Genomic DNA, 55827 nt, shown 5'->3' on the forward strand with positions numbered 1-55827 from the left:
CCGGTCAGCCCGTGCGCCGCGCACAGCCCGGCCGCGCCCGTCTCCAGCACTTCCCGGAAGCGCAGGACGTCCTCCAGGTCGACCCCGGCGATCCGGCGCCGCAGCTCGTCCTCGCCGGCGGCGTCCGAGCGGGCCAGCACGAAGGTGCCGCCGTACCGCCCGCGCCGCGACTCCACCAGCCCCTGGTCCTGGAGCACCTTCAGCACCTCGCGCAGCGTCACCCGGCTGATGCCCAGCCGTTCCGCCAGGTCCCGCTCGGCGGGCAGCCGTTCGCCGCCGGGCACCAGGCCGAGCCGGACGACCTGGAGGATCTGCTCCAGCGCCTCCTCGAAGCCGTTGCCCGCCCGCACGGGGCGCAGCACCGCGGCCAGCCGGTCCCCGGCGCCGGCCGCGACGGGTTCCACCGGATCCAGTGGCATGCGGCGGTGCCCCCTTCCCAAGTAATGGTCTGCCCTCATACCTTAGGGCTCCCGGCTGACCCAAGGAGGACCTCCCCGTGGCAGACCGCACACCCCCGCTCGGTGTCGAGGAGCTGCACGCCCTCGTCGCGGGCGGCGAGATCGACACCGTCGTCCTCGCCTTCCCCGACATGCAGGGCCGTCTCCAGGGCAAGCGGTTCGCCGCGCGCTTCTTCCTCGACGAGGTGCTGCGGCACGGCACCGAGGGCTGCAACTACCTGCTCGCGGTGGACGCGGAGATGAACACCGTCGACGGCTACGCGATGTCCTCCTGGGACCGCGGCTACGGCGACTTCGCCATGCACCCGGACCTGGCCACCCTGCGCCGCGTCCCCTGGCACCCCGGCACCGCCCTGGTCGTCGCCGACCTCGCCTGGGAGGACGGCTCCCCGGTGGTGGCCGCGCCCCGCCAGATCCTGCGCCGCCAGCTCGACCGGCTCGCCGAACACGGCCTCACCGCCCAGGTCGGCACCGAGCTGGAGTTCATCGTCTTCAAGGACACCTACGAGCAGGCCTGGGACGCCGGCTACCAGGGACTCACCCCGGCCAACCAGTACAACATCGACTACTCGGTGCTCGGCACCGGCCGCGTCGAGCCCCTGCTGCGCCGCATCCGCAACGAGATGGCTGCCGCCGGGATGACCGTCGAGTCCGCCAAGGGCGAGTGCAATCCCGGCCAGCACGAGATCGTCTTCCGCTACGACGAGGCCCTGGTCACCTGCGACCAGCACGCCGTCTACAAGACCGGAGCCAAGGAGATCGCCGCCCAGGAGGGCATGGCCCTCACCTTCATGGCGAAGTACAACGAGCGCGAGGGCAACTCCTGCCACATCCACCTGTCGCTGACCGACGCCGACGGGCGCCCGGCCTTCGCCGGGGACGGCCCAGGAGGGTCCCCCCTGCCCGAGCGGAGCCGAGAGCTCGGCGGAGGCATGGCCCCGCTCATGCGGCACTTCCTCGCCGGCCAGCTGGCGGCGCTGCGCGACTTCTCGCTCCTCTACGCCCCCCACATCAACTCCTACAAGCGGTTCCAGCCCGGCTCCTTCGCCCCGACCGCCGTCGCCTGGGGCCACGACAACCGCACCTGCGCGCTGCGCGTCGTCGGCCACGGCCGCTCGCTGCGGTTCGAGAACCGGCTGCCCGGCGGCGACGTCAACCCGTACCTCGCGGTCGCCGCGATGGTGGCGGCCGGCCTGCACGGCGTCGAACAGCGGCTGGAACCGCCCGAGCCGTGCCGGGGCAACGCCTACACCGCCGGTTTCGCGCACGTCCCCACCACCCTGCGCGAGGCCGCCGAGCTGTGGGAGAACAGCCCGATCGCCCGGGCCGCCTTCGGCGACGAGGTCGTCGCGCACTACCGGAACATGGCGCGGGTGGAAGTGGCCGCCTTCGACGCCGCGGTCACCGACTGGGAGCTGCGCCGCTCCTTCGAACGCATGTGAGAGGTCATCCGTTGTCGTACGCGCACGCGCTCCAGGTACTCAACCCCGCCACCGAGGAGGTCGTCGCCACCGTCCCCGCCGCCACCGAGGCCGACGTCGACGCGGCGGTCGTACGCGCCGCGCGGGCCCAGACCCGGTGGGCCGCCCTCGCGCCCGGCGACCGGGCCCGGCTGCTGCGCCGGTTCGCCACCACCGTCGACGAACACCTCGAAGAGCTGGCCCGGCTGGAGGTCCGGGAGGCCGGACACACCCTCGGCAACGCCCGCTGGGAGGCGGGCAACGTCCGGGACCTGCTCGACTACGCGGCCGGGGGAGTGGAGCGGCTGACCGGCCGCCAGATCCCGGTCGCGGGCGGCCTGGACGTCACCCTCCTCGAACCGCTCGGCGTCGTCGGCGTCATCGCGCCCTGGAACTTCCCGATGCCGATCGCGGCCTGGGGCACCGCGCCCGCCCTCGCCGCCGGCAACGCCGTCCTCCTCAAGCCCGCCGAGACCACCCCGCTGACCGCGCTGCGGCTGGCCGAACTCGCCGTCGAGGCCGGGCTGCCGGAAGGCCTGTTCCAGGTGCTGCCCGGACACGGTCCGGTCGCGGGCGACGCGCTCGTCCGGCACCCCGGAGTGGCCAAGATCGTGTTCACCGGTTCGACGGCCGTGGGCAAGCAGGTGCTGGCGCAGGGCTCCGCGCTCCTCAAGCGCGTCACCCTCGAACTCGGCGGCAAGAGCCCCAACATCGTCTTCTCCGACGCCGACCTGGAGACCGCCGCGGCCGCCGCGCCGATGTCCTTCCTCGACAACTCGGGCCAGGACTGCTGCGCCCGCACCCGCATCCTCGTCCAGCGCGCCGTGTACGACCGCTTCCTCGGCCTCCTCGCCCCGGCGATCGAGGCCATCCGGGTCGGCGACCCCGCCGACGAGAAGACGGACATGGGCCCGCTCATCTCCAAGGCCCAGCTGGAACGGGTGCGCTCGTACGTCACCGACGACCTCGACGGCATCCGCGGCACGGCACCCGAAGGCCCCGGCTTCTGGTACCCGCCCACGGTCCTCACCGGCGTCGACAGCCACGCGCGCGTGGCCGTCGAAGAGGTCTTCGGCCCGGTCGCCGTCGTCCTCCCCTTCGACGACGAGGCGGAGGCCGTGGCCCTCGCCAACGCCACCGACTACGGCCTCTCCGGCTCCATCTGGACCCGGGACGTGGGCCGCGCGCTGCGTGTCTCCCAGGCCGTCCGGGCCGGGAACCTGTCCGTCAACTCGCACTCCAGCGTCCGCTACTGGACGCCGTTCGGCGGCTTCAAGCAGTCCGGCATCGGCCGCGAACTCGGACCCGACGCCCTGGCCGCCTTCACCGAGACCAAGAACGTCTTCATCAGCACGGAGGGCCCCGCACAGTGACCGAAGCAACGCAGGACGCCGCAGCCCCGGAAGCCGTCTGCCGCCGTCTCGTCGGCCGCACCGCCGTCGTCACCGGAGCCGGCAGCGGCATCGGCCTCGCCACCGCCCGCCGCCTCGCCGCCGAGGGCGCGCACGTCGTCTGCGGCGACGTCGACGAGACCCGCGGCAAGGCCGCCGCCGAGGAGACCGGCGGCATCTTCGTGAAGGTCGACGTCACCGACCCCGAGCAGGTCGAGACCCTGTTCCGGACGGCCCACGACACCTACGGCAGCGTCGACATCGCCTTCAACAACGCCGGGATCTCCCCGCCCGACGACGACTCCATCCTGGAGACCGGTCTGGAGGCCTGGAAGCGGGTCCAGGAGGTCAACCTCACCTCCGTCTACCTGTGCTGCAAGGCCGCGATCCCCTATATGCGGCGCCAGGGCAAGGGCTCCATCATCAACACCGCCTCGTTCGTGGCCCGGATGGGCGCGGCCACCAGCCAGATCTCCTACACCGCCTCCAAGGGCGGCGTTCTCGCCATGTCCCGCGAACTGGGCGTGCAGTTCGCCCGCGAGGGCATCCGCGTGAACGCGCTCTGCCCCGGACCGGTCAACACCCCGCTGTTGCAAGAGCTGTTCGCCAAGGACCCGGAGCGGGCCGCCCGGCGCCTGGTGCACATCCCGGTCGGCCGGTTCGCCGAGGCCGAGGAGATCGCCGCCGCCGTCGCCTTCCTGGCCAGCGACGACTCCTCCTTCGTCAACGCCACCGACTTCCTGGTGGACGGCGGGATCTCGGGGGCGTACGTCACACCGCTGTAGTACTGCGCCTACAGTGCCGGGATATGAGCATGACACCTCCGCCCGGCTGGTACCGCGACCCCACGGCCCCGCACGCCGAGCGCTGGTGGGACGGCACGGCCTGGACCGACCACCGGCGGGCCCCCGAGCCCGCCGGGCACCCGGTGCCCGGCCCGGACGTCCCCGGTCCGCCGCCCCCCGTCACCGCGGGCGGCGGCGACGCGCGGTCGAGGGCCACCGCCCTCACCGTCGCCGCGGCCGTCCTGGTCGCGGCGATCGTCACCGGCGCGATCTTCCTCAAGGACGACGGCGAGAACGCCGGCGCGCCCGTGGCGAGCCCCACACCCGCCCCCACGCTCGCACCGACCACGACCGAGCCGCCCGCCCCGTCGCCGTCCCCCACCACCTCCGCACCGTCCGCCGACGACCCCGCCGTCGTCGAGGACCAGCTCAACGGCATCACGTTCCCGCTCGTCGACGGCTGGGTCCGGCCCCGCGACGTCAGCCAGGACAACGTCATGATGACCACCGACGGCACCTACGACTGCCCCGGCGACGGCGGCCTCTGCCGGCACGGCCTGGTCATCTCCCGCACCGTCACCGCCAACGACGAGACCTCCCCCCAGGCACTCGCCGAGCAGGACATCGCCGACGCCGCCGACGAGGCCTACGACCGCGACGCCATCGGCCGGCGCCCCTACGGCGGCATCGAGTCCCACCAGCTCGTCGACTCCGGGCCGGTCGCGGTCGCGGGCCGCGCCGGGTACTTCGTGCGCTGGCGGGTCAGAACCGCCGAAGGGCCCGGCGGCTACGTCCAGTCCATGGCCTTCCAGTCCAGCGTCGGCACCGAGTCACCCGTCATCGTGCGCTACGTCTTCGACGCCGGCGAGGACGGACCGCCGCTCGCCGACATGGACCGCATCACCAAGGGCATCCGCGCGGCCGGCGACACCGACCCCGGCGGCGGCGTGGGCAGCAGCGTCGGACCGTAGCCGGGGAACCGGGAAACCGGGGAGCCGAGGGGCTTACAGGAACGTACGGCCCTCGCCCCGGTACGTCGGCACGGTCGCCGTCACCCGGTCGCCCTCCACCAGGTGCAGCGCGTCGAACCGCTCGCACAGCTCACCCGCCTTCGCGTGCCGGAACCACACCTTGTCGCCGATCAGCAGATCGTCCGCGGGCGAGCCGAGCAGCGGCGTCTGCACCTCGCCGGCGCCCTCCTGCGGGTCGTAGCGCAGCCCCTCCGGCAGATACGGCACCGGCGACCGGTCCGGACCGGCCGCGCCGGAGGCCGGATAGCCGCCGCCGAGCACCGTCACCACACCCACGCCGGGCCGGCGCACCACGGGCTGGGCGAACAGGGCCGCCGGACGGCCGCTGAACGACGTGTAGTTGTCGAACAGCCGCGGCAGATACAACCCCGAACCGGCCGCGATCTCGGTGACCGCGTCCTCCGCGGCGGTGTGCTGCACACTGCCGGTGCCGCCGCCGTTGACGAACTCCAGACCCGGCACCACCGCCCGCACCGCGCTCACCACCGCCGCCCGGCGCTCCGCGAGCTCCCGGCGGGCCGCCGCCTGCATCAGCCGTACCGCGCGCGAACGCACCGGCCGGCCCGCGATCGCGTCCCCCACACCGGCGACATGGCCCTCGTACGCCATGATCCCCACCACCTCGAAGCCCGGCCGCCGGACCACCGCCCGGGCCAGCTCCGCGACCTCGGCGGGGGAGTGCAGCGGCGAGCGGCGGGCGCCGACCCGCACCCGCCCGCCGAACAGCCGCAGCGAGGTGTCCAACTCCAGGCACACCCGCACGACTTCGCTCCCGCCGTCCCGCGCCCGGTCGATGAACGCGAGCTGCGCCGGATCGTCGACCATCACGGTCACGGCGGCGGCCAGCTTGGGATCGCTCGTCAGCTCGGCGAAAGCGGCGCGGTCGGCGGACGGATAGGCGAGCAGCACGTCCTCGAACCCGGAGCGGGCGAGCCACAGGGACTCCGCGAGGGTGTACGACATGACGCCCGCGAAGCCGTCCCGCGCCAGCACCCGTTCCAGCAGGGCCCGGCAGCGCACGGACTTGCTGGCCACACGGATCGGCTTCCCGCCGGCCCGGCGGACCAGATCGTCCGCGTTGGCGTCGAAGGCGTCCAGGTCGACGATCGCCAGCGGGGCGTCGAGATGGGCGGTGGCCCGGTCGTAGCGGTACCGGTCGGCGGCGCGCGCAGTCATGAACGAAGCCTGCCAGACAGGATTACCGCAGGGTAGGGGGATGTTCCGGGCAGATGCCCCGCGGTCGTGGACTGGTTCCCGGATTCGCTCGGGCAACCCGTAGAGTGACGCGCACGCACGGAAGCGACGGCCCCGCGCGGGAGCCCCCGCCGGATGGCGGTCCGTCCGTGCGGGTATGCGTGCGACGAGTGGCCACGGCCCGCGCACGAGGAGACGGGCCCGGGCACGAGGAAACGGGGGGTGCATGAGCACGGAAGCGCGGCACGCCCCCATCCCCCCGCGCCCCACCACCCCTCCGCCGCCCACCGAGCCACCCTCCACCGCGCACCCGGCCTCCGAGGACGGCACGCCGCCCGCGTGGGCTCCACCGGGTGACCCGGACCCGGCGCCCACGACCCCGGCCGCGCCGCCCCTCCCGGACCGGCCGCCCGCGTCCCCACGCCACCCGGACACCGCGTACGGCGTCCCGACCACGCGCTCCGGTTCGGACCCGGCACCCACGAGCCCGGCCGCGCCACGCGGCCCGCACGGCGCGCCGACGGCCTCGGCTTCGGCTGTGCCGGGCGGTACGGAGGCGGGCCCTGCCACCTCGTCCGCCCCGAGCCGACCGGCCTCGGCGCCTACGGCTGCGCCGCGCCGCCCGGACACCGCCCCTTCTGCGCCGCGCCGTCCCGACAATGCGCCTCTCGCCTCGGCTGCGCAGGGTGGTGCGGACACGGGGTATTCCGGCTCGTCCACTCCCGGTCGGCCCACCTCGGCGTCTGCCGCTCCGGCCTCGTCGGGTCGCCCGGACACCGCGTACGGCGTCCCGGCTTCGCGTGCCGGTTCGGACACGGCGTCCGCTGCGCCGCGCCGTCCTGACGATGCGCCTGCGGCTTCGGCTGCGCCGGTCGGTGTCGAAGCGGGGCACTGCGACTCGTCCACTCCGGGCCGGCCGACCTCGGCGCCCGCGTCCCCCGTCTCGCCGCGGCGCCCCGACACCACCCACGGCGCCCCGCCCCCGCCCCCCGCCTCGGCGCGCTTCCCGGACACCCCGCCCTCACCGCGCCGCCCCTTCACCGCGCCCGGGGAGACGGACACCCCGCGCCGCCCCTTCACCGCGCCCGCCGGGACGGACGCGCCGCGTCGGCCCTTCGCCGCGCAACCCCCGTCCGTCGCGTCGTCCCCCGAGGCCGCCGAAGAGCGGACCGCTCGGCTGCGCCCCGTGCCGTCGGCGTCGTCGTCCCGGGCGGCTGAATCGGTACGGCAGGCGCAGGCGCAGGCGCGGCCGGAGGCGGCCGTGCGGGTTCCCGGGGACGCCGTCGCGGACCGCCGTACCGGCGCCCCAGGACCGTCCCACCCCGCACACGACTGGAGCGCCCCACCCGCCGCCGGATTCCCGATGCCGCACGACCACAGCGATCCCGCGCCGGTCCGGGCGGTCGGAAGGCGGGTGCGGCGGCAGGCCGTCGCGGCGGCCGCCTGTGTGGTGCTCGGGGTGGGGCTGATCGGTGGCGCGGTCACCGGGAGCTGGCTCGTCGGCGACTCCGGGGACGCCACGGAGCGCGGCGCGTTCGCCACGGCCGCCGGGCTGTGGCACAACGCGCCCGTCGACCAGCTGTTCCCGCCCACCGTGGCGGGCCGCGGCGCCGGCCCCGGCGGAGCCGACCGCACCTGGACGCGGATCGCCGTCGCCCCGGACACCGGCTGCGCCGACGCCTTCGACCCGCTGCTGCGCAAGGCCCTCGCGCCCGCCGGCTGCCGGCGCCTGCTGCGCGCCACCTACACCGACGCCACCCAGAGCCACGTCACCACCGTGGGCCTGCTCTTCACCAAGGCCGACGCCGCCGGGATGCGCGCGCTGGAGACCCAGTTCAAGGACGGCGGCCTGCACCGCCGCACCGACCTGATGCCCCGCGCCTACGCCGCCGAGGGAACCGTCGCCGCCGACTTCGGCGACGACCAGCGCGCCTCCTGGACCGTGTCCGTGCTCACCGACGCCCCCGTGGTCGTCTACGCCGTCTCCGGCTGGGCCGACGGCCGCCGCGTGGACGCCCCGCAGCCCGCCGTCGACGCCACACGCTCCGGCGCCACCACCGCCCCGGCCCAGGCAGGCCTCGGCCACGAGGCGAAGGGCCTCGCCGACCGCGTCGAGCGAAGCCTGCGCAAGTCCGTCGTCGCCGCCTCGGAGCAGCCCTCATGATCCGCCGCCGTACGACCCACCGGGCCGCCGTGCTCAGCGCCCTGCTGGCCGCCTTGCTCGCCCTCGTCCCGCCCACCGCCGCGCACGCCGACGGCATCCGCGCCAAGCAGTGGGCCCTGGACGCCCTGCACACCCAGGAGGCCTGGCAGACCACCAAAGGCGGCGGCATCACCGTCGCCGTCCTCGACACCGGCGTCGACGCCACCCACCCCGACCTCGTCGGCAACGTCCTCACCGGCAAGGACATGGTCGGCTTCGGCGCGGAGCGCGGCGACGAGGTCTGGGCCCGGCACGGCACCGCCATGGCCGGCATCATCGCCGGCCACGGACACGGCTACGGCGGCACCGACGGCGTCCTCGGCATCGCCCCCGCCGCCAAGATCCTCCCCGTCCGCGTGATCCTGGAGGACAAGGACCCCTCCCGCGCCACGGCCCGCAAGACCCGCGGCAACGCCCTCGCCGACGGCATCCGCTGGGCCGCCGACCAGGGCGCCGACGTCATCAACCTGTCCCTCGGCGACGACTCCGCCTCCGCGCACCCCGAGCCCACCGAGGACGAGGCCGTCCAGTACGCCCTGAGGAAGGGCGCCGTCGTCGTCGCCTCGGCAGGCAACGGCGGCGAGAAGGGCGACCACATCTCCTACCCGGCCGCCTACCCGGGCGTCATCGCCGTCACCGCCGTCGACCGCTACGGCACCCGCGCCTCGTTCTCCACCCGCCGCTGGTACGCCACGGTCAGCGCCCCCGGCGTCGACGTCGTCATCGCCGACCCGGACCGCAAGTACTACGAGGGCTGGGGCACCAGCGCCGCCGCGGCCTTCGTCTCCGGCGCCGTCGCCCTCGTCAAGGCCGCACACCCCGGCCTGGCACCGGCGCAGATCAAGCGGCTCCTGGAGGACACCGCCCGCAACGCCCCGGCCGACGGCCGCGACGACTCCCGCGGCTTCGGCTTCATCGACCCGGCCGCCGCCATCGAGGAGGCCGCCCGCCTCGAGCCGGAGACCCTGCGCTCCGCCGCCTCCGCCGACCGCTACTTCGGCCCCGGCCCCGACTCCGCCGAACCCGACGGCGACACCTCCGCCTGGGCGGGCCCCCTGGCCGGCAGCGCCGGCGGCGTCCTGCTGGTGGCGGCGGTCGTCCTGTGGCGGGGCCGCCGGGGCGGCCACGAGTACGACGGCTACTGAACCGCCGGGGTCAAGGCGCCGGGCTCGGCGTCGTCGCCGCCCCGGCCGGCACCGGCACCGCCGCCCGCGCCGCCGCCTCCACCACCGACACCCCCGCCGCCTTCGTCGCGTTGCCGTCCGACAGCGCGGCGACCAAATAGTCGCGGCCGCCGACGGTCACCCGCCCGATGCTGTTGACGTCCCACAGGCCGGTGGCGCTGCGCGGCAGCCACCCGTTCTTCAGGGCCCACGCGGAGCCGTCCGCGGCGGCCGAGACGCCCCAGTCCTGATCGGCGGCGATGTCCCCCATCAGCCCCTCGAGATACGTCCGCGAGGCCTCGTCCAGCTCGGAGTCCGCCGCGTCCGCCTCGAACACCTGTCGCAGCAGCGTGAGCTGATCCGCGGCCGTCGTCCTCGTCAGCCCCCACAGCATGCCGTCGCCGCCCACGGTGTCCGTCAGCCCGAACCGCCGGTTCGCCGCGTCCAGCCCGTCGGCCTGCCCGATCGACCGCCACAGCGCCGACGCGGACGCGTTGTCGCTCCGCTCGATCATCGCGGTCGCGTACGCCCGCTCCGACGCGGTGAGCGAGCGGCCCGCGTCCTGGGCCTGGAGCAGCAGCGCCGCCAGGATGTCCACCTTGACGATGCTCGCCGTGTCGAAGCCGCCGTCGCCGTACACCGCGCTGCTGCCGGACTCCAGGTCCAGCACGGCCACCGACACCGAGACGCCGTCCGCCACCTCGACCGACCGCATCGCCTCGGCCAGCAGCCCGTCGTGATCCACCACCTGCGGCTGCGCCACGGGCTCCACGGACGCCTGCGCGCGCGTGGTCGCCGACGGCGACGCCCCCGCCGACGACACGGCCACCGCGTCCGGCTGCGTCCGCGCCGTCACGCAAGCGGTCCCCATCGCCGTTCCCCCGAGGACGACGAGCGCGGCGAGAGCGGCGCGGGCCGGACGGCGCCGGGCCGGACGGACTCCGGAAGACTCCATGCCCGCGATGCTGGAGGCGGCGGCTGTGCGGGCCGTTGGACGGACGTGAAATCCGTGTAAGGGAAGTCTGAGAAACCCGTGAGCCGGATGACGGCCGCGTTTCCGGGTCCGCACCGGGCCCGCGCCGGAACGGCGGAGCGCCCCGGATAGGCTCGGTGACCGTGGCGAACAAGAACATTCCCGACCCCGGCTTCTCCGACGACGACGGCTCCGCCGATCCCCGGCTGAGCGCGGCGCTCGCCGCCTGGGCCGAGGACCGCACCGCCCTGACACCGGTGCTCCAGGCACTCAAGGACGCCCGGCTGCTGGTCCCGGTCGTCGCCGTGCTCGGCGAGGTCGAGGAGGACGAGAACGGGCTGCGCCGCGAGAAGACCAGCGACATGGCCGTCCCCACGCTCAAGGCGGGCGCCCGCACCGCCCTCCCGGCGTTCACCTCCACGGACGCGCTGGCCCGCTGGGACCCGGAGGCCCGCCCCGTCGCCGTACCGCTGCACCAGGCGCTCCAGGCGGCCGCCCACGAGAAGGCCGACACCGTCGTGCTGGACCTGGCCGGCCCGGTGCCGTTCGAACTGACGGGTCCCGCGCTGCTGGCGCTCGCGGAGGGCCGTACGACCACCGACCCGCTCGCCGATCCGGCCGTCCTGGAGGCGGTCCGCGCCGCCGTCGCCGCCGAGCCCGCGGTGCTCCGCGCCCACCTCGGCCCCGGCGAGGCCGACGGCACCCTCGCCCTCGTACTGGACCCGGCCGCGACGCCCGCCGAGACCGCGCGCGCGATCGCGCGACGGCTGGCCGCCGACGAGACACTGCGGGCCCGCCTGGTGCGCGGCCTCGACCTGGCACTGCTGCCGGCCGGGACCACGCCTCCGGGCGAGCCCTTGTACGTACGGGGTTGACGAGCTAGCGGTAGACCGGGCCGGTGTACTTCTCGCCCGGTCCCTGGCCCGGCTCGTCCGGGACCAGCGACGCCTCGCGGAAGGCCAGCTGGAGCGACTTCAGACCGTCGCGCAGCGGCGCCGCGTGGAACGAGCTGATCTCGGTCGCGCTGCCGTCCAGCAGGCCGGCGAGGGCGTGGATCAGCTTGCGGGCCTCGTCCAGGTCCTTGTACTTGTCGCCCTCCTCGGTCAGCCCGAGCTTCACGGCGGCGGCGCTCATCAGGTTGACGGCGACCGTGACGATCACCTCGACCGCGGGGACCTCCGCGATGTCACGGGTCATGGCGGCGAAGTCGGGCGTCTCCGGGGAGTCGGAGGGGGAGGTCTCACTCATGCCCCACACGATAGGGGCAGCGCCACGGGGCCGGTACCGCGCCCCCGGCCCCCGCGGCCCTTGTCAAGCGCCCTCCGGTTAGCCCTTGTCAAGCGATCCTGCTAACCTTGTTGACGACCGGCCGGACACTGATGTGCTCGGCCCACAAGTGGAGGCTTTCGAACTCCCACCTGACCGTCCTCCGGGACGGCGGGTCACCGGTCAGACGGTCCCGTCCCCGAGGCGGCGATCCGTCCGAATGCGCGCCCCGCGATGATCGCGACGGTGCTCCGGTAGTAGTTCGAGGAGCCCCGCCTGTGATCGTCCGGGGCATTTTTTGTGCTTCGGCGCGGTTAGGTCTAACGAACAGAGACGTTACGCGGCTGCTCCCCAGGCAGTCGTGTGGTGCTACCGAGGAGGATCCATCAGCGCCGAGCCCCGCATCAACGACCGGATTCGCGTTCCCGAGGTGCGACTTGTCGGTCCCAGTGGCGAGCAGGTGGGCATCGTCCCGCTGGCCAAGGCACTGGAGCTTGCGCAGGAGTACGACCTGGACCTGGTCGAGGTCGCGGCGAACGCCCGTCCGCCCGTGTGCAAGCTCATGGACTACGGGAAGTTCAAGTACGAGTCGGCCATGAAGGCCCGTGAGGCGCGCAAGAACCAGGCGCACACGGTCATCAAGGAGATGAAGCTCCGGCCGAAGATCGACCCGCACGACTATGACACCAAGAAGGGTCACGTCGTCCGGTTCCTCAAGCAGGGCGACAAGGTCAAGATCACGATCATGTTCCGTGGTCGCGAGCAGTCCCGGCCCGAGCTGGGCTACCGACTGCTGCAGCGTCTCGCGGAGGACGTCCAGGACCTCGGTTTCGTGGAGTCGAACCCGAAGCAGGACGGCCGAAACATGATCATGGTTCTCGGTCCGCACAAGAAGAAGACCGAGGCGATGGCCGAGGCTCGCCAGGCGCAGGAGGCCCGCAAGGCCGAAGCGAAGGCCAACCCCGGTCGTTCGCAGAACCCTGCCGACACCGAGGACGGCCCCGAGGCTGCCGCGGAGGAAACCGCCGAGGCACCCACCGAGGCTCCCGCCGAGGCGTGATCCCGGGGACTTCCGAGTCCCAGGCAGTAACCGAAACAAGAGCGACGCTCCACCGTGCCCGGTTCTCGTGACCGGGCACCGGAGCGCCACCGACGAGGAGAGAACGGCGCTATGCCGAAGAACAAGTCGCACAGCGGTGCCAGCAAGCGCTTCAAGGTCACCGGCTCCGGCAAGGTGCTCCGTGAGCGCGCCGGCAAGCGCCACCTGCTTGAGCACAAGTCGTCCCGCGTGACGCGTCGCCTCACCGGCAACGCCGAGATGGCCCCGGGCGACGCCGCGAAGATCAAGAAGCTTCTCGGCAAGTGATGTCGGGCGCGTGCACCGCGCCTGACATATGACCGGGACTTAATCGAATCCGGGTCGTGTGGCGACAACCACGACCCCGCTACAAGGAGTTAAAAAGTGGCACGCGTCAAGCGGGCAGTCAACGCCCACAAGAAGCGCCGGGCGATCCTGGAGCAGGCCTCCGGCTACCGCGGTCAGCGTTCGCGCCTGTACCGCAAGGCCAAGGAGCAGGTCACCCACTCGCTGGTCTACAACTACAACGACCGCAAGAAGCGCAAGGGTGACTTCCGCCAGCTGTGGATCCAGCGCATCAACGCCGCTGCCCGCGCCAACGGCATCACGTACAACCGCTTCATCCAGGGTCTGAAGGCCGCGAACGTCGAGGTCGACCGCAAGATCCTGGCCGAGCTGGCCGTCAACGACGCGAACGCGTTCGCCGCGCTCGTCGAGGTCGCGCAGAAGGCGCTGCCCTCGGACGTCAACGCGCCGAAGGCCGCGTGACGCCGCGCCGGCTCTGAACCGACGTGACTGGACGGACCCGTAGGTTTGCCTGCGGGTCCGTTGCGTTGAGCCCTGGCGAGTGATGCGGGCGGTCCGGTGCCGCCGTGGAGACCTGCCGATGTCGATGAAGGTGAACTGAAGATGCCCCCCGTCAGCCCCGAGCTGATCTCCCCCCGTTCCCCCCGCGTCTCCGCCGCCCGGCGGCTGGCCAAGCGGAACTTCCGGGGGAAGGAGCGGCTGTTCCTCGCGGAGGGGCCGCAGGCCGTGCGGGAGGCGGCGGCGCACCCGGACACCCTCGTCGAACTGTTCACGACCGTCGAGGCCGCGGAGCGGTACGCGGACATCGTCGGCGAGGCCCGTGACGCCGGGGCCCGGGTGCACCTGGCCCCGGAGCAGGTCATCGCCGACATCTCCACCACCGTCACCCCGCAGGGACTGGTCGGCGTCTGCCGTTTCGTCGACACCCCCTTCGCGGACATCCTCAGGGCACGGCCCCGGCTCGTCGCCGTCCTCGCGCACGTCCGGGACCCCGGGAACGCCGGCACCGTGCTGCGCTGCGCGGACGCGGCGGGCGCCGAGGCCGTCGTCCTCACCGACGCCTCCGTCGACCTGTACAACCCCAAGGCCGTCCGCGCCTCCGTGGGCTCCCTCTTCCACCTCCCGGTGGCCGTCGGCGTCCCCGTCGAGCAGGCCGTGGCCGGCCTCAAGGACGCCGGGGTGCGGATCCTCGCCGCCGACGGGGCGGGCGACCGCGACCTCGACGACGAGCTGGACGAGGGCACCATGGGCGGGCCGACCGCCTGGGTCTTCGGCAACGAGGCCTGGGGACTGCCGGAGGAGACCCGCGCCCTCGCCGACGCCGTGGTGCGCGTCCCGATCCACGGACGGGCCGAGAGCCTGAACCTCGCGACCGCCGCCGCCGTATGTCTGTATGCGTCGGCCCGTGCACAGCGCGCCTCCGGAGGGTGCCGCTCCGTCACCGAGAGCTAGTAGGGTGACCAGCTCGGGGGCCCACTCAACCATCCGAGAGGTGGGATACGGGGATGAGCGTCGGCACGAGCAGCGCACGGGGAGCACGGGACGTCGGGCGCCCGCCCGCGCCCCGGGCCGGTGACCCGGCGGCCGAGCTCGGCATCGATCCCGACGACCTGCCGGACGGCCTCGTCGTCGCCGACGAGCACGGCCGGGTGATCTGCTGCAACACCGCCGCCGAGCGCATCGCCGCGGTCAGCGCCGCCGACGTCCTCGGACAGCCGCTGGAGACCGCGCTGCCCCTGGAGGACCTGGAAGGCCGGCGCTGGTGGCAGCTGACCGACCCCTACGGCGGCCTCGCCACCCGCGGCCGCCAGCCCGAACGCAACCTGCTGCTGCCCGGCGGCCACGAGGTGCTGGTCTCCGCCCGCTACGTGCGCGCCGAGCCCACCGGCCCGGTCCGCCGCGTGGTCGTCTCGCTGCGCGACACCGAGGCCCGGCGCCGCACCGAGCGCAGCCACGCCGAGCTGATCGCCACGGTCGCCCACGAGCTGCGCTCGCCGCTCACCTCCGTCAAGGGCTTCACCGCCACCCTGCTGGCCAAGTGGGAACGGTTCACCGACGACCAGAAACGGCTGATGCTGGAGACCGTCGACGCGGACGCCGACCGCGTCACCCGGCTGATCGCCGAGCTGCTCGACATCTCCCGGATCGACTCCGGACGCCTGGAGCTGCGCCGCCAGCCGGTCGACATCGGCGCCGCCGTCGGACGGCACATCCAGGCGTACGTGGCCGCCGGACAGGCCGCCGACCGGTTCCTGCTGCGCATCGAGCAGCCGCTGCCCGACCTGTGGGCCGACCCCGACAAGGTCGACCAGGTGCTCAGCAACCTGCTGGAAAATGCGGTGCGGCACGGCGAGGGAACCGTCACCATCGACATCACGGCCACGAGGTCCCCCCGCGAGGGAGAGGACACCGGCACGTCGGTCACCGTGAGCGACGAGGGGCCCGGCATCCCGGAGGAGTCCATGAACCGCGTCTTCACCCGCTTCTGGCGGGGCAGCAAGCGCGGCGGCACCGGCCTCGGGCTGTACATCGTCAAGGGCATCGTCGAGGCCCACGGCGGCACCATCACGGTCGGCCGCGCCGCCCAGGGCGGCGCCGAGTTCCGATTTACGTTGCCCGTGGGCGCACCGGCGTATCTCGCCCAGTGACCCGCGGGCGCATTCGCCCACCCTCACCCCGTTAGACTCGGCCTTTGGCACCTTTGTGTCCCGGACGGCCCGAGAGAGTCGGCGACGGGGACCTCCAGCCAGCCAATCGGAAGCACGGGAAGAGATGTCGGCACCGAATAAGTCGTACGACCCTGTCGAGGTCGAGGCGTTGAAACCGGAAGAGATCGAGCGCATGCGGGACGAGGCGCTCGCCGCCTTCGCCGCCGCGGACTCCCTCGACGCGCTCCACGAGGCCAAGGTCGCCCACACCGGCCCGGCCTCCCCGCTGGCGCTCGCCAACCGCGAGATCGGCGCCCTGCCCCCGCACGCCAAGGCCGAGGCCGGCAAGCGCGTCGGCCAGGCCCGCGGCGCGGTGAACAAGGCCCTGGCCGGCCGGCAGGTCGAGCTGGAGGCGGAGCGGGACGCCCGGGTACTGGTCGAGGAGGACGTGGACGTCACGCTGCCGTACGACCGCGTACCGGCCGGCGCCCGCCACCCGCTCACCACCCTGTCCGAGCGGATCGAGGACATCTTCGTGGCCATGGGCTACGAGGTCGCCGAGGGTCCGCAGGTCGAGGCCGAGTGGTTCAACTTCGACGCCCTCAACATCGGCCCGGACCACCCGGCCCGCGGCGAGGCGGACACCTTCTTCGTCGAGGGCCCGGACGGCGGCGCCGACTCGGGCGTGGTGCTGCGCACCCACACCTCCCCGGTGCAGATCCGCTCCCTGCTCGACCGCGAGCTGCCGGTCTACGTCATCTGCCCGGGCCGCGTCTACCGCACCGACGAGCTGGACGCCACCCACACCCCGGTCTTCCACCAGGTCGAACTGCTGGCCGTGGACGAGGGCCTGACCATGGCCGACCTCAAGGGCACCCTGGACCACATGGTCCAGTCGCTGTTCGGCGAGGGCATGAAGACCCGGCTGCGGCCGAACTTCTTCCCCTTCACCGAGCCGTCCGCCGAGATGGACATGGTGTGCTACGTCTGCCGCGGCGAGTCCGTCGGCAATCCCGACCGGCCCTGCCGTACCTGCTCCTCCGAGGGCTGGATCGAGCTCGGCGGCTGCGGCATGGTCAACCCGCGGGTGCTCACCGCCTGCGGCGTCGACCCGGAGAAGTACAGCGGCTTCGCCTTCGGGTTCGGCATCGAGCGGATGCTGATGTTCCGCCACAACGTCGATGACATGCGAGACATGGTCGAGGGTGACATCCGGTTCACCCGGCCCTTCGGGATGGAGATCTGATGCGGGTCCCGCTTTCTTGGCTGCGGGAGTACGTCGACCTGCCGGCCACCGAGACCGGCCGTGACGTCCAGGCCAAGCTCATTTCGGCCGGCCTGGAGGTCGAGACGGTCGAGCAGCTCGGCCACGACCTCAAGGGCCCGCTGGTCGTCGGCCAGGTGCTGACCATCGAGGAGCTGGAGGGCTTCAAGAAGCCCATCCGCTTCTGCACCGTCGACGTCGGCACCGCCAACGGCACCGGTGAGCCGCAGGAGATCGTCTGCGGCGCCCGCAACTTCTCCGTCGGCGACAAGGTCGTCGTGGTGCTCCCCGGCGCCACCCTGCCGGGCGGCTTCTCGATCGCCGCGCGCAAGACCTACGGCAAGACGTCCCACGGCATGATCTGCTCCAGCGACGAGCTGGGCATGGGCGACGACGGCACCAAGGGCATCATCGTGCTGCCGCCCGAGACCGAGGTCGGCAAGGACGCCATCGAGCTGCTGGAACTGGTCGACGAGGTCCTGGACATCGCCGTCACCGCCAACCGCGGCGACTGCCTGTCCATCCGCGGCGTCGCCCGCGAGACCGCCATCGCCTACGGCCTGCCGCTGCGCGACCCGGCGCTGCTCGACGTCCCCGCCCCGAACGCCTTCGGCTACCCGGTGCAGATCGCCGAGCCCTTCGGCTGCGACCGCTTCACCGCCCGCACCGTCTCCGGACTGCACCCCGAGGCCCGCTCGCCGATCTGGCTCCAGCGCCGGCTCCAGAAGGTCGGCATGCGGCCGATCTCGCTCGCCGTCGACGTCACCAACTACGTGATGATGGAGCTCGGCCAGCCGCTGCACGCCTACGACCGCAGCCTGGTCCAGGGCGCGATCGGGGTCCGCCGGGCCGAGGAGGGCGAGAAGATCGTCACCCTCGACGGTGCCGAGCGGAAGCTGCACGCCGAGGACCTGGTGATCACCGACGAGCGCGGTCCCATCGGCCTCGCCGGAGTCATGGGCGGCGCCAACACCGAGATCGCCGACCACGCCGAGGGCGAGGGCACCACCGACGTCGTCATCGAGGCCGCCCACTTCGACGCGGTCTCCATCGCCCGTACGGCCCGCCGGCACAAGCTGTCCTCCGAGGCGTCCCGCCGCTTCGAGCGCGGTGTCGACCCGCAGGCCGCCTCCGCCGCCGCCCAGCGCACCGTCGACCTGCTGGTGCTGCTCGCCGGCGGCACCGCGGACAGCGGTGTCACCGAGGTCATCGCCCCGTCCGCGCCGCACACCATCACCGTGCCGGCCGACCATCCGGACCAGGTCGCGGGCGTCACCTACGGCCGGGAGACCGTCGTACGGCGACTCCAGGAGATCGGCTGCGACGTGTACGGGCAGGACGAGCTGATCGTCACCGTCCCGTCCTGGCGGCCCGACCTGCTGGAGCCGAACGACCTCGCCGAGGAGGTCATCCGGCTGGAGGGCTACGAGAACCTGCCCTCCACCCTGCCCAAGCCCCCGTCCGGCCGCGGACTGACGCACCGGCAGCGGCTGCACCGCCGGGTCGGCCGGGCGCTGGCCGGGGCCGGCTACGTCGAGGCGCCGAACTACCCGTTCATCAGCGAGCAGGTCTTCGACCAGCTCGGTCTGGACGCCGACGACCCCGCCCGCCGCGTGGTCAAGCTGGTCAACCCGCTGAACGACGAGGAGCCCGCGCTGCGGACCTCGCTGCTGCCGGGTCTGCTGGGCGCGCTGCGCCGCAACGACGGCCGCGGCTCGCACGACCTGGCGCTCTTCGAGACCGGGCTGGTGTTCCTGCCCCGTGAGGAGCGTCCGGCGACCGTGCAGCTGCCCGTCGACCGGCGTCCCACCGCCGAGGAGATCGCCGCGCTGAACGCCGCGCTGCCCGAGCAGCCGCGCCAGGTGGCGGTCGTCCTCGCGGGCGCCCGTGAGCAGGCCGGCTGGTGGGGCAAGGGCCGCCCGGCCGACTGGGCCGACGCCGTCGAGGCCGCCCGGGTCGTCGCGCGCGAGGCCGGCGCCGAGCTGTCCGTGCGCAAGGGCCAGTACGGGCCGTGGCACCCGGGCCGGTGCGCCGAGCTGGTCATCGCCGCCGACGGGGCGGAGCAGGTCGTGGGCCACGCCGGTGAGCTGCACCCGCGCGTGATCAAGGCGCTGGGGCTGCCCGAGCGGACCTGCGCGATGGAGCTGAACCTGGACGCCCTGGAGCGGGTCGGCGACGACACGCCGCAGGCGCCGGGCATCTCCTCGTTCCCGGTGGCCACCCAGGACGTCGCGCTCGTCGTCGACAAGCCGGTGCCGCACGCCGAGGTCGAGGCCGCGCTGCGCGAGGGCGCCGGCGAACTGCTGGAGGGCATCCGGCTGTTCGACGTCTACGAGAACGCGGAGCAGCTCGGCGACGGCCGGAAGTCGCTCGCCTACGCGCTGCGGTTCCGGGCGGCGGACCGGACGCTGACGGTGGACGAGGCGTCGGCCGCGCGGGACGCGGCGGTGGCGCTGGCCGCCGAGCGGACCGGGGCGGTTCTGCGGGGCTGAGTCCCGCCCGCGGTGCGGGGAACCGGGTGATCGCCGGCGACTTTCCGTCGTCGGACCGATCACGCGGTTCCCCGCACCTCTTTGTGAGGGCTTCGCCTTCACGCCTCCCGAACGCCTCCCTGTGGTCACCTCACTCGTTCGAGTGACAAGTGGGGGCGATCTGGCCCGATCGGGGCAGGCGGTCGACAGAATCGGACCGGCCTTTCGGGGTCGGTCTGCGCTGTCCGGGCCTACATGGGGGGCCATCGGCATGATCCGTATCAAGGCTGGGGTTCCCCGGCGGGGCCGTCGGATGCTCGCGCTGGGACCGCCCACGGTCTGGGGTGCCACCGCCATCACCTACAAACTGGTCTGCCCGCTCGCCCAGCAGACCGGGCTCGGAGCGCGGATCGTCACCAGCGCCGTCTTCTTCGCCGTCGGCACCGGGCTGATGCTGCATGTCCGCCGGGTGCTGCTGCGCGAGCTCAGACAGGCCCGCGAGGTCGCCGGGGCCGCGCAGTCCGCGCTGCTGCGGCCGCTGCCGCCGCGGGTCGACGGACTGCATGTGGCCGCCGCCCAGCTCTCCGCCGACCGGGCCGCCTGCGTCGGCGGCGACCTGTACGAAGTCGTCGCCACCGAACACGGCGTACGGGCCGTCATGGGCGATGTGCGCGGGCACGGGATCGGCGCCATCGGCACCGTCGCCGCCGTGCTCGGCAGTTTCCGCGAGGCCGTGCACGACGAGCCCGACCTGGGCCGGGTGCTGCGCCGGCTGGACCGCGCCCTCGCCCGGCACCTGCGGGAACGGGCCCGCGCCGAGCAGCCGTCGGCCGGCGCGGACCCGGTCGGCCCGGTCGCCGAGGAGTTCGTCACCGTCCTGCTGCTGGAGATCGCCCGCGACGGCGAGGTCCGGGCGCTGAACTGCGGGCACCCGTGGCCCTACCGGCTCCGCGACACCGAGGCCGAGCCGCTGTCCGCGGCCGACCCGCTGCCGCCGCTGGGCCCCTTCCCGCTGCCGCCCGAACTGCCCGCCGTGCGCTGCGGCGAACTCGGCGCGGGCGAGGCGCTGTTCCTCCACACGGACGGCGCCGAGGAGGCGCGGGACGCGCACGGCCGGTTCTTTCCGCTGGCGGCCGTGCTGGTGGAGGCGCTCGGCCAAGGGGTGCGGACCCCGCAGGCCCTGCTGGGCGCGGTCTTCACCCGCCTGCTGAAGCACACCGGCGGACAACCGGCCGACGACGTGGCCCTCCTGGTGCTGCGCAACGAGCGGCTGCCCCGCCGCGCCGCCTCCGGAGCCCGGGGGACCGCGCGCGTCTGACCCGGTCCGGCGACGCCGTCCGCCCCGCCACGGAGTGTCGGGCAGGCGACGGGGCGGACGACGTGGACTCGGGCCGCCGCACTGTACGAGGGGGAGCCGGCGGCCCGGCCGGCCTCTTTCGAGGCAACTCAGTCAACCGTTCAGGAACTCTCCGCGACAGCGCGCGCACGCTACGGATTCGGGCACTCCGTTCACACCCCGTGTGAACCCGGAAACACTACGCTGTCGGCACCGAGCCACCAGGGGGCCTCCCTATGCAGCCCAACACTCTGCTCGACGCGATCCTGGACGAGGCGGGCATCTCGCACGCCGGACTGGCCGCGCACGTCAACCAGGCCGGCCGGGCGCGCGGCCTCGCCCTGCGCTACGAGCACACCGCGGTGGCCCGCTGGCTCAAGGGACAGCGGCCGCGCGGCCAGGTGCCCGACCTGATCTGCGAGGTGCTCGCCGCCCGGCTGCACCGGCCGGTCACCCTCGACGACATCGGCCTCGGCGTGCCGGGCGGCGAGCCCACCGGGCACGGCACCTCGCTCTCCGGCTTCGTGGAACGGGCCACCGCGCTGTGGCGCTCCGACGAGCAGCAGCGCCCGCACATCCTCGGCGCCCCCGCGGTCACCGGCACGCCCGCGGTGATGCCGGTGTGGGAGTGGGAGAACCCGCCCGAGGACGTGGACGTATCCCGCGGCGGGCGGCACCGGGTCACCTCGGCCGACATCGAGATGCTGCGCTCGGCCCGCACCCACTACGAGCAGATGTACCGCAAGGCCGGCGGGGTGGCGACCCGCACCCGGATCGTAGGCTTCCTCAACGCCGAGGCCGCGCCGCTGCTGCGCGGCGGCTACACCGACGCCACCGGCCGTCAGCTGCACCGGGCCACCGGCGGGCTGGTGGCGATCGCCGGCATCTGCGCGTACGACTCCGACGCGCACGGGCTCGCCCAGCGCTACTTCCACCAGGCGCTGCGGCTGGCGAAGGCCAGCGGGGACCGGGGGCTCGGGGCGTATGTGATCGCGCTGCTGGTCAACCAGTCGCTGTACATGCGGGAGTTCCGGCAGGCCGTCGCCTTCGCGGAGGCCGCGCTGCGCACCGCCGGCAAGCACATCACCCCGGCCCTCGCCTCCGACCTGTACGCGATGCAGGCGAAGGCGTACGCGCACCTCGGCGACGGCACGGGCGCGCTGTCCTGCATCCGGCGGGCCGAGCAGGCCGCCGACCGCATCCGGCGCGGCTACGAACCCGACGAGACCGGTTATGTCCAGCCCGGCCTGGTCAACGTCCAGGTGGCGGAGGCGCTGCTGAGCCTGGGTGAGCTGGCGGCCGCCCGGGAGCACGCGGAGGCGGCGGTGGACACCCCCGCGCACGACCGGGGCCGGGTGCACCGGCTGGCCATGCTCAGCACCATCGAGCTGCGCCAGGGCAACGCCGACAAGGCCGTGGTCACCGCCGTGCAGATGGCCGAGCAGGCCCGGGGGATGGAGTCGCAGCGGCTGCGCGACAGACTCCGCGCGGTACGCGAGCACCTGATGCGCAGCGGCGGCGCGGGCACGGCCGAGGCCGCCGAACTCATCGACGGGGCCCTGCGCGTACCGCTGTAGCCGTTTCGTCCGGGCCCCTTGCGCCCCACGGTGACCCGCTGCGCCTACCGCCGCACCGCGAGCGGCCGGCCGTGCGCCTGCTGTCCGCCCCCTCCTGCTGCGATATTGCCACTTACTCGGCGGAAGGTGGCAGAACCGTGCAGTGGACGAAACAGAACGAACAAACTGTGTACGCAAATCGCTGGTTCAGCGTCAATCTCGCAGATGTGGAGCTGCCGGACGGCCGGCATCTGGACCACTTCCTGATACGGCTGCGGCCCGTCGCCGTGGCCACGGTGGTGAACGAGGCCAACGAGGTCCTGCTCCTGTGGCGCCACCGCTTCATCACCGACAGCTGGGGGTGGGAACTCGCGGCCGGCGTCGTCGAGGACGGCGAGGACATCGCGGTGGCGGCCGCCCGTGAACTGGAGGAGGAGACCGGATGGCGGCCGGGACCCCTGCGCCATCTGATGAGCGTGGAGCCGTCCAACGGCCTCACCGACGCCCGGCACCACATCTACTGGGCCGACGAGGGCGAGTACATCGGACACCCCGTGGACGACTTCGAGTCGGACCGCCGGGAATGGGTCCCCCTCAAGCTCGTCCCCGACCTGGTCGCCCGCGGCGAGGTCCCGGCCGCCAACATGGCGGCCGCTCTGCTGTTACTGCACCATCTCAGGCTCGGCCAGGACACGCCCTAGGTGTGTTGTTCGGACACGGCCTAGCGTCCGAGCGCCTGCCAGATCGCCACGACGAGCGCGCCCACGGCCGTCACGGCCGCGAGCGACGGCAGCGGCCAGCGGGCGTGCTCCAGCGTGACGAGCCGGTTGTTCACTTCATCCAGATCCTTGGCGGTCTCCTCGGTGCGGTGGCTCAGCAGCGCCAGCCCGCCCTCGACGCGGGCGTATGCCACATCGAGGCGGCGCCGTAACTCTGCGAGTTCTCCCTGGACGACCGGAGGCTCGGGATCGGCGGTCACAAGTCCGCTCCTTTCCGTGATCGGTTCACATCCCTTGCATGTGCATGTTGAGTCAACTCGCCTGGTGGACGCGTGGGGAGCGTGTGCGCAGGGCATATGCGAGCCCGGCGCACACACGGTGTGTGAATGCCGCGGGCCCGGCACCTTCCGAGGTGCCGGGCCCGTGACTGGCCGGATTCTGACCGTCAGTAATCAGCCGTAGGTGTAGAAACCAGAGCCGCTCTTGCGGCCGAGACGGCCCGCGTCGACCATCCGCTGGAGCAGCGGCGGAGCGGCGTACAGCGGCTCCTTGTACTCCTCGTACATCGAGTACGCCACCGAGGCGACGGTGTCCAGGCCGATGAGGTCGGACAGCTTCAGCGGGCCCATCGGGTGGGCGCAGCCCATCTCCATGCCGTTGTCGATGTCCTCGCGGCTGGCGATACCCGACTCGAACATCCGGATCGCGGAGAGCAGGTACGGGATGAGCAGCGCGTTGACCACGAACCCGGAGCGGTCCTGGGCGCGGATGGCGTGCTTGCCGAGGACCTTCTCGGTGAACAGCTGGGCCCGGCTGATGGTGCCCTCGGAGGTGGTGAGCGCCGGGATCAGCTCGACCAGCTGCTGCACGGGGGCCGGGTTGAAGAAGTGGATGCCGATGACGTTGTCCGGCCGCCCGGTGGCGACCGCCAGCTTCACCAGCGGGATCGAGGAGGTGTTGGAGGCCAGGATCGCGTCCGGGCGGGTCACCACCTGGTCGAGCACCTGGAAGATCTCGGTCTTGACCTGCTCGTTCTCGACGACCGCCTCGATCACCAGATCACGGTCGGCGAACTCGCCGAGGTCGGTGGTGAAGCTCAGCCGTGCCTGCGTCGCGTCGCGCTCCGCCTCGCTGATCTTGCCGCGCTCGGCCGCCTTGGCCAGGGAGTTGAACAGCCGGGTACGGCCGAACTCCAGGGCTTCGCCGGTGGTCTCGGCGACCTTGACGTCCAGTCCCGCGCGGGCGCACACCTCCGCGATGCCCGCGCCCATCTGGCCGCAGCCCACCACTCCGACGCGCTCGATGTCGGTCACATCGTCCCCTTAGCTGATCCTTTTGGCCGCGGCAGGTGCCCCGGGTCCCGGTGCCTGCTCGTGCCTGCTCCGTTCGTGCACGTTACCGCCAAGTATCGATGATCGATCGCCGGGGTCGGGCATCCTGGGCGCGGAGACGGTCCGTGACCGCGCGGATCCACGGCGTATGGGGGTGTTCTGCATGGGACGGGTGACCCGGAGGGCGTTCGCGGCGGCGGCGCTGTCGGCCCTGGTGATGGGGGGAGACGCGGCGGCGGCACCGGGCCGGCCCGGCCGGAGGTCCAAAGGCGCGGGCGGTCCGGCGGACGGCTCCGCGGACGGCGGGGCGGGCGGTCAGGGTTACGGAGGGCCGGACGACGACGGCGACGATGCGCCGGGGGCCGAGGCGGCCGGGGAGCGGGGCGGTGCCGCGGCGGCGGAGATGCGCGGCATGTGGCTGGCGACGGTCGGCAACCGGGACTGGCCGTCCCGCACCGGCCTGACCGCCGCCCAGCAGCGCGCCGAGCTGATCGCCCATCTCGACCAGGCGGTGCGCAGCCGCCTCAACACGGTGATCTTCCAGGTACGGCCCGCCGCCGACGCGCTGTGGCCCTCGCCGTACGAGCCCTGGTCGCAGTACCTCACCGGCACCCAGGGCGAGAACCCCGGCTGGGACCCGCTCGGCACGGCCGTCGCCGAGGCCCACGAGCGGGGACTGGAACTGCACGCCTGGTTCAACCCGCTGCGCGTCGCGGCCCACGCGGATCTCGGCCGCCTCACCGCCGGCCATCCGGCTCGCCGGAATCCGGACTGGGTGGTGCGGTACGCCGGAAAGCTCTTCTACAACCCCGGGCTGCCCGAGGTCCGCTCCTTCGTGCGGCAGGCCATGCTGGACGCGGTGGAGAAGTACCCGGTCGACGCCGTGCACTTCGACGACTACTTCTACCCGTACCCGGTGCCCGGCCACAGCTTCGACGACGACGCGGCCTACGACGCGCACGGCGGCGCCTTCTCGAACCGGGGCGACTGGCGGCGGGACAACATCGACCGGCTGGTGCGCGACATGGCCGCCGGAATCAAGGAGGTCAGGCCCGCCGCCCGGTTCGGGATCAGCCCGTTCGGGGTGTGGCGCAACGCGGCCACCGACGCGCGCGGCTCGGACACCCAGGCCCTCCAGACGTACGACGACCTGTACGCGGACACCCGTAAATGGGTGCGGGAGAACTGGGTCGACTACATCTGCCCGCAGCTGTACTGGCACATCGGAAACACCGCCGCCGACTACGCGAAGCTGGTGCCGTGGTGGGCGCGGGTCGCCCGGGACAGCGGGACGCGTCTGTACGTCGGGGAGGCCCTGTACCGGGCCGGCGACCCGGCCCAGCCCGCCGCCTGGCAGAACCCGGCCGAGCTGTCCCGGCACCTGACGCTGGCCGGTGCGCATCCGGAGGTCGGCGGGCATGTCTTCTTCGCCGCCAAGGACGTGGCGGCGGACCCGGCCGGCGCGATGGCGCGGGTGATCGCCGACCACTACGGGCAGCCGGCGAATCCCGCGCTCTGATCCGCTCTTATCTGGTCTGATCCGGTCCTTTTCGATCTGGTCCGATGCGGTCCGATCTACTGTCCGGTCAGCGGGTATGTCTCCCGGTGCTTGATCTCGGTGTCCGGACCCGGGGAGCACAGACCCTCGTGCCCGTCCTGGAAGCGGACGCGGTACGGGGGGTTGCCGCCCTGGCCGAGCACTTCCACGATCTCGCCGACCTTGTCGTGCTGTCCGACCACCCTGCCGTGCTGGACAAGCTGGTCGCCCACGCTCGCGCGCATCTCGGGCCTCCTCACCATCGCCGGAGCAGCGGTCCGTGGCCTCGGGCCCCGGGCGGCCGGCGCCGGGCGGAACCCGGCGGCGCACGCCGCTCAGCCTCGCGCCCGTTGGGTGACGGCGATGCAGAAGAGCACGGCCGCGGCCGTCAGCGGGGCGGCCACTGTCAGGTGCTCGCCCAGCAGCAGCACCGACCACACCAGTGTGAGCAGCGGTTGAGCCAACTGCAACTGGCTGGCCTTCGGGATGCCGATGGCCGCCATGCCCCGGTACCAGACGACCAGCCCCAGGAACTGCGAGCCCGCCGCGACCCACAGCAGTCCGGCCACGGAGTGCGCGGTGAGCGTCACCGGCTCGTACGCCAGCGCGATCGCGGTGGCGGGCACGCTCAGCGGCAGGCAGAACACCAGGGCCCAGCCGATGACCTGCCAGCCCGGCATCACCCGGGCCAGCCGGCCGCCCTCGGTGTACCCGGCCGCGCACACCAGCAGCGCGCCGAAGAGGTAGGCGTCGGCGGCGCTGAGGGTGCCGCCGCTCTGCTGCACGGTGAACACGCCCACCGCGGCGGCCCCGGCCAGGGCCGCCGCCCAGAACGTGCGGGACGGGCGGGTGCCGACGCGCAGGGCGGACAGGACGGCGGTGGTCAGCGGCAGCAGCCCGACCACGACGGCGGCGTGCGAGGTGGTCGAGGTTTGCAGCGCGAGCGTGGTCAGCAGCGGGAAACCGAGGACGACACCGGCGGCCACCACGGCCAGCCCCGCCCAGTGCTCGCGCGCGGGCAGCGGGATCCGCAGGGCGAGCAGGCAGCCGCCGGCGATCACCGCCGCCAGCACGCTGCGCACGGCCACCAGGGACCAGGGCCCGAAGCCCTCCAGGCCCCAGGCGGTGGCCGGGAAGGTGAGGGAGAAAGCGACGACACCGAGGGCGGCCTGGAGAGTGCCGGCCGCGGCACGGTCGGGCGAGGAGGAGCCCGTCGGCGACGGGTTGCCGACTGCTATCCGGGTCGAGGCGGTAGCGCTACTCTGTGTTCTCATGCAAGAGCGTAGCAGTGTGGGTGAACTGGCAGAACAGCTGCGGCGGGAGCTGAACCGCTACTCTCCAGGTGGAAAGCTGCCATCGAGTCGTGCGCTCGTGGAGCGGTTCCGGGTGAGTCCGGTGACCGTCTCGCGCGCTCTGGCGCAGCTCGCCGCCGAGGGACTGGTGGTGACCCGGCCCGGCGCCGGGGCCTTCCGCGCCGAGCCGCGGTCCACCGCCGCGCCCGCCGGTGACACCTCCTGGCAGGAGCTGACCCTCAGCGCGGACAGCGCCGGCGAAGCGGTGCCGCGTTCCGTGGACGCCTCCGGAGTGCTGGTCTCCCTCGCCGCGCCACCGCCCGGTGTGATCGAGTTCAACGGCGGCTATCTGCACCCCTCGCTCCAGCCCGAGCGGGCCATGGCCGCGGCCCTCTCCCGCGCGGGCCGCCGCCCCGGCGCCTGGGGACGGCCGCCGATGGAAGGGCTGCCGGAGCTGCGGGAGTGGTTCGCGCGCGCCATCGGCGGCCCCGGCGGCGCGGTCACCGCGGCCGAGGTGCTGATCACCGCGGGCGGCCAGTCCGCGCTGACCACCGCGCTGCGGGCCCTCGCCCCGCCCGGCGCGCCGGTGCTCGTGGAGTCCCCGACCTATCCGGGAATGCTGGCCATCGCCCGGGCGGCGGGCCTGCGGCCGGTACCGGTCCCGGTGGACGCCGACGGGGTCCGCCCGGCCCTGCTCGCCGACGCGTTCCGGGCCACCGGCGCCCGGGTCTTCGTCTGCCAGCCGCTGTTCCAGAACCCCACCGGCGCCGTCCTCGCCCCCGAGCGGCGCGGCGAGGTGCTGCGCCTCGCCCACGAGGCCGGGGCCTTCGTCGTCGAGGACGACTTCGTACGGCGGCTGGTGCACGAGGACGCGCCGCCGCTGCCGCGTCCGCTGGCCGCCGACGACCCGGACGGCGTCGTCGTCCACGTCTCCTCGCTGACCAAGGCCACCTCGCCGAGCTTCCGGGTGAGCGCGCTGGCCGCGCGGGGCCCGGTGCTGGAACGGCTGCGCGCCATCCAGGTCGTGGACACCTTCTTCGTGCCCCGGCCGCTCCAGGAGGCGGCGCTGGAGCTCGTCGGCTCGCCGGCCTGGCCGCGCCATCTGCGCGCCGTCTCCGCCGAGCTGCGTGCCCGGCGCGACGCCATGACCTCCGCGCTGCGGCTGCACCTGCCCGAGCTGGCGCTGCCGCACATCCCGAGCGGCGGCTACCACCTGTGGCCGCGGCTGCCCGAGGGCACGGACGAGTCCGCCCTGACGGCGGCGGCGCTGCGCGCGGGCGTCGCCCTCACCCCCGGCCGCCCGTACTTCAGCGCCGAGCCGCCCGCCGCGCACGTGCGGCTGAGCTTCGCGGCGGTCGCGGGCACGGGCGAGATCGCGGAGGGGGTACGGCGACTGCGGACGGCGTGCGACGAGGTGTTCTAGGGGGCGAGACGCCCCCAGGGCCGGTGCCCGGTCGAGGTCTCGCGCCGGCCGGTGAAAACCGCTCGACTCCCGCCCGCCACGGCTGCCAGCCTCCCGGCATGACCGACACCTTCAGCCTTCCGGACGGCTACCACCTCTCCACCGACCCCGGCCGCCTCGACGCCGCCCGTGTGCACCGATGGCTGTCCACGGACGCGTACTGGGCGATCGGGCGCTCGCGCGAGAAGCAGGACCGGGCGATCGAGGGCTCGCTGAACTTCGGCGTGTACGACACGGCCTCGGGGGAGCAGGTGGCCTACGCGCGGGTCATCACGGACCGGGCCACCTTCGCATGGCTGTGCGATGTGTACGTGGACCCGTCGGTGCGCGGCAAGGGCGTCGGCACGGCACTGGTGACGGCCGTACGCGAGGAGCTGCGGCCGGACGGCCTCAAGCGCATCCTGCTCGCCACGCACGACGCGCACGGGGTCTACGAGAAGCTCGGGTTCGCGGCGCTGGAGCGGCCGGACCAGTGGATGGCGCTGGTTTTCGGCCGGTGATCACGGACCGCACACCCTGGGTGACCCTCGGACACCCACGGTAACCCGTAGGTAACACCTCTTGACCAGCGCACTCGCGCGGCTCACCATCCCCGCATGGCACTTGGGGTCACGTTCGTCGCCGCCGCGCGCAGCTCGTCGCTGCTGGCGGAGCGCTTCCAGGACGACCGGCCGCTGGACCAGGCGGGCTGGGACGAGGTGCAGCACGTCGCCCGCGATCTGCTGCCGCTGGCGGGGGCCGAGCTGCGCTACTGCTCGCCCACGCCCCGCAGCCGTGCCACCGGCGACGCGCTCGGCTACGCGCCGCTGGTGCAGCTGGCCCTGCGGGACTGCGACATGGGCCGCTGGCGCGGGCTGACGCTCGGCGAGGCGATGGCCCGCGAGCCGGCGGCCGTGGACACCTGGCTCGCCGACCCGCGCGGCGCCCCGCACGGTGGTGAGTCGCTGCTCGCCTTCATCGGCCGCGTCGGCGGCTGGCTGGACACCCGGCCGGTGGACGACGGCTGCCGGATCGTCGCCGTGGCCGAGCCGTCGGTGATCCGCGCGGCGCTGGTGTACGCGCTGAAGGCGCCGCCGTCGACGTTCTGGAACATCGACGTCCGCCCGCTGTCGACGACCACCGTCACCGGACACGCGGGCCGCTGGAACCTGCGCTTCGACGGCTGCCGGCCTCAGCCCGCGCGCGCGTAGTCCGTCGTCAGCACCAGGTCCTTCGCCGGGCCGCGCACCCGCCACACGGTCCGCCAGCGGTCCGCGTCCCGGACGGTGAACTCACCGCGGTAGAGGTCGGCCGAGCAGGGATGGTCGACGACCCAGTGCCCGGTGCTCAGGTCCAGGTCGTGGAAGGGCCGCCCGTCCGCGAACCGCACCTCGGCGGTCGCCGGCCCGGACGGGCCGGGCAGAAAGCGCAGCGTCCGCTCGGCGGGACGGGCGACGCCCCGCCAGACGAACTCGCCGGATTCGCGGTGCAGCAGTCCGCCGCCGTCCAGCGGGCCGAAAACCGTCGTTCCCTCGAACCGGCCGTCGTCGCCGCTCGCGAGATCCCGCACGGTCCGCCGGACCCGCCAGCTCCCGGCCAGAAACACCAGCACCTGAGGCACTGGCCAGAACTCGCCCATCGCGTACCGCTCTCCGTCCCGTCCGTCGCCGCGCGACCCATTGACGCGTACTCGCCCCCTCCCTATCTTGCCGTTCGAAGTGCTGACCAACGTCCGATATTTCGAACAGCTCCCTTCCGGAGCACAGAGCCGCGGAGTATCCATGTCACGCACCACCCGCCCCCGCGCCAGCCGGGTCCGCTGGAGACTCGGCCTGACCGCCACCGCCGCACTGGCCGTTTCCGCCGTCCTCCTCCCCGCGCCCGCGCACGCCGAGGCCGTCACCGACTACGCGATCACCGTCGACCCCTCCGCCGCCGGGGCGAAGATCGACGACACGATGTACGGCGTCTTCTTCGAGGACATCAACCGCGCGGCCGACGGCGGCCTGTACGCCGAACTCGTGCAGAACCGGTCCTTCGAGTACTCCACCGCCGACAACGGCTCGTACACCCCGCTCACCTCCTGGACGGTGGACGGCACCGCGCAGGTCGTGGACGACGACGGGCGGCTCAACGCGCGCAACCGCAACCACCTCGAGCTGGCGGCCGGCTCGTCGGTCACCAACGCCGGCTACAACACGGGCATCCGGGTCGAGCAGGGCAAGCGGTACGACTTCTCCGTCTGGGCCCGCGCCGACGCCGGAACCACTCTCACCGTCTCCCTGAAGGACGCCGCCGGACAGCTGGCGACCGCCCGCCGGACCGCCGTCTCCGGCGGCTGGGCCAAGTACACCGCCACCTTCACCGCGACCCGGACCAGCAACCGCGGCCGCCTCGCCGTCGCCTCCTCCGGCGCCGTCGCGCTCGACATGGTCTCGCTGTTCCCGCGCGAGACCTACAAGAACCAGCCGAACGGCCTGCGCAAGGACCTCGCCGAGAAGATCGAGGCCCTGGACCCGGCCTTCGTCCGCTTCCCCGGCGGCTGCCTGGTCAACACCGGCTCCATGGAGGACTACAGCGAGGCCTCCGGCTGGCAGCGCAAGCGGGCCTACCAGTGGAAGGACACCGTAGGGCCGGTCGAGGAACGCGCCACGAACGCCAACTTCTGGGGCTACAACCAGAGCTACGGGCTCGGCTACTACGAGTACTTCCGCTTCTCCGAGGACATCGGCGCCATGCCGCTGCCCGTCGTCCCGGCCCTGGTGACCGGCTGCGGCCAGAACAAGGCCACCGACGACGAGGCCCTGCTCCAGCGGCACATCCAGGACACCCTCGACCTCATCGAGTTCGCCAACGGCCCCAGGACCTCGAAGTGGGGCAAGGTGCGCGCCGAGATGGGCCACCCGAAGCCGTTCGGCCTCACCCACCTCGCCGTCGGCAACGAGGAGAACCTGCCGAAGGAGTTCTTCGCCCGCTTCCAGAAGTTCCGCGCCGCCATCGAGGCGAAGTACCCGGACATCACCGTGATCTCCAACTCGGGACCGGACGACGCGGGCACCGTCTTCGACACCGCCTGGCAGCTCAACCGCGAGGGCGGCGTCGACATGGTCGACGAGCACTACTACAACAGCCCGCAGTGGTTCCTCCAGAACAACGACCGCTACGACTCCTACGACCGCCAGGGCCCCAAGGTCTTCCTCGGCGAGTACGCCTCCCAGGGCAACGCCTTCGAGAACGCCCTCGCCGAGGCCGCGTTCATGACCGGCCTGGAGCGCAACGCCGACGTGGTCAAGCTCGCCTCGTACGCCCCGCTGCTCGCCAACGAGGACTACGTGCAGTGGCGCCCCGACATGATCTGGTTCAACAACCACGCCTCCTGGAACTCCGCCAACTACGAGGTCCAGAAGCTGTTCATGACCAACGTCGGCGACCGCGTGGTCCCCTCCACCGCGACCGGCACCCCGGACGCCAGCGGCCCGATCACCGGCGCGATCGGCCTCTCCACCTGGGCGACCAGCGCGGCGTACGACGACGTGAAGGTCACCTCCGCCGACGGGACCACTCTGCTCGGCGACGACTTCTCCGGTGACGCCTCGCAGTGGACCCACTCCGGCACCGGCAGCTGGAGCGTCCAGGACGGCGCCTACGTCCAGACCGACGCCGCCGCCGAGAACACCCTGGTCACCGCCGGCGACCCGGCCTGGCAGAACTACGACCTGCGGGTGAGGGCCACCAAGAAGTCCGGCAAGGAGGGCTTCCTCGTCGCCTTCGGCGTCAAGGACACCGGCAACTACTACTGGTGGAACCTCGGCGGCTGGAACAACACCAGCTCCGCCGTCGAGCAGGCCTCCGACGGCGGCAAGTCGACCCTGATCTCCAAGCCGCACTCCATCGAGACGGGCCGCGCCTACGACATCCACATCGAGGTCCGGGGCCGCCAGGTCGGCCTGTACCTGGACGGCGAGCTGTGGGGCAGCTTCACCGACGACAAGCCGGCCGAGCCGTTCCGCCAGGTCGTCACCACGGACGAGCGCACCGGCGACCTGATCGTCAAGGTCGTCAACGCCCAGGCCACCGCGGCCCGCACGGCGATCGACCTCGGCGGCGCCAAGGTCTCCTCCCGGGCCCGGGTGACCACCCTGGCCGCGGACCCCGAGGACGTGAACACCGAGACGGACAGCCCGGTCACCCCGGTGACGTCCACGTTCTCCGGCGTCGCGGGGAAGTTCACCTACACCTTCCCGGCGAACTCCGTCACCTTCCTGCGGATCGCCAAGCGGTGAGCCGATGAGATGACCGGCGGGACGGGCCGCCTCACCAGTAGGCGCGCTCGTCCCAGCCGCGGAACCCGGCGAAGTCCAGCGGGTCCTCGTCCTCCTCGTCGAGGACCGCCAGCCCGGGCGTGACCAGGCGCCCGCGCTGCCAGGCGAGCAGCGTCTCCACCAGCCCGCCCGCCAGCGGCGGGCCCTGCGCCGCGTGCCGGGGCCAGAAGACCAGCGGCCAGGCGTCCGGGTCCGGGCCCTCGGTGAGCCAGCCCAGATAGTCGCCGTCGATGGAGTTGGCGAACGGCAGGAACCCGCCGGGCTCGGGCCGGACCGGCAGCAGGAAGTCCTCGGCGAAGCCGTCCCTCAGCTGCCGGTAGCCGTCCAGGATCTCCTCGGCCAGGGTGGCGAAGCGCCGCTCACCGGTGCGCAGCGGGGTGTGCAGCCGCAGCCACTCGCTGAAGATCCCGGCGCCGTACACCTCCAGCAGCTCCACGTACTCCCGCGGCAGCCGCGTCCCCAGCTCCGCGAACAGCTCCTCCCAGGTGCCGCCGCCGAGGAACGGCTCGGCCGGCGGCGGGGCGAGCAGCCGCAGCGCGTCCAGGCCGGTGCCGGTCTCCAGGGCGATCCGCCGCTCGGCCTCGGTGAGCCGCGGCGGCACCGGCTCGGGCGGCGTCCAGGGCCCGGCGTCGACGAGCTCGTCGGGGCGGGCGACGATGCCGGGCAGCGGGCCCATCAGCGGACCGGGCGGGGAGGGCGTCTCCCAGGCCTCGCGGACGGTGTGCCGCAGATAGCCGGTGAGGCTGAGGTCGTAGGGGTGCCACGGAAGCAGCCCGCTGCCGGGGATCACGCCCTGGTGCAGGACGACGACCGTCCACTCGTCGGGGTCCACGGACCGGGAGGTGTCCCAGAACAGCACGTCACCGCCGGTGCTGCACCCCCACGGCAGCAGCCCGCCGGGAGCGGGGTGGAGCGCGGGCCGCTCCTCCTCCGGGAGCTCCTCGGCCGCCACGCGGGCCTCGCGGCGCATCTCCCGCAGCCACTCGGCGTAGTCGAAGTCGCCCGCCTCGCACGGCACATGGACGGTCAGGAAGTCCCCGACCTCCACCGGCCCGTACCGGTCGGCCAGCCGCTTGTACTCACCGGGCAGCGCGAGCCCCAGCCACTCCTCGACGACCGCCCAGTCGACGGGCACGGGAACGGGCGGCCGCTCGGGGGAGGGCGTGGTGAACATGCTGATGTCCAGGGTCACTGGGGTTCCTCCGGGCGGTCTCGGTGTGCCCGGTGATTCTGCCTGTCCTGCCGGACCCGCCGGAGGCCGGGCCGGGCATGGGCGGACCGTGCGCCACCACACCGGTGATCCACCGCCGCCTCGTGATGGATTGCATAAACGTGCAGCGAAACGTATAGTCATGCCATCCAGGAGGAGGGTCGGAGGGTCCCATGACGGTACGTGCGGCAGTGGCCGGAGCGAGCGGGTACGCGGGCGGTGAGCTGCTGCGTCTGCTCCTCGCGCACCCCGAGATCGAGATCGGTGCCCTGACGGGCAACTCCAACGCGGGCCAGCGGCTCGGGGCGCTCCAGCCGCATCTGCTGCCGCTCGCCGACCGGGTGCTCCAGGAGACCACCGCCGAGGTACTGGCCGGGCACGACGTCGTCTTCCTCGCGCTGCCGCACGGGCAGTCCGCAGCCGTGGCCGAGCAGCTCGGACCGGACGTCCTCGTCGTCGACATGGGCGCCGACTTCCGGCTGCACGACGCCGCCGACTGGGAGCGGTTCTACGGCTCCCCGCACGCCGGCACCTGGCCCTACGGCCTTCCCGAACTTCCGGGTGCCCGCACCGCGCTGGAGGGGTCCAAGCGCATCGCGGTGCCCGGTTGCTACCCCACGGCCGTCTCCCTCGCCCTCTTCCCGGCCTACGCCGCCGGGCTCGCCGAGGCCGAGGCGGTGATCGTCGCCGCCTCCGGCACCTCCGGCGCGGGCAAGGCGGCCAAGCCGCATCTGCTGGGCAGCGAGGTGATGGGCTCCATGTCGCCGTACGGCGTCGGCGGTGGCCACCGGCACACCCCCGAGATGATCCAGAACCTCAGCGCGGCGGCCGGTGAGCGGGTCTCCGTCTCCTTCACCCCGACCCTCGCGCCGATGCCCCGCGGCATCCTCGCCACGTGCAGCGCCAAGGCGCGGCCGGGCACCACCGCGGAGTCCCTGCGCGCGGTCTACGAGAAGGCCTTCGCCGACGAGCCCTTCGTCCACCTGCTGCCCGAGGGCCGGTGGCCCGCCACGGCGTCCGTGTACGGCTCCAACGCCGTCCAGGTGCAGGTCGCCCACGACGAGGCCGCGGGACGGATCATCGTGATCAGCGCCATCGACAACCTGACCAAGGGCACCGCGGGCGGTGCCGTCCAGAGCATGAACATCGCCCTCGGCTTCGCCGAGGACACGGGTCTTTCCACGATCGGAGTCGCGCCGTGAGCGGCGTGCGCGCGGCCGCCGGGCCGCACACGACGACGACGGCCGCACCGGAGCGCCGCACGGGCGGCAGTGACATCAGCCGCTACCGCGGCGGAGCTAACGAGGAGATGCAGTGAGCGTCACGGCAGCCAAGGGATTCACGGCGGCGGGAATCGCCGCCGGGATCAAGGAGAACGGCAACCCGGACCTGGCCCTCGTGGTCAACACCGGGCCGCGCCGCGCCGCCGCGGGCGTCTTCACCTCCAACCGCGTGAAGGCCGCCCCGGTGCTGTGGTCGGAGCAGGTCCTCAAGAGCGGTGAACTCGCCGCGGTCGTCCTCAACTCCGGCGGCGCCAACGCCTGCACCGGCCCCAAGGGCTTCCAGGACACCCACGCCACCGCCGAGAAGGTCGCCGACGTCCTCGGCTGCGGCGCCGGCGAGGTCGCCGTCTGCTCCACCGGCCTCATCGGCGTGCTGCTCCCCATGGACAAGCTGCTGCCCGGCGTCGAGACCGCCGCCGCCCAGCTGTCCGAGCACGGCGGTGAGAAGGCCGCCATCGCCATCAAGACCACCGACACCGTCCACAAGACCTCCGTCGTGACCAAGGACGGCTGGACCGTCGGCGGGATGGCCAAGGGCGCCGGCATGCTCGCGCCCGGCCTCGCCACCATGCTGGTCGTCGTCACCACCGACGCCGACCTGGACGCCGCCGCCCTCGACGACGCGCTGCGCTCGGCCACCAAGGTCACCTTCGACCGCGTCGACTCCGACGGCTGCATGTCCACCAACGACACCGTGCTGCTGCTCGCCTCCGGCGCCTCCGGCATCACCCCCGAGCGGGCCGAGTTCGCCGAGGCCGTACGGGCCGTCTGCGACGACCTCGGCCAGCAGCTGATCCGCGACGCCGAGGGCGCCAGCAAGGACATCAAGGTCGAGGTCGTCAACGCCGCGAGCGAGGAGGACGCCGTCGAGGTGGGCCGCTCCATCGCCCGCAACAACCTCCTCAAGTGCGCCATCCACGGCGAGGACCCCAACTGGGGCCGGGTGCTCTCCGCCATCGGCACCACGTCCGCCGCCTTCGAGCCCGACCGGCTCAACGTCGCCATCAACGGCGTCTGGGTGTGCAAGAACGGATCCGTCGGCGAGGACCGCGAGAAGGTCGACATGCGCTACCGCGAGGTGCACATCGTCGCCGACCTCGCCGCCGGCACCGAGACCGCCACCATCTGGACCAACGACCTCACCGCCGACTACGTCCACGAGAACAGCGCCTACTCCTCATGAGCACTCGCAAACACACCGCGCTCCCCAAGGCCCAGATCCTCATCGAGGCGCTGCCCTGGCTGGTCCGGCACAACGGCAGGACCGTCGTCATCAAGTTCGGCGGCAACGCCATGATCGACGAGGACCTGAAGGCCGCCTTCGCCCAGGACGTCGTCTTCCTGCACCACGCCGGCCTCAAGCCCGTCGTCGTGCACGGCGGCGGCCCGCAGATCAGCGCCGCCCTCGACAAGCACGGCATCGTCAGCGAGTTCAAGGCGGGCCTGCGCGTCACCACCGAGGACGCCATGGACGTCGTACGGATGGTGCTGGCCGGGCAGGTCCAGCGGGAGCTCGTCGGGCTGCTCAACCAGCACGGCCCGCTGGCCGTCGGCCTGACCGGCGAGGACGCGCACACCATCACCGCCGTGAAGCACCAGCCGGAGATCGACGGTGAGCTCGTCGACATCGGCCGGGTCGGCGAGATCACCGACATCGACACCGGTGCGATCGAGGCACTGCTCGCCGACGGCCGGATCCCGGTCGTCTCGTCGATCGCCCGTTCCCAGGACGACGGACATGTCTACAACGTCAATGCTGATACGGCGGCTGCGGCACTCGCTGCTTCTCTGGGCGCCGAGACCCTCATGGTCCTCACGGACGTCGAGGGACTGTACGAGGACTGGCCGAACAGCGACGAGGTGATCAGCCGCCTCACCGCGTCCCAGCTGGAGAAACTGCTCCCCGAGCTGTCCTCCGGCATGGTGCCGAAGATGGAGGGCTGTCTGCACGCCGTGCGCAACGGCGTCACCACCGCCCGGGTCATCGACGGCCGGGTCCAGCACTCGATCCTGCTGGAGATCTTCACCGACGAGGGCATCGGCACGATGGTCGTGCCGGACGAACAGGGGGAGTCGTGAGCAACGAGGAACTGACCGCCCGGTGGCAGGGCGCGCTGATGAACAACTACGGCACCCCGCGGCTGCCCCTGGTCCGCGGCGCGGGCACCCGGCTGTGGGACGCCGACGGCAAGGAGTACCTGGACTTCGTCGGCGGGATCGCGGTCAACGCCCTCGGGCACGCCCACCCCGCGGTCGTCGAGGCCGTCAGCACGCAGATCGCCTCGCTCGGCCACGTCTCCAACCTCTTCGTCGCCGAGCCGCCCGTCGCCCTCGCCGAACGGCTCCTCCAGCTGTTCGGCCGGGACGGCAAGGTCTACTTCTGCAACTCCGGCGCCGAGGCCAACGAAGGCGCCTTCAAGATCGGCCGGCTGACCGGGCGCACCCACATGGTCGCCACCCAGGGCGGCTTCCACGGCCGCACCATGGGCGCCCTCGCCCTCACCGGCCAGGCCGGCAAGCAGGACGGCTTCCACCCGCTGCCCGGCGACGTCACCCACGTCCCCTACGGCGACGCGCAGGCGCTGGCCGCCGCGGTCACCGAGGAGACCGCGCTCGTCATCATCGAGCCCATCCAGGGCGAGAAGGGCGTCGTCGTCCCGCCCCCCGGCTATCTGAAGGCGGCCCGCGCGATCACCGCCGCCACCGGTTCGCTGCTCGTCCTCGACGAGGTGCAGACCGGCGTCGGCCGCACCGGGCACTGGTTCGAGTACCAGGCCCACGAGGGCGTCCTGCCCGACGTGGTGACCCTCGCCAAGGGCCTCGGCGGCGGACTGCCGCTCGGCGCCACCGTCGCCTTCGGCCGGGCCGCGGACCTGCTCAAGCCCGGTCAGCACGGCACCACCTTCGGCGGCAACCCCGTCGCCTGCGCCGCCGGACTCGCCGTCCTCGACACCATCGCGGGCGAGGGACTGCTGCAGAACGTCAAGCACCAGAGCGAGCAGCTGCGCAGCGGGATCGAGGGCCTCGGGCACCCGCTCGTCGCCCATGTCAGGGGCGCGGGCCTGCTCCTGGGTATCGTGCTCACCGAACCGCTCGCCGCCCAGGTGCAGCAGGCGGCTCAGGACGCCGGTCTCCTGGTGAACGCGCCCGCCCCCGATGTCGTACGGCTGATGCCGCCGCTGAACCTAGGTGACGACGAGGTGGCCGCGTTGCTCCGGGCGCTGCCCGGCATCCTCGACGCAGTGAACGGGGACGGACGATCCGGAGAATGAGACGACGATGAGCCAGGCGCAGGATCACGAGCAGACCGCAGGGCCTGCCGTTCCGCAGACCCGCACCGCACGCCACCGCCGGATCGTGGACATCCTCAACCGGCAGCCGGTGCGCTCCCAGAGCCAGCTGGCGAAGCTGCTCGCCGACGACGGGCTGACCGTCACCCAGGCGACGCTCTCCCGGGATCTGGACGAGCTGAACGCGGTGAAGATCCGCAACAACGACGGCGACCTGATCTACGCGGTGCCGAGCGAGGGGGGTTTCCGCACCCCCCGGGCTCCGCTGGGTGAGTCGGCGAAGGAGGAGCGGATGCGGCGGCTCTCCCAGGAGCTGCTGATCTCCGCGGAGGCCTCGGCGAACCTCGTGGTCCTGCGGACGCCTCCCGGCGCGGCGCAGTTCCTCGCCTCGGCGATCGACCAGGCGGAACTGCACGACATCCTCGGGACGATCGCCGGTGACGACACGCTCCTGCTGATCTCCCGTCGGCCGGACGGCGGGCAGGCGCTCGCGGACCATCTGCTGCGGCTGGCCCAGAACGGGCAGTGAGACCGCCGCGGACGCCGCCGGCGCGCGTCACGGCGGCTCGCGGCCGGGCGGCTTGCTGGCGTCGGCGCGCGTCGTGGCGGCTTGTGACGGGCGGCTTGCGGACGGGCGGCTCGCTGGCGGCGGCTCATCGGGGTCGGCGCACGTCGCGTCAGCTCGCGGACGGGCGGCTTGCGGACGGGGCGGCTCGCTGGCTTCGGCGCGCGTTACGTCAGCTCGGGGACGGGCAGCTCGCTGAAGGCAGTTCCCTGGCGTCGGCGCGCGTCGCGGCGGCTCGCGGACGGGCGGCTCGCTGGCGGCGGCTCACCGGCGTCGGCGCGCGTCGCGTCAGCTCACGGACGGGCGGCTCGCTGGCGGCAGTTCACCGGCGTCGGCGCGCCGCGCGGCGGCTCGCGGCCAGGCGGCCCGCGGACGGCGGCTCACCGGCGTCGGCCCACGTCACGGCGGCTCGCAGACGTCAGCTCGCTCGCTGGCGGCAGTTCACCGGCGTCGGCTCGGCGCGTCAGCCCAGCCGGGACGCCAGGCCTCTCGTGCAGCGCACCTCGTCGCCCGCCGTGATCAGCAGCGCCTCCACGTCCGGCAGGGACTCCAGCCAGGCCAGGCCCTGCCGGGAGCCCATGGCGAACGCGGCGGTCGCCCAGCAGTCCGCCCAGGTGAGGCGAGGGGCGACCACCGTGACCGCCAGCAGGTCGGTCACCGCCGACCTGCCGGTGCGCGGGTCGACGATGTGGGCGCCGCGTTCGGCGCTGCCGGAGGTCGCCACGGCCAGTTCCGTGGTGCCGGCCGCGGAGACCACCGCGGCCAGGCCGCCCGGCCGCAGCGGGTCCGAGACGCCGATCCGCCAAGGCCGCTCGCTGCCCGGCGCCCCCAGGAGCTGGACGTCGCCGCCGCCGTTGACACTCACCCCGCTCGCCCCGGCCGACGCCAGGACGCGGGCCGCCCGCTCGACGGCCCAGCCCTTGACGATGCCGGTGGGGTCGAGACGCCCCCGGTACCGCGTGCTGAACCAGCCGTCGGACGTCCGCTCGGCCTCGGCGGCCAGCTCCAGCACCTCGGCGACCTCGGGGTCGCACTCCCCGACCGTCAGCTCGCCGCGGGACAGCCGGGACAGCTGGCTGTCCTCGCGGTAGGTGCTGAACACCGCGTCGGCCCGGTGCAGTCCGGCGACCGCCTCGTCGAGAGCCGCCCGGACGGTGACGGGATCCCCGCCGCGGACGTCGAGCGAGAAGACGGTCCCCATCGTCTCCTCCACCCGACGTACCGCGACGGGAGCCTGCGCCGCCTCAGCCACCGGACCCGCCGGCCTGGTCCAGGGCGGACTGGAGCGACTGCTTGTACCCGGCGCTGGTGTAGGTCGCCCCGGACACCGCGTCGATCTCGGCGCTGCCCGCGGCCACGGCGGCCTGGTTGAGGCGGGGCACGGCGTTCGCGGTGATCTGGGAGCTGCGCCCGCCGCTCGGCGCCTGCACCGCCTCCGCCGCGGTGACGCGGCCGCCTTCCACGGTGACGCGGACCTGCACGGGCCCGTACTGGGTCTGGGCGACCTCGCCGGTGACCGTACGGGCCTGCTGCGCCGGCGCCTCGGGCGCGTCCTGCCCGGCGCCAGCGTCCTGCCCGGCGTCCGCGCCCTGTCCGGCCCCGGCGGCGTCTTCGCTCCCCGCTTGGTCACCGGCCCCGGCCCCGGCGTCTCCCCCCGCCGCTGCCGCCTGGTCAAGGGCGGACTGGAGCGACTGCTTGTACCCGGTACTGGTGTACGTCGCCCCGGACACCGCGTCGATCTCGGCGCTGCCCGCCGCCACGGCCGCCTCGTTGAGGCGGGGCACGGCGCCGGCGGTGATCTGGGAGCTGCGCCCGCCGCTCGGCGCCCGCACCGCCTCCGCCTTGGTGACACGGCCGTCCGAGAGGGTCAGGCGGACCTGGACCGGGCCGTACTGGGTGCGGACCGCCTCGCCGGTGACGGTGGTGGTGCCCGCCGCCTGCGCGCCGCCCTGCGGGGACTGGGCCGCCGCCGTCTGCTGCGGCGCCGCTCCGCCCACCGCGGACGCGGAGGCCGGGTCGGAGGCCGGCTTCAGCGACAGCAGCAGCACGATCCCGGACACCGTGGCGGCGCCCGCGAGCAGGGCACGCCGGATCGGGTGACTCTTCCTCATGGGTCCCAACAGCTCCTGAAGTACCGTCGCTCACATCTCGAACGACTCGTGGTGGATACGGCGGGCGGGCACTCCCGCGCCGCGCAGCGCCTCGTACACGGACTGCGCGAAGCCGGGCGGCCCGCACAGGAACACGTCGTGCTGGTCGACGTCGGGCACCTTGTCGCGCAGCCGCTCCGCCGAGATGTCCGGGCGCGCCCCGTCCGGGCTGTTCACCGCGTACATCAGCCGTGCGCCCCGCTCCTCGGCGATCGCGGCCAGCTCGTCCCACAGGGCCAGGTCCTGGGTGCTGTTGGCCCGGTAGAGCAGGGTGATGTCGCCGGCCGCGCCCGGCAGCGTCTCGAACAGCGCCCGCATGGGGGTGATGCCGACCCCGCCCGCCACCAGCAGCACCTTGCCGCGGCTGCGCCGCTGGGCGGTCAGCGCGCCGTACGGGCCCTCGGCCCACACCCGGGTGCCGGGCGTCAGCTCGCGCAGCCGGGCGCTGTGGTCGCCGATCGCCTTCACGGTGATCCGCAGCATGTCCGGGCGGGGCGCCGCCGACAGCGAGTAGGGGTGCGAGCTGAAGCGCATGCCCGGCGCCAGGAACCGCCAGCGGAAGAACTGGCCCGCCTCGGCGCCCATCCGGTGCAGCTTCCGCCCGCCGATCAGCACCGACACGATGCCCGGCGTCTCCTCGATCACCGCCTCGACACGCATCCGGTGCCTGAGGTTGAGCCGGACCGGGGTGACGATCCGGTACCAGACGACGAGCGCGGTGACCGTCCCGTACAGCCCGTACCAGAACGTCTTGGCGGCGGGCTCGACGGCGAAGTCGTTGCCGGTGCTGATCTGGTGCCAGAACGTCAGGAACACCGCCGCGTACGTCATCAGGTGCACGTGGTACCAGGTGTCGTACGGCATCCTGCGGCGGACGCCGCCGATCGAGACCAGCCCGATGAGCAGCAGCAGTCCGGTGCCGATCGCGGCCTTGCCCATGTCGGGCAGCTGGGTGACGGAGTCCACGGTCTGCCGGACGATGTCGCCGAGGCCCCGCCCGGCCTGGAGCGCGTATCCCCACATGATGAGGAACACGTGCGCGAGGACCAGGCAGAGCGTGTAGCGGCCGGTCATCGCGTGCCAGCGGGCGACCCGGTCCGAGCCCACCCGCCGTTCCAGCGCGGGCACCCGCGCCATCTGGAGCACCACCAGGGCCATCAGGTAGCCCGCCAGCAGACCGGTGATCCGGCCCGCGCCGAGGATGCGCCCGGTGTCGTCCGCGATGGACGGGGTGGTGTGCCACCACAGCCACAGCACCGCGCCCGCCCCGGCCCACAGGGCCAGCAGCAGCGGCACGGCGGGGGAGCGGCGCGGGCGGATGCGGCGCATCGTCTGGCGCCGGGCGGCACGGCCGCCTGCGAGCGTGGTGGTCACGGTTCCTCCGGGGACGGGGGCGACGGGCGTGTCGTAGTCCCTTGGCCCAGAGATACGTGGCGGAGGCGGCCGGTGTTCAGTACCGGGTGACGGCCGTTCGTCCGCTCTCCGTGCCGACGGCGATGTGCGGCCGTTTGTCCGGATCGGCCCAGGCGAGGATCCGCCGCATCGCGTCCGCCGGCACGGACACGCAGCCGGCCGTGGCGCCCCGTCCGTCGACATGGAGGAAGATCCCGGCGCCGCGGCCGCGCACCGGTTCGTCGTAGTTGAAGCCGATCACCAGCGCGTGCGCGTACTGGGTGCGGTAGGAGACCAGGTGCTCGGCCTCGGCGGCGCGGCAGTCGGCCGGGCGGGGCTCGGTCCAGCGGTTGTAGGCGCGCGCGTCGTTGTCCTGGCACCACCAGGAGTTCCGCCGGACCGGACGGTAGGGGTAGGTGGTGCCGCGCGGGGCCGCCTCGATGCCGAAGGCGAACGGCAGGCCGTACAGCCCGGCCGGGGTGGTGTCGGTGCCCTGCCGGCGCGCGGTCCCCTCGACCAGCCCGTTGGCCCCGAACCGCGCCGGCGCCGAACCGTCCTTCACCCACCGCCCGGCCCGCCGCTCCCACCAGGTCACCGTGCCGCTCGTCGCACCGGCCCGCGGCGCCACCGCGGTGATCAGCTGACGGCCGCCCCCGGTGTCGGCCATCCGGTCGGGCAGCGCGCTCCCGCCGGCCGGGACGAAGGCGGCGAGGCAGGCGCAGGCGGACAGGGACGCGGCGGACACGGCGGCGGCGAGGGCGGGGCGCATGCCGTCGACGCTAGCGGCGCACGGGCCTCGCGCCAGTGCCGCTGGGCCGTTCGGGCTCACGCCTCCCGGGCGAGGGGCGGCAGCGGCAGCGGAAGTCCGGGAAGGCCGTCGATGCTGGTCGCGATGTGGTCCTTCTTCTCGAAGTAGGCGCTCAGCGAGGCGTCGTCCTCACGCGCGAAGCGCTTGCCGTGGAGGTCGCGGTCCTCGTCGTACGACATGAAGGGGACCCCGTATCCGCAGGAGTCCCGGACGAGTTCGGCCGTCACGACGATGATCGCGCGCAGGCCGTGCAGGGCCGGGTCGATGTCCGGGAAACGGGCGAGCAGTCCGGCGAAACGCGGGTCGTCGCGGAGCACCGCCTCGCCGCGGCCGTGCACCCGGACGATGTTCGGCGGGCCCTGGAAGGCGCACCACATCAGGGTGATGCGGCCGTTCTCGCGCAGATGCGCGACGGTCTCGGCGGTGGACCCGGCGAAGTCGAGGTAGGCCACGGTGCGCTCGTCGAGCACCGCGAAGGAGCCCTTGAGGCCCTTGGGGGAGAGGTTGACGGTGCCGTCGTCCGCGAGCGGGGCGGTGGCGGTGAAGAAGACGGGCTGCTCCTCGATGAACGTGCGGAGTCTGCCGTCGATGCGCTCGTAAGTCTTTCCCATGACTAACGATTATCGATGCGAATCGGTCAGCTGTCCGAGGAATACCGAGGCGCGGTGTCCAGCGGCGTCACACCGGCGCCGGATTGACGATCCATGCAGAGTTCTGCATACTCATGCATGACGACGGGAAACGCACATCTCTAGGAGCGGCGCAAGTGAGCAGCAACAGCGGTGACGTACGGCTCTGGGGCGGCCGTTTCGCCGACGGTCCCGCCGAGGCCCTGGCGAAGCTGTCCGCGTCCGTCCACTTCGACTGGCGGCTCGCGCCCTACGACATCGCCGGCTCGCGCGCCCACGCACGCGTCCTGCACAAGGCCGGACTCCTCACCGAGGACGAGCTGACCCGCATGATCGCGGGCCTCGACCGGCTGGAAGCCGATGTCGCCGACGGCTCCTTCACGGGCACCATCGCCGACGAGGACGTCCACACCGCCCTGGAGCGCGGCCTGCTCGAACGGCTCGGCCCCGACCTCGGCGGCAAGCTGCGCGCCGGCCGCTCCCGCAACGACCAGGTCGCCACCCTGTTCCGGATGTACCTGCGCGACCACGCCCGGATCGTCGGCGGCCTGATCGCCGAACTCCAGGACGCGCTCGTCGGCCTCGCCGAGGCCCACCCGGACGTGGCCATGCCCGGCCGCACCCACCTCCAGCACGCCCAGCCGGTGCTCTTCGCCCACCACGTCCTCGCCCACGTCCAGGCGCTGTCCCGGGACGCCGAGCGGCTGCGCCAGTGGGACGAGCGGACGGCCGTGTCGCCGTACGGCTCGGGCGCGCTGGCCGGTTCCTCGCTCGGCCTGGACCCGGAGGCGGTCGCCGCGGACCTCGGCTTCGAGCGCGGCAGCGTCGGCAACTCCATCGACGGCACGGCCTCCCGCGACTTCGTCGCCGAGTTCGCCTTCATCGCCGCGATGATCGGCGTCAACCTCTCCCGGATTGCCGAGGAGGTCATCATCTGGAACACGAAGGAGTTCTCCTTCGTGACCCTGCACGACGCCTTCTCCACCGGCTCGTCGATCATGCCGCAGAAGAAGAACCCGGACATCGCGGAGCTGGCGCGCGGCAAGTCGGGCCGTCTGATCGGCAATCTGACCGGCCTGCTGGCGACCCTCAAGGCCCTCCCGCTCGCGTACAACCGCGACCTCCAGGAGGACAAGGAGCCGGTCTTCGACTCCATCGACCAGCTGGAGGTCCTGCTCCCCGCCTTCACCGGCATGATGGCCACGCTCACCGTGCACCGCGAGCGCCTGGAGGGGCTGGCCCCGGCCGGGTTCTCGCTGGCCACCGACATCGCCGAGTGGCTGGTCAAGCAGGGGGTGCCGTTCCGGGTGGCGCACGAGGTCGCCGGCGAGTGCGTGAAGGTCGCCGAGGTCGAGGGCAAGGAGCTGGACGAACTCACCGACGAGCAGTTCGCGAAGATCTCCGAGCATCTGACGCCGCAGGTCCGCTCCGTCCTCAACGTGCCCGGCGCCCTCGCCTCCCGCGACGGCCGCGGCGGTACGGCGCCCAGCGCGGTCGCCGTCCAGCTGGCCGAGGTGAAGGCGGACGTGGCGGCCCAGCACGCCTGGGCGAACGCCAAGAAGTGAGGTGAGGGCGTCGCGGGTTAGTTTGGTCGGAGTCAGCCGACCGAACGGAGCCCGCGATGCCCTTCGCCCGTCTCGCGACCGCCACGACACCCACCTGCCACATCGGCCTGGGTCTCGCCGCCGTCGGCCGCCCCGGCTACATCACCCTCGGACGGGACCGGGACCTGGGCGAGGACCGCAGCGTGGAGGCCCTGCGCGCACGCACCCACGAACTGCTCGACGCCGCCTACGCCCAGGGCGTGCGCTACTTCGACGCCGCCCGCTCCTACGGCCGCTCCGAGGAGTTCCTGGCCGCCTGGCTGGCCGCCCACCCCGAGATCGACGACATCGTCGTCGGCAGCAAGTGGGGCTACACCTACACCGCCGACTGGACCACCGACGCCGAGCGGCACGAGGTCAAGGACCACGGCGTCGAGACCTACGAGCGGCAGCGCGCCGAGACCGCCGCGCTCCTAGGCGACCGGCTCGACCTCTACCAGATCCACTCGGTCACCCCGGACAGCCCCGCCCTCACCGACAAGGAGCTGCACGCCCGGCTCGCGGAGGCGGCCGCCCAGGGCGTCAGCGTCGGCTTCTCCACCAGCGGCCCCGACCAGGCCGACGCCATCCGGGCCGCGCTCGCGGTCACCGTCGACGGCGCCCCGCTCTTCCGTACCGTCCAGTCGACGTACAACGCGCTGGAGACCTCCGCCGCCCCCGCACTCGCCGAGGCCCACGACGCCGGGCTGACGGTGATCGTCAAGGAGGGCATGGCCAACGGCCGGCTGGCGGAGCCGCACGCGCCGGAAGCGCTGAAGGCGGTGGCCGCCGAGACCGGGCTGGGCTGTGACGCCGTCGCCCTGGCGCTGATCCTGCGCCTGCCGTGGGCCGGTGTCGTCCTCTCCGGCGCCGCGACGACCGCCCAGCTCGCCTCGAACCTGCACGCGGCCGTGGTCGACCTGGACGAGGACCGGCTGACCCGGCTCGCCACGCTCGTCGAGGAGCCGGCCGCCTACTGGGAGCGGCGCGGGCGGCTTCCCTGGCACTGAGCCACCTCGGCCGACCGGAGGCGGCCATGAGTCACACATGCCCACGATGAGACAAAGATGTCTCACATGGTCTATCGTTGTCTCATGGCCGTCGATCGTGACCACGTACTGCGCAGCGCCGCCGCGCTGCTGACCCGCAAATCCACCGCGACCATGGACGAGGTCGCCAAGGCCGCCGGGATCAGCCGCGCCACCCTGCACCGGCAGTTCGCCGGGCGTGACGCGCTCGTCCGGGCGCTGGAGGCGCTGGGCATCGCCGAGTGCGAGGCGGCCCTGGAGCGGGCCCGGCTCGACGAGGGCCCCGCGGCCGCGGCGGTACGCCGGCTGATCGGCGGGATCGAGCCCGCCGCCGGTCTGCTCGCCTTCCTCTACAGCGAGAACCAGCTGTTCGAGGGCGAGGAGCAGAACGCCGGCTGGTCCCGCATCGACGCCCATGTCTCCGCCCTGTTCCGGCGCGGCCAGGACAGCGGCGAGTTCCGCATCGACCTCTCGCCCGCCTGGCTGACCGAGGCCCTCTACGGCCTGCTCGCCGCGGGCGCCTGGTCGGTCCTCGACGGCAAGACCGCACGCAACGACTTCCAGTTCATGATCGCCGAGCTGCTGCTCGGCGGCGCCCTACGGAGAGAGGAACCATGACCAGCACCCTGCAGCCGGCCAACGCGACGGAGGCGGTGAAGCGCCCGGGCCGCTGGCTCGCGCTGTCCGTCCTCGTGCTCGCCGTGCTGCTGGTGGCCGTCGACGCGACCGTCCTCGGCCTCGCGACCCCGTACATCAGCGAGGACCTCGCGCCGACCGGCACCCAGCTGCTGTGGATCGGCGACGTCTACTCGTTCGTGATCGCCGGCCTGCTCGTCACCATGGGCAGCCTTGGCGACCGCATCGGCCGCAAGCGCATCCTGCTGATCGGTGCCACCGCGTTCGGCGCGGTGTCCGTGCTCAACGCGTACGCGACCAGCCCCGAGCTGATGATCCTCGCGCGCGCCCTGCTCGGCGTCGCCGGCGCGACCCTGATGCCGGCCACCCTCGCGCTGATCCGCAACCTCTTCCACGACCCGCGCGAGCGCAGCCTCGCCATCGGCATCTGGGGCGCCACCGCCTCCGCCGGAACGGCCGTCGGTCCGATCGTCGGCGGCTTCCTGCTGGAGCACTTCTGGTGGGGCTCGGTCTTCCTGATCAACCTGCCCGTGATGGCGGTCCTGGTCCTCGTCGGGATCAAGCTGCTGCCGGAGTCCCGCAACCCCGACCCGGGCCCCTGGGACCTCGCGAGCGTCCTGCTCTCCCTGATCGGGATGATCGCCGTGGTGTACGCCGTGAAGGAGGCCGCCTCGCACGGCTTCGCGTGGGCGACGCTCGCCGCCGGTGTGCTCGGCGGGACCGCGCTGTACGGCTTCGTCCGCCGTCAGCTCACCATGCCGACCCCGCTGCTGGACATGCGGCTGTTCCGCGACCGCGGCTTCAGCGGCGCGGTCCTGGCCGACCTGCTGACCATCCTCGGCCTGTCCGGCCTGGTGTTCTTCCTCTCCCAGTACCTCCAGCTGGTGCAGGGCAGGGGGCCGTTCGAGGCGGGCCTGGCCGAACTGCCCGCCGCGGTCGGCGCGGTGGCGGCCGGTCTGGTCGCCGGTGCGACGGCCCGGCGCTTCTCGGTGCGGTCCGTGGTGGCCGGCGGCCTCGCCGCGGTGGGCCTCGCGCTCGCCTCACTGGCATTCCTCGACCAGTCCACGGGCTACCCGCTGCTCGGTGCCGCCCTGCTGGTCGTCGGCATCGGCGCCGGCTTCTCCTTCACCGTGACCGCCGACGTCATCCTGGCCTCCGTACCCAAGGAGCGGGCGGGCTCCGCCTCCGCGGTCTCCGAGACGGCGTACGAACTCGGCGCGGCCCTCGGCATCGCCGTGCTCGGCTCCATCGTGACCGGCGTCTACCGCGGCTTCGCGGCTCCCGCGGGCGTCCCCGAGAGCGCCCACGAGTCACTGGGCGGCGCGGTCGAGGCGGCCCACGGCCTGCCGGCGGCCACCTCGACGGCCCTGCTCGACGCGGCCCGCGAGTCCTTCGTCGACGGCCTCGCCCTGGCCGCGGCCGCAGGCGCGACGGTCCTCCTCGCCACGGCGGCCGCGGCCTGGTTCATGCTGAAGAACCAACACCTGGAAACCACCGAGCCCCGTCACTAGCCACCCACAGCCCCCGCGCCCCCAAGGGGCGCGGGGAACTGCGCGACAAGCCCCGACGAACCCGCGCAGGACATCCGACGGCTGTGCCCCGTCAGGGGCGCGGGGAACTGCGCGACAGGCCCCGACGAAGCCCGCACGGGACATCCGACGGCTGTGCCCCCGTCAGGGGCGCGAGGAACTGCGCGACAAACCCCCACGCACCCGCACGCGACCCACCCCCACGCGACCCACTCCCACCTCGCCGCCCGCCGCCCGCCGCTCAAACAAAGAAGCGGGCCGCCGCAACCGACGACCCGCCCCACCGCCCCACCGCCGGAGGCTTACGCCGCCTTGGCCTTGGTGGCGTACATGTCCACGTACTCCTGCCCCGACAACCGCATCACCTCGGTCATCACGGAGTCCGTCACCGCCCGCAGCACATAGCGGTCGCGGTCCATGCCCTCGTACCGGGAGAACTCCAGCGCCTCACCGAAGCGCACGGTGACCCGGCTCGGCCGCGGCATGCCCGAGCCGCCCGGCTGGATCTTGTCCGTGCCGATCATGGCGAACGGGACGACCGGCGCGCCGGTCATGAGGGTGAGCCGGGCGATGCCGGTGCGCCCTCGGTACAGCCGCCCGTCGGGGGAGCGGGTGCCCTCGGGGTAGATGCCGAAGACCCGGCCCTCCTCCAGGATCCGGCGGCCGGTCATCAGCGCGGCCACGCCGCCCTTGCCGCCGTCCCGGTCGACCGGGATCATGCCGACGCCGGTGAAGAACCAGGCCATCAGCCGGCCCTTGAGGCCCTTGCCGGTGACGTACTCGTCCTTGCCGATGAAGAAGACCTGCCGGTCGCAGACCAGCGGCAGGATCATCGAGTCGATGAAGGTCAGGTGGTTGCCCGCCAGGATCACCGGCCCCTCGCCAGGGATGTTCTCCACCCCCTCGACCCGAGGGCGGAACATCAGGCGCATGATCGGACCGAGCACTCCCTTGATGAGCGCGAAGCGGGACAACGGGCCCTCCGGTGTCGAGAGATCCAACGAGCGAATCTGTATGAGTCTGTGCAGGTGAGGACGATACTCGCGGTTCCCGGGCCGGCGCACATCGGGTTCACCGAGGTCTTACGCACTGTTGACGCACGTTTACCTGCGGCGGCGCGCCGTGGACGGCGTGCGACACGCGCGCGACGATGTGACGGACATCGCCCGGACCGCTGTGGCCCACGCCTCCGCGCCCGCGCCCCACGCCTCCGCGCCCGCGCCCCGCGGCCTGCTCCGGGGTTCACGACCCGGCTGCCCCGCTGCCGCCGCCGTACGCCGACGGCCCGTCAAGTTGCGCCGCACGTACGCCATCCATCGTCATCCATGTGTTCGACCCGAGGTCTCCCGGCGGTCATGTGTACGCACCTACGATCAGCGCGCACCGCGGCCGAGAAGGGGCCGAACCGATTGCAGGGAGGCGTCGATGGGAACCCGGGAGACGAACGAACACGCCCACAGCACCGGACGGCGGGCGCTCCTCGGCGCGGCCGTGCTCGGCGCGAGCGGAGCGGTCCTCGGTTCGGGTGGGACGGCGAGAGCCGACACACGACAGGAGGGCCGCGGGATGAAGAGCCTGCCCGTGCCGACCATCATCGGCCATCGCGGCGCGAGCGGACACCGGCCCGAGCACACCCTCGGCGCCTATCAGCTCGCCCTCGACATGGGCGCCGACATCGTCGAGGCCGGCGACCTGGTCCCCACCAAGGACGGCCATCTCGTCTGCCGTCACGAGCCGGAGATCGGCGGCACCACCGACGTCGCCGACCACCCCGAGTTCGCCGGCCGCAGGACCACCAAGACCCTGGACGGGGTGTCCACCACCGGCTGGTTCACCGAGGACTTCACGCTCGCCGAGCTGAAGACCCTGCGGGCGAAGGAGCGGATCCCCGCGAACCGCCCGCACAACACCCTCTACGACGGGCGCTGGCCGATCCCGACCTTCGAGGAGGTGCTGCGCTGGCAGGACGAGCAGACCGAGCGGCGCGGCAAGCAGGTCTGGATCTACCCCGAGCTCAAGCACCCCACCTACTTCCGCAAGCTGGGCCTCGGCCTGGAGGAGCGGGTCGCGGCACTGCTGCGCAAGCACGGCAAGCACCGGCGGAACGCCCCGGTCATTCTCCAGTCCTTCGAGCCGACCAGCATCCAGCGGCTGGACAAGCTGGTCGGCAACCCGCTCGTGGTCCTGCTGTCCGGCGCGAACACCCGCCCCTGGGACTTCGTCGAGACCGGCGACCCGCGTACCGTCGCCGACCTGGTCGAGCCGGCCGGACTGCGCGAGATCGCCTCCTACGCCCAGGGCATCGGCCCCACCCTGGACCTGGTCATCCCGAAGGACGCCGCCGGCAGGCTCACCCGGCCGACCACGCTGGTCGCCGACGCCCACAAGGCGGGCCTCGTCCTGCACCCCTACACCCTGCGCAACGAGAACCCCTTCCTGCCCGCGGACTTCCGCAGGGGCACCGACGCCGACGCCTACGGCGATGTCTTCGGCGCCTACCGCGCCTACTTCGCGACCGGCATCGACGGGGTCTTCACCGACCAGCCGGACACCGGCGTGCTGGCCCGCGAGGACTTCGTCAACGGTTGAACCACCACACCTCGTTCGGGGTGATTGCCGGCCGTCCGGGCAACCCGCCGCCCGGGCGGCCGCGTCGTGCCGCATATGACGCACGACCTGCTCACCGCCCTGCGCCCGCTGCTCGCGGCCGAGGCCGGCGCCGAGGCACCCGCCGGGACCGAGCCCAAGGACCTGGAACAGGCGGTCTGGCTCCGCCTGCTGGAACGTCTCGACAGCGACGGCCCGCCGCACGACCCCGAGCGCTGGCTGCGCCGGGCCGTCCGCGCGGAGGCCCGCCGCTCCCGCCGTACGGCCCGACGTGAACTGCCGTACGGAGTCGAACCCGTCGCCGACGGCGGACCCACCCCCGAGCAGCTGACCCTGGCCGCCGCCCACCGCCGGGCCCTGCGCGACGCGGTGCGCAGACTGCCCGGCCGCTGCCCGGCTCTGCTGGAGGCCCTGTTCTCGCCGAAGGACCTCACATACCGGGAGATCGCGGGGGAGTTGGGTATCTCACAGGGCAGTCTCGGACCGGAACGTTCCAGATGTCTGGGATGTCTGCGCCGAATGCTCACAACGGAGGTTGCGGCCGGAAGAGCACGGGGATAGGAGTGGGGGACAACAGCAACAGGTGAGCGGGAGGCGTGCACACATGGGCATGAGCGTGGTCATCTCCGAGGCGACCGAACAAGACGCCGAGCAGATCTTCAAGCTGCAGTACCTGTGCTTCCAGAGCGAGGCCGCGCTGTACGGCAACTACCGCATCGACCCGCTGGTGCAGACCCTCGACTCCCTCCGCGAAGAGGTCGCCCGCGACTGCGTCTTCGTCGCCCGCCTCGGCGACGAGGTGGTCGGCTCGGTACGCGGCTCCGCCACCGAGGACGGCGCCGCCGCCATCGGCAAGCTCTGCGTCCACCCCCGCCTCCAGGGCCACGGCATCGGTGCCCGCCTGCTGCGCGCCGCCGAGGCCGCCCTCGCCGAGCAGCGGGGCGCCAAGACCTTCCGCCTGCACACCGGCCACCGCAGCGACAGCGTGATCCGTCTCTACCGCAAGGTGGGCTACGAGGCCGTGGGCACCGCCGAGGGCACCGACGGCGTCCCCATGATCATCCTGGAGAAGCAGGCGGGGACGTACGCGCAGACGGCGTGACCCCGGCCCGGGGACGCGCCGGCCGACGGTCCGTCAACCCCGCCGCGTGACCCGCGCCTTGCGCAACCAGAACAGCGCGGTCACCGGCAGCAGCACCGGAATGAACAGGTAGCCCATCCCGAAGTCCGACCACACGGTCGCGTCGGGGAACGCCGACGGCTCCACCAGCGTCCAGGTGCCGACGGTCAGCACACCCACCAGCTCGGCGGCGCAGCACACCAGCGCCGCCCTGCGGGCCGCCTCCCCGCCCCGGACCAGGGTGTAGGTGATGAAGCCGTACACCACGCCCGCCGCCGCCGACAGCGCGTACGCGAGCGGCGCCCGGTCGAACTCGGTGGCGATCTGGTACGCGGAACGCGACAGAGCGCCGACCACCATCACGCCGTACAGCCACACCAGCAGCACTCCGGGCCCGCCGGCCAGCCGCACCGCCGGCTCGTCCCGCGTCCCGGTCACCTCAGCCTCCCCAGATGTCATAGAGCCGCACCTCCAGCACGGCCAGCACCACACCACCCGCGGTGACGGTCAGCGATCCCCACTTGCTGCGCTCGCCGAGCGACATGAACCCGGCGGCCGGCACACACGCGAACGCGCCCAGCAGATACGCCACGAAGATCGTCGTGCCCTGGTCCGGCTTCTCGCCCCGCGCCAGCTGCACCACCCCGACCACCAGCTGGACCAGGGCCAGCAGGCTGACCACGGCCATTCCGATGAAGTGCCAGTCCTTCGTCGGCTGGTCTCGGTACGCCGCCCAGCCGCACCACGCGGCGAGCAGCAGCGCGGCGACCCCGGTCACCAGCGTCAGGGCATCAAGCATGCAGCGACCTTAATACGACGCAACGGACACCCCTCCCTCGCCCCCGGCGATCGGAGCCGACGTCCCGGACCGGCGGGTCCCGTCCGCCCCGTAGGGTCGGGGCCATGAAGATCCGTGCACAGGCCATGCTGTTCGACAACGACGGCACTCTCGTCTCCTCCCTGGAGTCCGTGGAGCGCTGCTGGACCCGGTGGGCGGGTGAGTACGGCATCACGGCGGAGCAGTTCCGGCGGGTCGGACTGCACGGACGTCCGGCCGCGGAGATAGCCGCCGACCTGCTGCCCGCGGAGTTGGTGCCGCAGGCCGTCGCGCGGATCGAGCTGCTGGAGGTGGAGGACGTGCCGGGCGGCGGCGTCCACCTGCTGCCCGGGACCGAGGACTTCCTCGCCGCGCTGCCCGCCGACCGCTGGGCCGTCGTCACCTCCGCCACCCGGCGGCTCGCCGAGGCCCGCCTGGACGCCGTCGGCATCCGGCCCAAGACGCTGATCGCCGCCGACGACATCACCCGCGGCAAGCCGGACCCCGAGCCCTACCTCCTCGGTGCCCGCGCGCTCGGCGTCGACCCCGCCGCCTGCGTCGTCTTCGAGGACGCCCCCGCCGGTCTTGCCGCGGGCCGTGCCGCCGGGATGACCACCGTGGCCTTGGCCACAACCCACCAGGCCCACGAACTCGACGCCGACCTGGTGGTGAGGGACCTGTCGGCCTTGTCCGTACTGGTCACGGACGGCGGGGTCGAGATCGCCGTTCGGGACTGACGGCCGGCCGCGGCCGTCCACCGCTGTCCACTATCCGGACAGCGGTGACCGGTCAGGACCATACGTCTGCTTTACTGATCGCATGACCACGACGAGCAGCCGCATCCTTGCGACCGAGGCGACCATGACGCCCGGTGCTCGCTGTATGTGTCTGTGTCGAATGTGCGCCTTCTAGAGGGCCCCTGCACCACCTGAGCCTCGCGCCCCGAAGCGAGAGCCCGCTCGCCTCCGCCGTCGCGCCCCGACGCACGGCACCGAGCCGCCCCGCGCACCCGTTCTCTCCCGGTTCCAGCGCACCACGAGAACCGTGCCGCGTTCCGACCGAATGCATCCATGCCCGGGCACACCCACGCCCGCGCACTCGACAGTGACGGAAACCCAGTGATCACCACATCGGGCCTCACCAAGGTCTACCGCTCACGCGGCCGCGAGGTCACCGCCCTCGACCGCGTCGACCTCCATGTCCGCGAAGGCGAGGTGTACGGCGTCATCGGCCAGTCCGGCGCCGGCAAGTCCTCGCTGATCCGCTGCGTCAACCTGCTGGAGCGCCCCACCGCCGGCACGGTCACCGTGGACGGCCAGGACCTCACCGCGCTCGCCGGGCGGGGCCCGCGCGCCGGCCGGGAACTGCGGCAGGCGCGCAGCCGGATCGGAATGGTCTTCCAGCACTTCAACCTGCTGTCCTCGCGCACCGTGCAGGACAACGTCGAGCTGCCCCTGGAGATCCTCGGCAGGTCGGGGAGGGAACGCTCCCGCAAGGCGCTCGAACTGCTCGACCTCGTCGGCCTCGCCGACAAGGCCAAGGCCTACCCCGCCCAGCTCTCCGGCGGCCAGAAGCAGCGCGTCGGCATCGCCCGCGCTCTGGCCGGCGACCCCAAGGTGCTGCTCTCCGACGAGGCCACCAGCGCCCTCGACCCGGAGACCACCCGCTCCATCCTCCAGCTGCTGCGCGACCTCAACCGGCAGCTCGGCCTGACGGTCCTGCTCATCACGCACGAGATGGACGTCGTCAAGAGCATCTGCGACTCCGCCGCCCTGATGGAACACGGCCGCGTCGTCGAGTCCGGCACCGTCAGCGAACTGCTCGCCACCCCCGGCTCCGAGCTCGCCGCCGCGCTCTTCCCGGTCGGCGGCGAGGCCACCGCCGACGACCGCACCGTCGTCGACGTCACCTTCCACGGCGAGGCCGCCACCCAGCCGGTCATCTCCCAGCTGGCC

At 72.9% G+C, this 55827-nt stretch carries 54 protein-coding genes (2 of these 54 running past the window's edge); 36 read left to right on the plus strand and 18 right to left on the minus strand.

Annotated elements, in window-relative coordinates; genetic code table 11:
• Positions 1-419: the 5' portion of a FadR/GntR family transcriptional regulator gene (locus ABT232_RS13280; protein ID WP_351839680.1), read on the minus strand. It extends 328 nt beyond the left edge of the window; only the first 419 of its 747 coding nucleotides appear in the window; the start codon lies at positions 417-419; its stop codon lies off the left edge, out of view.
• A 77-nt stretch (positions 420-496) separates the two neighbouring features.
• On the opposite strand from ABT232_RS13280, the gene ABT232_RS13285 reads away from it, so the two are divergent.
• Genes ABT232_RS13285 through ABT232_RS13300 form a run of 4 tightly spaced genes read left to right on the plus strand, consistent with a single transcriptional unit; the run spans position 497 to position 5065 of the window.
• Entirely contained in the window at positions 497-1900 is a 1404-nt protein-coding gene (locus tag ABT232_RS13285) for a glutamine synthetase family protein (RefSeq protein WP_351839682.1), read from the plus strand.
• Between the two features lie 11 nt (positions 1901-1911).
• Entirely contained in the window at positions 1912-3291 is a 1380-nt protein-coding gene (locus tag ABT232_RS13290) for an aldehyde dehydrogenase family protein (RefSeq protein ID WP_351839683.1), read from the plus strand.
• Complete coding sequence (locus ABT232_RS13295; RefSeq protein ID WP_351839685.1) at positions 3288-4094, plus strand: 3-oxoacyl-ACP reductase; 807 nt, start codon at positions 3288-3290, stop codon at positions 4092-4094. Before ABT232_RS13290 ends, ABT232_RS13295 begins: the two co-directional genes overlap by 4 nt.
• 29 nt (positions 4095-4123) lie before the next feature.
• Positions 4124-5065, plus strand: coding sequence for a DUF2510 domain-containing protein (locus ABT232_RS13300; protein WP_351839892.1), 942 nt, complete (start codon positions 4124-4126; stop codon positions 5063-5065).
• A 33-nt stretch (positions 5066-5098) separates the two neighbouring features.
• On the opposite strand, the gene ABT232_RS13305 is transcribed toward ABT232_RS13300, so the two are convergent.
• Positions 5099-6301, minus strand: coding sequence for an amino acid deaminase/aldolase (locus ABT232_RS13305; protein ID WP_351839687.1), 1203 nt, complete (start codon positions 6299-6301; stop codon positions 5099-5101).
• 1279 nt (positions 6302-7580) lie between these two features.
• On the opposite strand from ABT232_RS13305, the gene ABT232_RS13310 reads away from it, so the two are divergent.
• Together ABT232_RS13310 and mycP are read left to right on the plus strand one after the other, a co-directional pair.
• Entirely contained in the window at positions 7581-8483 is a 903-nt protein-coding gene (locus ABT232_RS13310; protein ID WP_351839689.1) for a hypothetical protein, read from the plus strand.
• Positions 8480-9667, plus strand: coding sequence for a type VII secretion-associated serine protease mycosin (gene mycP / locus ABT232_RS13315; protein ID WP_351839691.1), 1188 nt, complete (start codon positions 8480-8482; stop codon positions 9665-9667). Before ABT232_RS13310 ends, mycP begins: the two co-directional genes overlap by 4 nt.
• A gap of 10 nt (positions 9668-9677) precedes the next feature.
• Here the strand turns inward: mycP and ABT232_RS13320 are convergent, their stop codons facing one another.
• Positions 9678-10640, minus strand: coding sequence for a serine hydrolase (locus ABT232_RS13320; protein ID WP_351839692.1), 963 nt, complete (start codon positions 10638-10640; stop codon positions 9678-9680).
• Between the two features lie 161 nt (positions 10641-10801).
• Between ABT232_RS13320 and ABT232_RS13325 the strand changes: the two genes are divergently transcribed.
• A complete protein-coding gene (locus ABT232_RS13325; RefSeq protein ID WP_351839694.1) occupies positions 10802-11533 on the plus strand; it encodes an SseB family protein in 732 nt (243 codons plus the stop codon).
• 4 nt (positions 11534-11537) lie between these two features.
• Here ABT232_RS13325 and ABT232_RS13330 read toward each other — a convergent pair whose 3' ends face one another.
• Complete coding sequence (locus ABT232_RS13330) at positions 11538-11906, minus strand: DUF1844 domain-containing protein (RefSeq protein WP_351839696.1); 369 nt, start codon at positions 11904-11906, stop codon at positions 11538-11540.
• Between the two features lie 379 nt (positions 11907-12285).
• Here ABT232_RS13330 and infC point away from each other — a divergent pair, with 379 nt between their 5' ends.
• The 10 genes from infC (at position 12286) to ABT232_RS13380 (ending at position 23284) form a co-directional block, all read left to right on the plus strand.
• Positions 12286-12984, plus strand: coding sequence for a translation initiation factor IF-3 (gene infC / locus ABT232_RS13335; RefSeq protein WP_351839698.1), 699 nt, complete (start codon positions 12286-12288; stop codon positions 12982-12984).
• A 111-nt stretch (positions 12985-13095) separates the two neighbouring features.
• Entirely contained in the window at positions 13096-13290 is a 195-nt protein-coding gene (gene rpmI / locus ABT232_RS13340; protein ID WP_004933563.1) for a 50S ribosomal protein L35, read from the plus strand.
• A 96-nt stretch (positions 13291-13386) separates the two neighbouring features.
• The gene (gene rplT, locus ABT232_RS13345; RefSeq protein WP_006141703.1) at positions 13387-13770 is read left to right on the plus strand and encodes a 50S ribosomal protein L20; all 384 of its coding nucleotides are present in this window, start codon (positions 13387-13389) and stop codon (positions 13768-13770) included.
• A 141-nt stretch (positions 13771-13911) separates the two neighbouring features.
• A complete protein-coding gene (locus tag ABT232_RS13350; RefSeq protein WP_351839700.1) occupies positions 13912-14760 on the plus strand; it encodes a TrmH family RNA methyltransferase in 849 nt (282 codons plus the stop codon).
• 53 nt (positions 14761-14813) lie between these two features.
• The gene (locus ABT232_RS13355) at positions 14814-15956 is read left to right on the plus strand and encodes a sensor histidine kinase (protein ID WP_351839703.1); all 1143 of its coding nucleotides are present in this window, start codon (positions 14814-14816) and stop codon (positions 15954-15956) included.
• Between the two features lie 124 nt (positions 15957-16080).
• Positions 16081-17202, plus strand: a complete 1122-nt coding sequence (gene pheS / locus ABT232_RS13360; RefSeq protein WP_351839705.1) for a phenylalanine--tRNA ligase subunit alpha — start codon at positions 16081-16083, stop codon at positions 17200-17202.
• On the plus strand, positions 17202-19712 hold the full coding sequence (gene pheT / locus ABT232_RS13365) for a phenylalanine--tRNA ligase subunit beta (RefSeq protein ID WP_351839707.1): 2511 nt from the start codon (positions 17202-17204) through the stop codon (positions 19710-19712). Before pheS ends, pheT begins: the two co-directional genes overlap by 1 nt.
• Positions 19713-19962: 250 nt before the next feature.
• Positions 19963-21009, plus strand: a complete 1047-nt coding sequence (locus tag ABT232_RS13370) for a PP2C family protein-serine/threonine phosphatase (protein ID WP_351839709.1) — start codon at positions 19963-19965, stop codon at positions 21007-21009.
• 254 nt (positions 21010-21263) lie between these two features.
• Positions 21264-22604 carry an NsdA family TPR-like regulatory protein gene (locus tag ABT232_RS13375; protein WP_351839711.1) on the plus strand — a complete coding sequence of 447 codons (1341 nt, stop codon included), beginning with the start codon at positions 21264-21266 and terminating at the stop codon, positions 22602-22604.
• Positions 22605-22741: 137 nt separating this feature from the next.
• Positions 22742-23284 (plus strand): NUDIX hydrolase, encoded by a 543-nt coding sequence (locus ABT232_RS13380; RefSeq protein ID WP_351839712.1) that lies wholly within the window; start codon positions 22742-22744, stop codon positions 23282-23284.
• Positions 23285-23304: 20 nt separating this feature from the next.
• Here ABT232_RS13380 and ABT232_RS13385 read toward each other — a convergent pair whose 3' ends face one another.
• Positions 23305-23562: a hypothetical protein gene (locus tag ABT232_RS13385; protein ID WP_351839714.1), complete on the minus strand. Its 258-nt coding sequence runs from the start codon at positions 23560-23562 to the stop codon at positions 23305-23307.
• A 192-nt stretch (positions 23563-23754) separates the two neighbouring features.
• Positions 23755-24615: a 3-hydroxybutyryl-CoA dehydrogenase gene (locus ABT232_RS13390; protein WP_351839716.1), complete on the minus strand. Its 861-nt coding sequence runs from the start codon at positions 24613-24615 to the stop codon at positions 23755-23757.
• Positions 24616-24796: 181 nt separating this feature from the next.
• Here ABT232_RS13390 and ABT232_RS13395 point away from each other — a divergent pair, with 181 nt between their 5' ends.
• Positions 24797-26152 (plus strand): glycoside hydrolase family 10-like protein, encoded by a 1356-nt coding sequence (locus tag ABT232_RS13395; protein ID WP_351839718.1) that lies wholly within the window; start codon positions 24797-24799, stop codon positions 26150-26152.
• 56 nt (positions 26153-26208) lie between these two features.
• On the opposite strand, the gene ABT232_RS13400 is transcribed toward ABT232_RS13395, so the two are convergent.
• On the minus strand, positions 26209-26415 hold the full coding sequence (locus ABT232_RS13400) for a DUF1918 domain-containing protein (protein ID WP_351839720.1): 207 nt from the start codon (positions 26413-26415) through the stop codon (positions 26209-26211).
• Between the two features lie 90 nt (positions 26416-26505).
• Positions 26506-27444: a DMT family transporter gene (locus ABT232_RS13405; protein ID WP_351839722.1), complete on the minus strand. Its 939-nt coding sequence runs from the start codon at positions 27442-27444 to the stop codon at positions 26506-26508.
• Here ABT232_RS13405 and ABT232_RS13410 point away from each other — a divergent pair.
• From ABT232_RS13410 to ABT232_RS13420, 3 genes are all read left to right on the plus strand, one after another.
• Entirely contained in the window at positions 27347-28885 is a 1539-nt protein-coding gene (locus ABT232_RS13410; RefSeq protein ID WP_450871688.1) for an aminotransferase-like domain-containing protein, read from the plus strand. The genes ABT232_RS13405 and ABT232_RS13410 overlap by 98 nt on opposite strands.
• Positions 28886-28983: 98 nt before the next feature.
• Entirely contained in the window at positions 28984-29424 is a 441-nt protein-coding gene (locus tag ABT232_RS13415) for a GNAT family N-acetyltransferase (protein ID WP_351839726.1), read from the plus strand.
• A gap of 96 nt (positions 29425-29520) precedes the next feature.
• Positions 29521-30114: a histidine phosphatase family protein gene (locus ABT232_RS13420; protein ID WP_351839728.1), complete on the plus strand. Its 594-nt coding sequence runs from the start codon at positions 29521-29523 to the stop codon at positions 30112-30114.
• Here ABT232_RS13420 and ABT232_RS13425 read toward each other — a convergent pair.
• Complete coding sequence (locus ABT232_RS13425) at positions 30096-30542, minus strand: DUF6314 family protein (protein WP_351839730.1); 447 nt, start codon at positions 30540-30542, stop codon at positions 30096-30098. The genes ABT232_RS13420 and ABT232_RS13425 overlap by 19 nt on opposite strands.
• A 142-nt stretch (positions 30543-30684) precedes the next feature.
• Between ABT232_RS13425 and ABT232_RS13430 the strand changes: the two genes are divergently transcribed.
• Entirely contained in the window at positions 30685-33186 is a 2502-nt protein-coding gene (locus ABT232_RS13430) for an alpha-L-arabinofuranosidase family protein (RefSeq protein ID WP_351839732.1), read from the plus strand.
• Between the two features lie 31 nt (positions 33187-33217).
• Here the strand turns inward: ABT232_RS13430 and ABT232_RS13435 are convergent, their stop codons facing one another.
• Positions 33218-34417 (minus strand): SMI1/KNR4 family protein, encoded by a 1200-nt coding sequence (locus tag ABT232_RS13435; protein WP_351839734.1) that lies wholly within the window; start codon positions 34415-34417, stop codon positions 33218-33220.
• A gap of 191 nt (positions 34418-34608) precedes the next feature.
• On the opposite strand from ABT232_RS13435, the gene argC reads away from it, so the two are divergent.
• The 5 genes from argC to ABT232_RS13460 all read left to right on the plus strand — a co-directional run bounded on the left by argC (position 34609) and on the right by ABT232_RS13460 (position 39537).
• Positions 34609-35637: an N-acetyl-gamma-glutamyl-phosphate reductase gene (argC, locus tag ABT232_RS13440; protein WP_351839736.1), complete on the plus strand. Its 1029-nt coding sequence runs from the start codon at positions 34609-34611 to the stop codon at positions 35635-35637.
• Positions 35638-35749: 112 nt separating this feature from the next.
• Entirely contained in the window at positions 35750-36901 is a 1152-nt protein-coding gene (gene argJ / locus ABT232_RS13445) for a bifunctional glutamate N-acetyltransferase/amino-acid acetyltransferase ArgJ (RefSeq protein WP_351839738.1), read from the plus strand.
• Positions 36898-37797 carry an acetylglutamate kinase gene (gene argB, locus ABT232_RS13450; RefSeq protein WP_351839740.1) on the plus strand — a complete coding sequence of 300 codons (900 nt, stop codon included), beginning with the start codon at positions 36898-36900 and terminating at the stop codon, positions 37795-37797. Before argJ ends, argB begins: the two co-directional genes overlap by 4 nt.
• Entirely contained in the window at positions 37794-38990 is a 1197-nt protein-coding gene (locus ABT232_RS13455) for an acetylornithine transaminase (protein ID WP_351839742.1), read from the plus strand. The genes argB and ABT232_RS13455 overlap by 4 nt, the downstream gene beginning before the upstream one ends.
• 7 nt (positions 38991-38997) lie before the next feature.
• A complete protein-coding gene (locus tag ABT232_RS13460) occupies positions 38998-39537 on the plus strand; it encodes an arginine repressor (protein WP_351839744.1) in 540 nt (179 codons plus the stop codon).
• A 499-nt stretch (positions 39538-40036) separates the two neighbouring features.
• Here the strand turns inward: ABT232_RS13460 and ABT232_RS13465 are convergent, their stop codons facing one another.
• From ABT232_RS13465 to ABT232_RS13485, 5 genes are all read right to left on the minus strand, one after another.
• Positions 40037-40774, minus strand: a complete 738-nt coding sequence (locus ABT232_RS13465; protein WP_351839746.1) for an FAD:protein FMN transferase — start codon at positions 40772-40774, stop codon at positions 40037-40039.
• Positions 40775-40817: 43 nt separating this feature from the next.
• The gene (locus ABT232_RS13470; protein WP_351839748.1) at positions 40818-41684 is read right to left on the minus strand and encodes an FMN-binding protein; all 867 of its coding nucleotides are present in this window, start codon (positions 41682-41684) and stop codon (positions 40818-40820) included.
• 30 nt (positions 41685-41714) lie between these two features.
• A complete protein-coding gene (locus ABT232_RS13475; RefSeq protein ID WP_351839750.1) occupies positions 41715-43097 on the minus strand; it encodes a ferredoxin reductase family protein in 1383 nt (460 codons plus the stop codon).
• A gap of 76 nt (positions 43098-43173) precedes the next feature.
• Entirely contained in the window at positions 43174-43884 is a 711-nt protein-coding gene (locus ABT232_RS13480; protein WP_351839752.1) for a L,D-transpeptidase family protein, read from the minus strand.
• Between the two features lie 56 nt (positions 43885-43940).
• Positions 43941-44534, minus strand: a complete 594-nt coding sequence (locus ABT232_RS13485; protein WP_351839754.1) for a pyridoxamine 5'-phosphate oxidase family protein — start codon at positions 44532-44534, stop codon at positions 43941-43943.
• 155 nt (positions 44535-44689) lie between these two features.
• Here ABT232_RS13485 and argH point away from each other — a divergent pair, with 155 nt between their 5' ends.
• The 4 genes from argH to ABT232_RS13505 all read left to right on the plus strand — a co-directional run bounded on the left by argH (position 44690) and on the right by ABT232_RS13505 (position 49310).
• Positions 44690-46117, plus strand: a complete 1428-nt coding sequence (argH, locus tag ABT232_RS13490) for an argininosuccinate lyase (protein WP_351839756.1) — start codon at positions 44690-44692, stop codon at positions 46115-46117.
• A gap of 56 nt (positions 46118-46173) precedes the next feature.
• On the plus strand, positions 46174-47145 hold the full coding sequence (locus tag ABT232_RS13495; protein ID WP_351839758.1) for an aldo/keto reductase: 972 nt from the start codon (positions 46174-46176) through the stop codon (positions 47143-47145).
• 84 nt (positions 47146-47229) lie between these two features.
• A complete protein-coding gene (locus ABT232_RS13500) occupies positions 47230-47781 on the plus strand; it encodes a TetR/AcrR family transcriptional regulator (protein WP_351839760.1) in 552 nt (183 codons plus the stop codon).
• On the plus strand, positions 47778-49310 hold the full coding sequence (locus tag ABT232_RS13505; RefSeq protein WP_351839762.1) for an MFS transporter: 1533 nt from the start codon (positions 47778-47780) through the stop codon (positions 49308-49310). The genes ABT232_RS13500 and ABT232_RS13505 overlap by 4 nt, the downstream gene beginning before the upstream one ends.
• Before the next feature lie 320 nt (positions 49311-49630).
• Here the strand turns inward: ABT232_RS13505 and ABT232_RS13510 are convergent, their stop codons facing one another.
• A complete protein-coding gene (locus ABT232_RS13510; RefSeq protein WP_351839894.1) occupies positions 49631-50302 on the minus strand; it encodes a lysophospholipid acyltransferase family protein in 672 nt (223 codons plus the stop codon).
• Between the two features lie 451 nt (positions 50303-50753).
• On the opposite strand from ABT232_RS13510, the gene ABT232_RS13515 reads away from it, so the two are divergent.
• The 3 genes from ABT232_RS13515 (at position 50754) to ABT232_RS13525 (ending at position 53037) form a co-directional block, all read left to right on the plus strand.
• Entirely contained in the window at positions 50754-51917 is a 1164-nt protein-coding gene (locus ABT232_RS13515) for a glycerophosphodiester phosphodiesterase (RefSeq protein WP_351839764.1), read from the plus strand.
• Positions 51918-51992: 75 nt separating this feature from the next.
• Positions 51993-52496 (plus strand): RNA polymerase sigma factor, encoded by a 504-nt coding sequence (locus tag ABT232_RS13520; protein ID WP_351839766.1) that lies wholly within the window; start codon positions 51993-51995, stop codon positions 52494-52496.
• Positions 52497-52539: 43 nt separating this feature from the next.
• Positions 52540-53037 (plus strand): GNAT family N-acetyltransferase, encoded by a 498-nt coding sequence (locus ABT232_RS13525; protein WP_351839768.1) that lies wholly within the window; start codon positions 52540-52542, stop codon positions 53035-53037.
• A gap of 33 nt (positions 53038-53070) precedes the next feature.
• Here ABT232_RS13525 and ABT232_RS13530 read toward each other — a convergent pair whose 3' ends face one another.
• Together ABT232_RS13530 and ABT232_RS13535 are read right to left on the minus strand one after the other, a co-directional pair.
• Positions 53071-53514: a hypothetical protein gene (locus ABT232_RS13530; RefSeq protein ID WP_351839770.1), complete on the minus strand. Its 444-nt coding sequence runs from the start codon at positions 53512-53514 to the stop codon at positions 53071-53073.
• Positions 53495-53854, minus strand: a complete 360-nt coding sequence (locus ABT232_RS13535; RefSeq protein ID WP_351839772.1) for a hypothetical protein — start codon at positions 53852-53854, stop codon at positions 53495-53497. Before ABT232_RS13535 ends, ABT232_RS13530 begins: the two co-directional genes overlap by 20 nt.
• 104 nt (positions 53855-53958) lie before the next feature.
• Between ABT232_RS13535 and ABT232_RS13540 the strand changes: the two genes are divergently transcribed.
• Positions 53959-54609: an HAD-IA family hydrolase gene (locus ABT232_RS13540; RefSeq protein ID WP_351839773.1), complete on the plus strand. Its 651-nt coding sequence runs from the start codon at positions 53959-53961 to the stop codon at positions 54607-54609.
• 381 nt (positions 54610-54990) lie between these two features.
• Positions 54991-55827 carry the 5' portion of a methionine ABC transporter ATP-binding protein gene (locus tag ABT232_RS13545; RefSeq protein ID WP_351839775.1) on the plus strand. Its footprint extends 207 nt past the window's final position, so only the first 837 of its 1044 coding nucleotides appear in the window; it begins with the start codon at positions 54991-54993; the stop codon falls past the right edge of the window.

Source organism: Streptomyces sp. NPDC001532 (assembly GCF_040298625.1).
In the GTDB taxonomy this organism is placed as follows: domain Bacteria; phylum Actinomycetota; class Actinomycetes; order Streptomycetales; family Streptomycetaceae; genus Streptomyces.

What these genes read in the sequence shown, in the direction of transcription:
- ABT232_RS13470 (WP_351839748.1), bottom strand. Translation starts at nt 41,684, where the DNA reads ATGAGGAAGAGTCACCCGATCCGGCGTGCCCTGCTCGCGGGCGCCGCC.
- ABT232_RS13465 (WP_351839746.1), bottom strand. Translation starts at nt 40,774, where the DNA reads ATGGGGACCGTCTTCTCGCTCGACGTCCGCGGCGGGGATCCCGTCACC.
- ABT232_RS13415 (WP_351839726.1), top strand. Translation starts at nt 28,984, where the DNA reads ATGACCGACACCTTCAGCCTTCCGGACGGCTACCACCTCTCCACCGAC.
- ABT232_RS13505 (WP_351839762.1), top strand. Translation starts at nt 47,778, where the DNA reads ATGACCAGCACCCTGCAGCCGGCCAACGCGACGGAGGCGGTGAAGCGC.
- ABT232_RS13320 (WP_351839692.1), bottom strand. Translation starts at nt 10,640, where the DNA reads ATGGAGTCTTCCGGAGTCCGTCCGGCCCGGCGCCGTCCGGCCCGCGCC.
- argB (WP_351839740.1), top strand. Translation starts at nt 36,898, where the DNA reads ATGAGCACTCGCAAACACACCGCGCTCCCCAAGGCCCAGATCCTCATC.
- ABT232_RS13300 (WP_351839892.1), top strand. Translation starts at nt 4,124, where the DNA reads ATGACACCTCCGCCCGGCTGGTACCGCGACCCCACGGCCCCGCACGCC.
- ABT232_RS13425 (WP_351839730.1), bottom strand. Translation starts at nt 30,542, where the DNA reads ATGGGCGAGTTCTGGCCAGTGCCTCAGGTGCTGGTGTTTCTGGCCGGG.
- ABT232_RS13485 (WP_351839754.1), bottom strand. Translation starts at nt 44,534, where the DNA reads ATGGGAAAGACTTACGAGCGCATCGACGGCAGACTCCGCACGTTCATC.
- ABT232_RS13520 (WP_351839766.1), top strand. Translation starts at nt 51,993, where the DNA reads ATGACGCACGACCTGCTCACCGCCCTGCGCCCGCTGCTCGCGGCCGAG.
- ABT232_RS13480 (WP_351839752.1), bottom strand. Translation starts at nt 43,884, where the DNA reads ATGCGCCCCGCCCTCGCCGCCGCCGTGTCCGCCGCGTCCCTGTCCGCC.
- mycP (WP_351839691.1), top strand. Translation starts at nt 8,480, where the DNA reads ATGATCCGCCGCCGTACGACCCACCGGGCCGCCGTGCTCAGCGCCCTG.
- ABT232_RS13495 (WP_351839758.1), top strand. Translation starts at nt 46,174, where the DNA reads ATGCCCTTCGCCCGTCTCGCGACCGCCACGACACCCACCTGCCACATC.
- ABT232_RS13530 (WP_351839770.1), bottom strand. Translation starts at nt 53,514, where the DNA reads ATGACATCTGGGGAGGCTGAGGTGACCGGGACGCGGGACGAGCCGGCG.
- ABT232_RS13395 (WP_351839718.1), top strand. Translation starts at nt 24,797, where the DNA reads ATGGGACGGGTGACCCGGAGGGCGTTCGCGGCGGCGGCGCTGTCGGCC.
- ABT232_RS13460 (WP_351839744.1), top strand. Translation starts at nt 38,998, where the DNA reads ATGAGCCAGGCGCAGGATCACGAGCAGACCGCAGGGCCTGCCGTTCCG.
- ABT232_RS13515 (WP_351839764.1), top strand. Translation starts at nt 50,754, where the DNA reads ATGGGAACCCGGGAGACGAACGAACACGCCCACAGCACCGGACGGCGG.
- pheS (WP_351839705.1), top strand. Translation starts at nt 16,081, where the DNA reads ATGTCGGCACCGAATAAGTCGTACGACCCTGTCGAGGTCGAGGCGTTG.
- ABT232_RS13525 (WP_351839768.1), top strand. Translation starts at nt 52,540, where the DNA reads ATGGGCATGAGCGTGGTCATCTCCGAGGCGACCGAACAAGACGCCGAG.
- ABT232_RS13400 (WP_351839720.1), bottom strand. Translation starts at nt 26,415, where the DNA reads ATGCGCGCGAGCGTGGGCGACCAGCTTGTCCAGCACGGCAGGGTGGTC.
- pheT (WP_351839707.1), top strand. Translation starts at nt 17,202, where the DNA reads ATGCGGGTCCCGCTTTCTTGGCTGCGGGAGTACGTCGACCTGCCGGCC.
- rpmI (WP_004933563.1), top strand. Translation starts at nt 13,096, where the DNA reads ATGCCGAAGAACAAGTCGCACAGCGGTGCCAGCAAGCGCTTCAAGGTC.
- ABT232_RS13420 (WP_351839728.1), top strand. Translation starts at nt 29,521, where the DNA reads ATGGCACTTGGGGTCACGTTCGTCGCCGCCGCGCGCAGCTCGTCGCTG.
- ABT232_RS13330 (WP_351839696.1), bottom strand. Translation starts at nt 11,906, where the DNA reads ATGAGTGAGACCTCCCCCTCCGACTCCCCGGAGACGCCCGACTTCGCC.
- ABT232_RS13500 (WP_351839760.1), top strand. Translation starts at nt 47,230, where the DNA reads ATGGCCGTCGATCGTGACCACGTACTGCGCAGCGCCGCCGCGCTGCTG.
- ABT232_RS13370 (WP_351839709.1), top strand. Translation starts at nt 19,963, where the DNA reads ATGATCCGTATCAAGGCTGGGGTTCCCCGGCGGGGCCGTCGGATGCTC.
- argC (WP_351839736.1), top strand. Translation starts at nt 34,609, where the DNA reads ATGACGGTACGTGCGGCAGTGGCCGGAGCGAGCGGGTACGCGGGCGGT.
- ABT232_RS13375 (WP_351839711.1), top strand. Translation starts at nt 21,264, where the DNA reads ATGCAGCCCAACACTCTGCTCGACGCGATCCTGGACGAGGCGGGCATC.
- ABT232_RS13305 (WP_351839687.1), bottom strand. Translation starts at nt 6,301, where the DNA reads ATGACTGCGCGCGCCGCCGACCGGTACCGCTACGACCGGGCCACCGCC.
- ABT232_RS13535 (WP_351839772.1), bottom strand. Translation starts at nt 53,854, where the DNA reads ATGCTTGATGCCCTGACGCTGGTGACCGGGGTCGCCGCGCTGCTGCTC.
- ABT232_RS13540 (WP_351839773.1), top strand. Translation starts at nt 53,959, where the DNA reads ATGAAGATCCGTGCACAGGCCATGCTGTTCGACAACGACGGCACTCTC.
- ABT232_RS13405 (WP_351839722.1), bottom strand. Translation starts at nt 27,444, where the DNA reads ATGAGAACACAGAGTAGCGCTACCGCCTCGACCCGGATAGCAGTCGGC.
- ABT232_RS13430 (WP_351839732.1), top strand. Translation starts at nt 30,685, where the DNA reads ATGTCACGCACCACCCGCCCCCGCGCCAGCCGGGTCCGCTGGAGACTC.
- ABT232_RS13355 (WP_351839703.1), top strand. Translation starts at nt 14,814, where the DNA reads ATGAGCGTCGGCACGAGCAGCGCACGGGGAGCACGGGACGTCGGGCGC.
- ABT232_RS13350 (WP_351839700.1), top strand. Translation starts at nt 13,912, where the DNA reads ATGCCCCCCGTCAGCCCCGAGCTGATCTCCCCCCGTTCCCCCCGCGTC.